Origin of the sequence: Desulfovibrio sp. 6_1_46AFAA (assembly GCF_000224635.1) — a bacterium.
GTDB classification, from domain to species: domain Bacteria; phylum Desulfobacterota; class Desulfovibrionia; order Desulfovibrionales; family Desulfovibrionaceae; genus Desulfovibrio; species Desulfovibrio fairfieldensis.
In genome coordinates this window covers 1-44002 of record NZ_JH114301.1, presented here as the reverse complement: position 1 = coordinate 44002, position 44002 = coordinate 1, and the positions used below count along the sequence as shown (strand labels likewise).

Sequence of the window (44002 nt, the reverse complement as noted above, 5' to 3'; positions counted from 1 at the left end):
AGAGAGAGAGAGAGAGACTGAACCGCAGAACGTAGCGGATCTTTTTTCATATAATTCTTAAAGGGTTGCATTTCTCCTGCGCTGGGGAATGCAACCCTTTTTGTATTTACGGATGCCGGCGCGTTCAATGGAGCGTACCGGGCCAATGACGGGGCATACGTATACTTCAATAACGAGGAGATTCTGATGAAACTGTCTACAAAGATTTCTTCCAGCATGGGCGCGTTGACCATACTGATCGCCATTCTGGCGGTCTATCTGCTGGTGCAGATGAAGAGCGTCAATCAGATGTCCACCATCCTGGCGGGACGGAATATTCCGGTCATTGATCTGGCGGGCAAGCTGAACAATGACATCTCGGAATACCGCATCGCGGAAACCCGCTACATTCTCAATCCAGACCCGGCCTATAGGGAGCGAAATGAAAAAGCAATGGCGGACTGGAAGGGAAAAATTGATTCCTATCTCTCCGAACTGGCTGACCGCGTAAAAATGGAAGCCGTCAAAAAAGCTCTGGCAGAGGTCAATGCGGAGCAAAAGAGCTTTTTTGATATTTCCAAAACCCTGCGGAGCATCTCCCGCCAAGGTGATATGGACAAGGCGAAAGCCCTGATGTTGGGCGATTCGGAGACGGTCTACCGCGAACTGAGCGACAAGCTCAATGCCCTTTCGGTTGCGGCCAAAAACAACGCCGAAGCCATGAGCGCCCAAGGCGACGCTATGTACGAAAACAGTAATATGATCGGCACCGCCCTGACCGTGCTGGCTATTCTGATCGCCGTGGTTCTGACTATCCTGATCGTGCGCAACACCGTGCGCCAGTTGGGCAAAGACCCCGGCGAACTCAACGCCATTGCCCGGCGTGTGGTGGACGGCGACTACAATGTGGATGACGGCGGCAAAAAATTGGGCGTCTATGGGGCCATTGTGGAAATGGTCAACGCCCTGAAACAAAATATTGAAAACGCCCAGCGCGAGTCGGAGAACGCCAGGGAGCAATCCGCCAAAGCCCAGGAAGCCATGGCCCAGGCCGAAGCCGCGAGCAGGGAAGCCCAGGCCAAAACCGAGGCCATGCTGGTGGCCGCCGACAAGCTGGAACAGGTGGGCAGCGTGGTCTCTTCCGCCTCCACCGAACTTTCAGCCCAGATCGAGCAGTCCGACCGGGGCGCGGCCGAGTCCGCCCAGCGCCTGTCCGAGGCGGCCACGGCCATGAACGAAATGAACGCCACGGTCCAGGAAGTCGCCAAGAACGCCGGTTCAGCTTCGGCCGCCTCCGCCGAAACCAAGCAGAAGGCCGAGGCCGGGTCCCAGGTGGTGGAAAAGGCCGTGCACAGTATCGAGCAGGTTCATCAAATGTCCCTGGAGCTCAAGGAGGACATGGCCCAGCTCAACGAACACGCCCAGGACATCACCAGGATCATGGGCGTGATCTCGGACATCGCGGACCAGACCAACCTCCTGGCCCTGAATGCCGCTATTGAGGCCGCCCGCGCGGGCGAGGCCGGGCGAGGCTTCGCCGTGGTAGCCGACGAAGTGCGCAAGCTGGCCGAAAAGACCATGGCTTCCACCAACGACGTGGGCAACGCCATCAAGGCCATCCAGGAAAGCACGGCAAAGAGCATGACCGGCGTGGACAACGCCGTGGAACGCATCGGCGAAGCCACGGAGCTCGCCAGCCAATCCGGCGCGGCTCTGGAAGAAATCGTCGCCACCGTGGAAGCCACGGCGGACCAGGTCAATGCCATTGCCACGGCCAGCGAGGAACAGTCCGCCGCCAGCGAGGAGATCAACCAGTCCATCGTCCAGGTCAACGACATGTCCCGCCAGACCGCCGAGGCTATGGCCGAAGCCGCCAAGGCCGTGTCCGACCTGGCCGCCCAGGCCCAGGGCCTGACCAATCTGATCCAGGAATTGAAAGAAGCGTAACAACACTGTTGCGGCCGGGGCACGCATCCCCTCCCCGGCCGCGCGGGCGCGTTTGGACAGTACGCGCCTCTTCCCCGGCGCGCCCCGACGGACAACGGGGCGCGCCGCACATATAAGCCGGGCGTCATGGCGGGCCCGGCTTCCTTTTTTTCGAAGCAGTCCGCTGCCCAAAAAGTCGGACCGTGCCGTATTTCCCGAAACAGCTCGCCGTAAAAGGCTTGCGGCCCGCGCCGCTCGACGCCGGGGGCTTCCCGTGCCGCATAAATGCCCGAAAGATGCCCCGCCTTGCATTGCCAAGTATAACATAATGACTTATTTTTAGGAGATACCACGGCAGTGTGAGCGCCCTGCCGTCCACTCAAGCCTGACCCGTAATTCGTCGGTGCCGCGAACGGCCCGCCCGTGTGAAGCAGAGGAGCATCCATGTTCGGCTTTCTTTTCAAAAAAATATTCGGCAGCAAGAACGAACGGTATCTGCGCCGTCTCCGCCCCCAGGTGCAGCGTATCAATGCCCTGGAACCCGAAATGCAGCAATTGGACGACGCGGACTTCGCCGCCCGCATCGCACGGTATAAGGAAGAAGTGCAGGAAGGCGGCAAAAACCTGGACAGCCTGCTGCCCGAAGTCTTCGCCCTGGTGCGCGAGGCCTCGCGCCGCGTGCTGGGCATGCGCCATTACGACGTGCAGCTCGTCGGCGGCATGGTCCTGCACAAGGGCAAGATCGCCGAGATGAAGACCGGCGAAGGCAAAACCCTGGTCGCCACCCTGGCCGTGGTGCTCAATGCGCTGTCCGGCAAGGGCGTGCACGTGGTCACGGTCAACGACTACCTGGCCTCGCGCGATGCGGCCTGGATGGGCAAACTTTACTCCTTCCTGGGCCTGAGCACGGGCGTCATCGTGCACGGCCTGGACGACGACGAGCGTAAAACCGCCTATAACGCGGACATCACCTACGGTACCAACAACGAATTCGGATTCGACTACCTGCGCGACAATATGAAGTTTTACGCCGAGCAGCTCGTGCAGCGCGGCCACAACTTCGCCATCGTGGACGAAGTGGACTCCATCCTCATCGACGAAGCCCGCACGCCGCTGATCATTTCCGGCGCGTCCGAGGAATCCGTGGGCATGTACCGCACGGTGGACGACATCGTGCGCCAACTCACGCCCGAACATTTCACCATTGACGAAAAAGCCCGCACGGCCATGCTCACGGACGCGGGCGTGCTACGCTGCGAAGAACTGCTCAAACTGGACAACCTCTTTGACCCGGCCAACATCACAGCCCAGCACCACGTTCTGCAATCCCTCAAGGCCCATCAGGTCTTCAAGCGTGACGTGGACTACATCGTGCAGGACGATCAGGTGGTCATCGTGGACGAGTTCACCGGCCGCCTCATGGCCGGACGCCGCTATTCCGACGGCCTGCACCAAGCCTTGGAAGCCAAGGAGCACGTAACCGTCGCGGCGGAAAACCAGACTCTGGCCTCCATCACCTTCCAGAACTATTTCCGCCTCTACGACAAACTTTCGGGCATGACCGGCACGGCCGACACCGAAGCCGTGGAATTCCAGCAGATCTACAACCTGGAAGTCATTTCCATCCCGCCCAACAAGCCCATGGTCCGCAGGGACCACCCGGACCTGATCTTCCGCAGCCGCAAGGAAAAATTCGACGCCATTGTGGAGGCCATCGCCGAGCTGCACCAGAAGGAACAGCCCGTGCTGGTGGGCACCATTTCCATTGAAACCTCGGAAATGCTCTCCCAGCGCCTGACCAAACTGGGCATTCCGCACAACGTGCTCAACGCCAAACAGCACGAGAAGGAAGCCGAAATCGTGGCCCAGGCCGGCCAGAAGGGCAAGGTGACCATTGCCACCAACATGGCCGGACGCGGCACGGACATCGTGCTGGGCGACGGCGTGGTGGACCTGGGCGGCCTGCACATTCTGGGCACCGAGCGCCATGAAAGCCGCCGCATCGACAACCAGTTGCGCGGCCGTTCGGGCCGCCAGGGCGACCCCGGTTCCTCCCGCTTCTACCTTTCGCTGGAAGACGACCTGATGCGCCTGTTCGGTTCCGACCGGATCAAGGGCCTCATGGAAAAGCTGGGCCTGCGCGACGGCGAAGCCATTGAAAACGCCATGGTCACCCGCGCCGTGGAAGGGGCCCAGAAGCGGGTGGAAGCCCACCACTTCGAGATCCGCAAAACCCTGCTGGATTACGACAACGTCATGAACCAGCAGCGCGAGGTCATCTACACCCTGCGCCGTGAATTCATGGTCGAGAACGACCTGGACCCGGTGCTCAACGAGTTCCTGAGCGACGTGCTGGACGACGCCTACGGCCCGCTGGACAACGCCGCGCCCGACGACCTGGCCGATACGCGCAAGACCATCATGGCCCGCCTGCGTGAAGTCTTCAATCTGGATCGCGTGCTGCCCGAAAACGCTCCCCTGCCCGAGCGGGAAGAGTGCGAAAAGCTGATACGCGGCATTCTGGACGAGCTGCGGACCGATGCCGCCGAAAGCTACAAGGACATTCAGCGCTACTTCCTGCTGGAAGAGCTGGACCGCTGCTGGAAGGAACATCTGCGCAACATGGACGCCCTGCGCGACGGCATCGGCCTGCGCGGCTACGGCCAGCGCGACCCCAAGCTGGAGTACAAGCGTGAAGGCTTTGAAATGTTCCAGGAAATGCTCTTCCAAATCCGTGAGAGCGTGTTCCGCGCCCTGACCCGCGTGCGCGTGCAGCGGGTCAGCCCGGAAGAGGAACAGGCCCGCGCCGAGGCGGAAAGGGAAGCCCTGGCACGGGAATTCCGCCACCGCGAAGAATCGGCGGGCGAGCTGTCCTACTCCGGCGGCGGCGAATCCGAGGCCCAGTCCGCCAAGAACAAACCGGCCAAGGCCGGACCGCGCGTGGGTCGCAACGATCCCTGCCCCTGCGGCAGCGGCAAGAAATACAAGAAGTGTTGCGGCCAGGACAAGTAGTGCCTACTTTTTCAAAGTAGACACACAAAACCTGTAGGATTTTGCGGTGGCGTAGCCGCCGTGCGTCAGCGAAAAACCACGTTTTTTCGCTGACGATCCTGCGAAAATCGGGAGTATAACTATGCTCGAAATTTTCGCAATCAGATAGGCGACGTAGCGCGGAACAATTATGCAGAAAAATGATACGAGCGCGCTGCAAAGGCGAATGCGCATGCTGGCCTTTGCCGTGCATTCACAATTGCTGGAAAGCGAGCCCCTTTCCAAAGCCGAGGCCGCCCGCCTGGAACGTATGATACGCGACGGGCTGGCCCCGGATGAAGGAATCGCTGTGCTAAAAAAAACTCTGGGCATTGCCGATGCACAGGTATGCGGTCGCGCCTGATCCCTATATCCTGCCGGGAAGCGCCGTCCTTAAAAACATTCCCGGCCTCGACGAGGCGGAGCAATTAGCCGCATTTGAACGTAACGCGGTGGCGTGGCGTTCGCTGTCGCTCCCTACCGGGCACTATGATGTCGCACACCTCAAGGCCATTCATAAGCATCTTTTCCAAGATGTTTATGGGGCTGGGCCGGGGAATTCAGAACCATCCCCATGGCAAAGGGCGCAAGCCGCTTTGCGCAACCGCAGTATGTAGCCGGGATGCGTACAGCGCCTGTCGACCGTTTCACCGCGGCGCTGGCGGAGATGATCTCGGAGCTCAATGCCGTGCATCCTTTCCGTGAAGGCAACGGTCGTACCATCCGGGCTATTGCGCTGTTGCTGGCCGAGGATTGCGGCCATGCCTTCGACCTGACCGCCGTTACCCCCGCTCTGTGGACTGAAGCGTCAATCCTGGCTTTTCAAGGCAACAATCACGCTCTGGAAGTTCTTCTCCATGAGGCGCTCCACCCCCTGCCCGTCCCGGATCAAAAGTAATCCGAAAAATACGGCTTCTCCGGCGGGATCAGGCTCTCCAAGGTGGGCAGCAGATAGTAGTCCATGCGAATACGGTCATTATTGTACAGATAGGTGGGCCGCTTGTAGCCCATAAGCATGGTGGTCAGCGTCTGGATGTCCATTTCGATGAGCGGAGCCGCGCCGTGGCTGTCCACCTTTTCGCAGAAGGTCTTGCCGTCCTTCCAGGTGACATGGAAGATGCCGTTGTTCCATTCCGCGGCCGGATCGCTGATCCGGAAGTAGAGCTTAAGTTTCTCGTCCTCGAACTGGAAGGAATATTCCTCAAAGAAACGCTGCACATCCACGATGCGGGCCATGACATTGGGCTTGATGGTTTCGTCGATTTCACTGTCCTCGAACTGAAAGGCAATGGATTCGCCTGTGTAGTTGGCTCCCTCCACCTTGGTGATCATGGAAAAGTGCGCGCTGATGTAATTCCAGATGCCGTACTTGGCCTCCTGGGTCAGCCAGATCATTTCCTTGATCTGAAAGACCTCATTCTCAATGTAGTAAATAACGTAGCCCAGGGGCTTTTCTTCAGCGGTGTAATACACGGCGGCCATGATGTCGTCGGATTCCCAGCGCCAGTATTCCTCCCATTCCAGATCGCCCCTGATCAGCGCGCCGTGCTGTTGCAGGGCGAAATACTTGTAGACCCGGCGAATATCCTCATGCTCCACGGGCACGCGCTCGATCTGGCCCGGCACGACATGGTGCTTGGGCAGCTGGGTGTCCCTGATGGAAAAGGTCATCTTGTCCGCCACGATCTCCCAGCCCTGCTTGCGGTAAAAGGGAATGGAGTACGGGCAGAGAAAAGAAATATACTGCTGCTCCCGGCGCATGTGCTCCAGGCTTTTCTTGATCAGGGAATGCACCAGGCCACGGCCCGTATACTCCGGGTAGGTGGCCACGCCGGTGACGCCGCCCATCTTGCAGATCCGGTCCCGGATGTTGACTTCCATGGAATAGACCACGATCTGCGAAGCCAGATGCCCCTTGTAGAACCAGCCCAGCACGTAGGAGGCGTCGAAAATCGGCTTTTTGGACTGCTTCATCTCCTTGTCCGACCAGCCGATCCGCGACATTTCATAAGAACTGACCTGAAAAGCATAGCGCAGCAGGGCTTCAAATTCCTCGAAGTCGTCGGCATCCAGTTTTTTGAATTCAAACTGCTCGTTGTTTTTCATCCGGATGTACTCCTTGCGCCTTGCCGCCATGCCGGGCAATCCGCGCGCGTCCCGTTATGCGTCACAGGCTCCGTCCAGGGAGCAGGCCCCGCCCGAGGCGAAACCGTCGCTGTTGCCGCTCAGCGCCGCCGCCAGCCGGGCGGACACCGAGGCGTAGGAGGCATAGCCCCGAGCCAGCAGGCGGCGCTCGTCGCCTTTCACCAGATAGAGCGTGGGATAGAGCTTGAACTCGCCCATCAGGGCGGCGGCTTCGCGCGTTTCTTTTCCGGCTTCTTCCCGCACGGCGGGATCAGCCAGGGCGCGCTCCAGTCGGATGGGGTCCACCTGCCAGCGGGTCGCCATTTCCTCGCGCACCTCGGCGGAAAACACGTCCCGGCCCGCGCCGTAGAGGATCTGCTGCAAGATCTCTATCTGGGCCAGCTCATGCCCCGGCGCAAGCCGCTTCAGGGCCGCCAGCAGCACTGCCATGTCCGGCGAATACATGCGCAAGGGCCGTTCCGCGTCCAGGGTCGCCAGAAAACCGTCCACCGGCCGAGCGGTGGTTTTCGCCAGGCGGATGAAAAAATCCCGGATGTTCGGAGAATGGGCTTTCATTTCCGCCAGAGTCGTGGGCTCGTCCATCAGATCCCCGCCGAGCACCCGTACCGGCAGTTCGGGATGTTCGGCGGCAAGGCGCTGCATGACGGGTGCGAAGCCGTAGCACCACGGGCAGAACACATCGGAAAGATATAAAAAATGAGGCATGGGATTGCGCTCCTCTTCTCGCTGTTTTTCACGATAGGGCCGGAAAAACCCATCGTCAACAGGCGCGGCACGGCATGCTTGACAAGCCGGTGCGGGGATGCAAGGTGTTGCATAGAGGCATCCGGAGCAAAATAACTTTTCAAAGCTGCTTTGCCTTGGGTGCAGAGGGAGTACGGCAATCCCGGGAAACGCCGGATCACACTGCAAAGGGGAGCGACGATGCGCGAACACGGCCTTATCCGTCTGTACAAAAGGCTCGCCACGCCAATCCTGGCACTGGTCATGATACTGGGGGCGGGCTGGGGCGCGCGGCCCCTGGCCGCCGCCACAGTGGACACGCTCTACCACAACGGCAAAATCTACACTCTCACCGAGAGCATGCGCGAAGCCAAAGACCCGCGCAAAGCCAACACAGTGGAAGTCGTCGCCACCAGGGACGGCAAAATAATCTTTGCCGGGTCCGCCGCCACGGCGCGGCAACAGGGTCTCTTCGCCAACGCGGCCCGCATTGTGGACCTGCGCGGCAAAACCATGCTGCCCGGCCTTATCGACGGGCACGGCCACTTCCCGCTCCAGGGCGGCTATGACCTCTTTCAGGTCAATCTGAACAGCTTCCCCCTGGGCGAAATGCGCTCCATTGAGGATTACAAGAAAGCCCTGGCCCGGCGTTGCCAAAGCGCGGGCAAGGACGCCTGGGTGCTGGGCTGGGGTTACGACGACACCCTGGTCACGGAAATGCGCCACCCCACCAGGGCCGATCTGGACGCGGCCTGCCCGCGCAATCCCGTCTTTGTGCGGCATGTCTCCGGGCATATGGCGGTGGTCAACTCCGCCGCCCTGGCCAAAGCCTCCAGGGACGAGCTCAGCACCGTGGGCGTGGACGAGCGGAGCGGCAAGCTCACCGAACCCCGCGCCATGCAGGTGGTCAGCCGCCACTTCCCGCCCGCCGGGCCCGAGGCGGCCCAACGCGGCCTGGCCCGCGCCAATGAGGTTTACGCGGCGGCGGGCGTGACCACGGCGGACTGCTCCAATATCCGCATGCTCACGGAGCTGCCCAAGATGCAGAACGGCATTCTGCGCAACAATCTGAACCTGCGCGTGGTACTGCATCCTCTGGGCTATTATCCCACCACCCTGGCCTCGGGCAAAACCGTGGACAGCGCGGGCTGGATCAATCGCGCGGCCCTGGGCTGGTCCAGCGCCGGGCTCTCGCTGGCCGGGGCCGAAACAGCGGTCATGACCGAAAACAACGTCCCCTTTGCCGACGGCCGCAAGGCCGTGGCCGGCGGCAGCGACATCACCCGGCTGTCCATGCCCGCCTACGCGGCGGACAAGGACGCCGACGGCTCTCCCGCAGCGGCGGCCAAAGGCACTGTCGCGCCGCCTGCTGGGCTGTCGGCGGACAACCGGCTCTTCCTCGGCGCCTGGAAGTTCACTTTTGACGGCTCGCCCCAGGGCTATACCGCCTGGATGAAAAAGCCCGGCTTCTACCGCTGGGGCAAGTACACGGCGGCGGACAGCTTCAATCAGGCCGGTTTCTTCAACGGAGCCGTGGGCACGGACAACATGCCCCCGGCGGCTCTGGAAACGCTGATCGCCATGTACCACGGCAACGGCCAGAGCACTCAGACGCATACCAACGGCAGCGCCGCCGCCGAGCGCTGGGTCACGGCCCTGGAAAAAGCTGTGGTCCGGCATCCCGAGGTCAGGGACACCCGCGACACGTCCATCCACGCCCAGACCATGGAGTTGCAGCACATCCAGCGTCTGACCGGCAACTATCAGGATCTGACGGGCACAGGCCCCATGTACACGGAGCTGACCGGCGCGTTCAAGGACGGCAGGCTTTCCCCGGCGGAAGTGGGGGCCAGGGACATCGGGCAGTTGAGCCGCCTGATGCGCGATCAGCACTTCTTCAATTCCTATTTTGTGACCCATACCTATTTCTGGGGCGACCGCCACAACCAGATCTTCTTCGGGCCGGGCCGGGCCCGGAACATGAGCCCCGTGGGTTGGAGCGTGGCTTACAACCAGCCGTTCAGCTTCCACAACGACACCTACATCACGCCCATTTCGCCGCTGCGCAGCCTGCAATCCGCGGTCACGCGCACCAGCGCCCATTCCGCCATTTACGAGGGCGGCACCCTGCTCAGCGGCCAGGGGCACGATCTCGGGGCCAAGGCGCTCTTCCCGCCGCGCGATCCCGAGGAAACCGGCGACAAAACCACCTTCGCCTTCTGGAACTATGACCACCGGGTCAACGCCCTGCAGGCTCTGCATGCGGTCACCCTCATGCCCGCCTGGCAGAACAAGCTCAGCGACCGGATCGGCTCCATAGCTCCCGGCAAGCTGGCGGACTTCACCATTCTGGCCGAAGACCCGCTGGCCGTGGCCGCCGCCCGGCCGCAGAGCCTGGCGGAGATGCGGGTGATGACGACCATCGTGGGCGACACGCCGGTCTACGGCTTTGCGCCCGGCTCCAAAACGCTGGCCGACGCGCCTCGGGGTTCCTATATTCAGCCTACGGAAAGCGTGGTGGCCCTGGTGACCGAAACCGGCCCCATGACGCCCGCCGAGGGCTACAACGAAACGCGGGACAAAACGTTGGGCGCATATGCCTTCAGGGCGGATGTGCGCAACGGCGAGCTGGCCGCTTTTCAGATGCGCTTTCTGGGCAACGGCGGGCCGGTTCGGGACATGGCCCTGCTGGACGGCGGCAGCGGAGCGTCGGGCACGCGCCCGCTGCATTACAGTCCCGAGGCAGCCATGGCCGACGGCAACTGGTGGATCGCGGCTCTGGACGCGCCCATGCTGCCGCTCAAGGCAGACGACGCCCTGATTGCGGACAAGATGTACGCCGCCTTCTTCGTGCTCAAGGATAACGGCCCGCGCGACAAGGACGCGGCCAGAGGCGGCCTGGCGGGCCAGGTGGTTCTGCTCACGGACGGCCCTCTGCCGGGCAACAGCGGGACAACAAGATACGTCTTGGGGCCTGCGGCAACCAACGCCGCTAAAGCCCAACTTTAAAAATGGGGTTCCAAGGGGGCCGCGCCCCCTTGGCTGCCGGAGGCATCACCCCGGTAAACCTGAAAAAGCGGAAGAGGGAAGCCCTGGGGCCTTCCTCTTCCGCTTTTTACGCGGATTTTTTTAAGGAAGCACTGATTAATGAAGATTTTTGTTCTCCGCCAAGGACGGGAAACTTAGGCCGGAGGGAATATATTCAACCCCGACCTTCGCCCGGAGCGAGCCGGACGCGGGCAGAGAGCAAAAGACCATTAATCAGTGCTTCCTTAACGCGCATAGGCCGCATGCAGGGCGGCAATACGCTCCCAGGAAGCCCGGATGCGCTCGGGCGTGATCTTGCCGCTGTCCACCAGACGGCGCAGGGCCGCGTGGGCTTTTTCCGGCAGATCGGGGTCCCATTGCAGGTTGTTGCCGAAGACCAGAATGTCCACTCCGGCCCGCACGGCCAGCAGAATGGCCTGTTCCAGGCCGTAGTGGTCGGTAACGGCCTTCATCTGCATATCATCGCTGATGACCACGCCCTGCCAGCCCAGGCCCCGGCGCAGCAGGCCGGTGACCACCATTGTGGACAGCGTGGCCGGATGCTCAGGGTCAAGCCCGGCGTGGAACAAATGTCCCACCATGACCATGCCCGGCCAGCCCCGGCGGAAGGCCTCCGCATAGGGCAGCAGATCGCTGCCGCCGTCCCAACAACGGCTGATGTCGGTGAGGCCCAGATGCGAATCGCGCCGCGCGCCGCCCTGGCCGGGAAAGTGCTTGAGTACGGGAATGACTCCGGCGCGAGCCAGCCCCTGCCCGAAGGCCAGGGCGTGTTCGGCGACCAGCCGGGGATTCGGGCTGAAACTGCGCCCCAGTCTGCCGATGGCCGGATTGTCCGGATTGCTGTCCACGTCCGCCACGGGCGCGAGATCCACGGAAATGCCCAGTGAAGCCAGCTCCGCGCCCAGACGCGCGGCCAGTGCTCCGGTGGCCGCCGGGCTGCCCTGCCCCATATGCCGGGCCGAGGGCAGATCCATAAAGCCCTGCCGCGGCTTGAGCCGCCGAACGCGCCCGCCCTCCTGGTCCACGGCGATGAACATGGGGCCGGGCGCGGCGGCCCGCAGCACGGCCGTCAGACGACGGAGCTGCTCCGGGGAGCGAATGTTGCGCTCGCCTCCGCCGGGCAGATCGCGGTCAAAAAGCAGCACATGTCCCACTTTCCCGGAGCGCACCGCCGCCAGAAAAGGATCGCCCGGCGCGAGTTCCGCGCCGCGAAAGCCCAGCATCAGCATGGAGCCGAGCATGCGCTCAAGAGAGGGGGAATCGGCAGGATCGGGCGAGGCAGCGCGTGCCGGACCGGCCGGGCAAAACTGTGCGCAAGCCAGAACCAGCAGGCAGCAGAACGGAAAAAACAACCGACGGAGCAGCCTCCGCCGCAGACCGCCGGATGCTAGCATGGCAGCCCTTGCGCCCGGCGTTGCGCCTCCAGCTTTTCCAGCACATCCAGGGGCACCCGCAGACCGCCTCGGCCCACGCCCAGACGGATGCCGGGCTTGTTGCCGCCGTGGTAGTCCGAACCGCCGCTGAGGCCCAGGCCGAAACGCCGGGCCCATTCCACGCAGAGGCGCGTATCCGCGTCCGAGTGCTCGCTGTGCCATGCTTCAATGGCTGTGAGCCCGCAACCGGACAGATGCTCCACAAAACCTTCCAGCCAGGGCAGGGGGTATTTCTGCAAGAGGGGGTGGGCCAAGCTCACCGTGGCCCCCAGACCGGCCAGCAGATGCACGGCCGCTTCGGGTTCCAGCACTTCCTTGGGCAGATAGGCTTTGCCGTAAAAGCCGAGATATTCCCGGAAGGCCTCGCCCACGTCGCGCACATAGCCCTTGGATGCCAGCACCGCCGCGATGTGCGGCCGTCCCACGCTCTCCTTGGCGATGGCGCGCACCTCTTCCAGGCTGATGTCCAGCCCCAGGGCGCGCAGCTTCTCCACAATAGCCCGGTTACGCTCACAGCGTTTGCGACGCAGATAGCCGAGCTGATCCTGAAGGGGGGCGGCGTCACGCGGCAGCCAGAGCCCCAGGATGTGCACCTCGCCGTACTCGGTATGGGTCGAAAGTTCACAGCCCCGGATCACCTTGATGCCCAGGTCACGCCCGGCTTCCTCGGCCTCGTCCAGGCCGGAAACGGTGTCGTGGTCGGTAACGGCCACGGCGGCCAGACCAGCGGCATGGGCCTTTTGCACCAGGGCTGAAGGGCTGTCCGTGCCGTCCGAAGCCAGCGTGTGAGTATGCAGGTCGATCAGTTTCATGGGGGAATTCATCTCTTCTTTCCAAGGTAAGCCAGTGCCTGAAAAATGCAAGCGCGGCCGGACCTCCCAGGGCAGACGCATCTAATTTCAGCTTTTGCTGACCTCTTGTTTGACGAGATTATCCGTCAAAACCAGCCTTTTCGGCGCTGGCGGCGTCATCTGGCGCTTTTTGCTGCTCATGTACTTGAGTACATTCCGCGCAAAAAGCACCATTTTCCTTGCCAGCGCCGAAAAATCTTAGTTTTTAGGATTCTCCCGGCACCAGCCATCCGCCTACGCTTTGCTCCGGCGGAGCAAAGGTGGCTTTACCCAACTCCGTAGCGTGTATTAACTATTTTAAATAATTAAATTAGAAATACACTGGCCGCGTTTTTTTAGATGCGTCTGCCCTGCCGGACCTCCGGCCGCCCCTTGAAGCCTGGGGAGCATCAAGGTATGCTGGGGATCGTTTTTATCAAAAGGAAAATACCATGCCCATGAATACCGAAGAATTATTGCAGATCCTGGCCTGCCCGCGCTGCCTGGGCACATTGGAAGCCCTGGCGCGGGACGGGCGGACCCAAGGCTTCGCCTGTCAGGCCTGCCAGACGGTCTATCCGGTACGCGACGAGATACCGGTCATGCTGATTGAGGAAGCCGTGCCCCGCGCGCAGTGGGATCAGGGCGCACGGGAAAAATCAGTCGCGGGGCATGCCCGAGAGCGGGCCGGAGAACGCGACTGATGCGCCTGCTCATCGCCTCCGACCTGCACGGCTCGCTGGAGAGCCTGCGCTTTCTGCTGGGCAAAGCCCGCGAACTGCAACCGGACCTGCTGGTGCTCCTGGGGGACCTGGTCTATCACGGTCCGCGCAACCCCCTGCCCGAAAGTTACAACACGCCCACGGTCCTCAAGGAAATGGCCGACCTCAACGCTCTGCCCTGCCCCATCACGGCGGTGCGCGGCAATTGCGACGCCGAGGTGGACCTGGCCCTGCTGCCCTTTCCGGTGACGGAAAACGCCTGGATCAACGCCGACGGCCTGCGCATTTTCGCCAGCCACGGCCACCATCTGCCCGAGCGCCCGCCGCTGCCGGGCATGCCCCAGGGCACGGTGATCCTGCGAGGGCACACCCATGTGCCGCGCGGCGAAACCCTGGACGGACTGCATTTCTGGAACCCCGGTTCCCTTTCCCTGCCCAAGGGCGGTTCGCCGCGCAGCTACGGCCTGTGCGAGGACGGCGTCTTTCGCGTGCTGGACACGCACGGCCGCGAAGTTCTGCGGCATCAGCCGGGCGGAGCGTAAAGCCCGTGTCCGCCGTCCAGTCCCCCACGCCCGCGCCGGAAACGGGCTTTTGCCCTCAACTCGCGACCCAATTCACGCCTCTGTTCCGCCTTGCGCCGGATCTGGATCTGATTCTGGCCTCGGCCTCGCCCCGGCGGCGGCAGTTTCTGGCGGAATGGGGCCTGCCCTTTGCCACGGCCCGGCCGCGGGGCGTGGAACCGCGCCCCGAAGCCGGAGAAAACCCCGCGTCCTATACCCGCCGCGCCGCGCAGGCCAAAGCCCTGGCCGTGGAAAGCGGCCTTTCCCCGACTGCCCGCGCCCGCAGCCTGATTCTGGCGGCGGACACGGTGGTGGCCGTGGACGACGACATTCTGGGCAAGCCGCGCGATACCCCTCATGCTCTGGACATGCTCACGCGCCTTGCGGGCCGGGGGCATGAGGTCATCAGCGCCGTCTGCCTGCTGCTGCCCCAGGGGTGGCCCGGCCTCCCCGGCGAACTGTTCAGCGACGTGAGCCGGGTTTTCTTCCACGCCTGGCCCGAATCCGTGCTGGCCGCCTACGCCCGCACCCACGAGCCGGACGACAAGGCCGGGGCTTATGCCATTCAAGGGCAAGGGGCCTTTCTGGTGGAGCGGGTGGAAGGCTCGTGGAGCACGGTGGTGGGCCTGCCCGTGACGCCCCTGGTCCAAATCCTGCTGGAACGGGGCCTGATGTCTCCGGCGGACGCCAATCCGCTTCCCACAGCATTTTGCGTTTGAAATGTTGCACATCTCAAACGTGGATTGCTCTGATCAGCTTTTCCGCTGAGTACGCGGGACAAACCTTTCAATAGGGCATTTCAAAGTTGAAATGCTCTAACGCCGCACACGGTGCGGCGCGCCGCGAAAACCGACCCGACGGGCGGCCCGTAGGGCCGTGCCTGTAGCCCAAAGGGCGTACAGGCATCGAGGGCAACGCTGTGTGGATTCCGGCAAAGCGACCGAAGGCAGCCCGAAGGGCTGTCCCCGTTGGCGACAACGGAGCCATACGGGGATCGACAGCAGCGATAACCGCGTTTTCCGGAATGCCCCCTTTGAAACGCAAAGCGTTTCAAAGGTAATCTGCTCCACGGACGGAATGTGGACGGAACAAAGCCATGCTCCATCTCTCTTCAGCCATACGGAGCTCTTGCCGAATCTCCCGGCACGTCCCGATAAAAAATTTTTTCAACTTTTTGTGAAAAAATTCCTTATACTCCACCGCCTCCAACCAACGATTTCTCTATGAAAAACAACGCCTACGCCTCACGCTTGTGCCATTTTGCACAGCCATGACTGAAAGAACAAACAATTACGGGTGCTTGACGCGCAAAGAGAATCCCTTTACGCCAGTAACATGGCTGGTGTGCCAACTTTTTTCATAACGTCCACACTAGGAGGGAGGGCGCGACCATGTCCCAGGAACGCATCACCACATTGTTGACCGAGAAGCGCAGCTATCTGCCGCCGGAACACGGCAAATCCTCAGCCTGGATCTGTGGCCAGGAAGAGTACGACGCCCTGTGCCGCCGCGCACTGGAAGACCCCAGCGACTTCTGGGGGGCTCGCGCCTCTCAGTTGATACATTGGTTCAAGCGCTGGGACAAAGTCCTGGATGCCGACGAGCAACGGCATAAGTACAGATGGTTTACCGGCGCCAAACTCAACGCCTCCTTCAACTGCATCGACCGCCATCTGATTTCAGGCCGCCGCAACAAGGCCGCCCTGATCTGGCAGGGCGAAGATGAAATGGACGTGCGCTGTTACACCTATCAGATGCTGTACACCGAAGTCTGCCGCATGGCCCACGCCCTGAGCTCCCTGCATATCCGCAAGGGCGACCACGTGGCCCTGTACATGCCCATGATTCCGGAACTGGTCATCGCCATGCTGGCCTGCGCGCGCATCGGGGCCATTCACACGGCCATTTTCTCCGGATACGCCGAGGGCGGCGTGCGCAGCCGCATCCAGGGTTCCAAGGCCAGGGTGGTGATCACCGCCGACGCCACCGTGCGCGCGGGCAAGTTCAAGCCGCTCAAGGCCAATCTGGATCCCATTCTGGAAAAATGCCCCTCCGTGGCCCATGTGGTGGTAGTGCGGCGCGCCGGGTTGGACAATGTCACCATGCAACCCAACCGCGACATCTGGTGGCACGACCTTATCGACGACTTCACCCTCAATGCCGACTATCCCTGCGAGCCCATGGACGCCAACGACACGCTCTTTCTGCTGCACACCAGCGGCAGCACGGGCAAACCCACGGGCATCATGCATTCCACGGGCGGATATCTGACCTATGCGGCCCACACCACCCAGTGGTGCTTCGACATGCGCGACGACGACGTCTACTGGTGCACCGCCGACATGGGCTGGATCACCGGCCACACCTACGGCGTATACGGCCCCCTGGCCCTGGGAGCCACCACCATGATGTTCGAGGGCGTGCCCACCTGGCCCAAGCCCGACCGCTACTGGCGCATTGTGGAAAACTTCCGGGTCAACATCCTGTATACCGCGCCTACGGTGATCCGCTCCCTGATGCGCCTGGGCGAAGCCTGGGCAGAGCGCTATGACCTGCGCAGCCTGCGCATTCTGGGGTCAGTGGGCGAACCTATCAACCCCGAAGCCTGGCAGTGGTACCACAAGCACATCGGCGCGGGCGAGCTGCCCATTGTGGATACCTGGTGGCAGACCGAAACCGGCGGAGCCATGATCAGTCCCATGCCCTACGCCACCAAACTCAAGCCCGGTTCGGCGAGCAAGCCCCTGCCCGGCATCGACGCCGCCGTCATGGGCAGCGCGGGACGCGACGGCGAGGAAACCACCGGCGCGGGCCATCTGGTGATCCGCAAACCCTGGCCCGGCATGATGCTCGGCGTATTCAACGATGAGGAAAAATACCAGTCCTACTTCTCGCGCTTCGGCTGCTACGAGTCCGGCGACGGCGCGCAGGTGGACGCGGACGGTTATTTCTGGATTCTGGGCCGTATTGACGACTCCATCAACGTCTCGGGCCACCGTCTGTCCACGGCGGAAATCGAAGCCGTGCTGGCCGCCTGCCCCGAAGTGGGCGAAGCGGCCGTGGTGCCCATGCCCCACCGGCTCAAGGGCGAGGCCATCTACGCCTATGTGGTCACCCGCGACGAGGTGCCCTGGAGCGAGGAGTTGCGCAAGAAACTGCGCGACACCGTGCGACGCGACATCGGCGCGCTGGCCAGCCCCGAATACATCCAGTTTGTGGAGGCCATGCCCAAGACCACCTCGGGCAAAATCATCCGCCGCATGCTGCGCAAAATCGCCGGCGACACTTATGAGGATCTGGGCGATACCACGGCCCTGGCCGATCCCCATGTGCTGGAGGCCATCATCATCGGCCACCAGAATCTCCTCCAGGGCCAGCATGAAACCGCCACTCCGGCCGGGGATGAACCGGCTCCGGACGCCAAGGAAGCGGCCCCGGCGGGCGCATAACTATCTCTCATACTGTTGCGTAACTCCAAAAGGGTCGGCATTTGCCGACCCTTTTCACTGCCGCAAATCCGTCGTTGATACGCACTCCGGCGGCCGACCGACAGCCTCGCGCAGCGCGGATATGCTACAAGGCCTTGCGCCGGGTCCAGACATGACGCGCGGCCAGCAGGCCGAAGGCCGTCCCGGCCACCAGATGGGCGCGCCCGTTACCCGTGAAGCCAAGTGCGATGCTCAGGCCGCAGGCGGCCAGCAGAGCGCGCAGCTCCAATTTACGCGGGCTCAGTCCCAAGGAGACAGTTTGTCCCCGCCGCAACAGGCCGGACAAAACGGTCATGGGGCCGCCTGCGGGTCCGTTTGCGGATGCGCCGGACCGCGCGCCCCGACAGGCCTTTGCCGGGCCACACAACTCCGGCAGGGCCGCCTCCAGATCCCGGCAGATGCCGCCCAGATCCGCGTCCGGCGTCAAAAGCAGCAGAATGGAGCCCGAACCGCAACGCGCTTCCAGCACGTCGCTCTTGCCGGACAGAACAGCCAAAGCCCGTTCCCGCCCGGCGGTCCCGGCCAGGGCCGGATGGCGCAGCCGCGCCCGGCCTTCCATAGCATGCACAAGGTATGTCGGCATGAGTCCCCCTTTGTAACTTCAGGAGCTATTTGAAAATGACTTTCTTTTTCTTGACCCATAATTAAATTTAGTGCAAGCTCTCTTCCGTGCCGGGATCCATATTCCGGCGCGGCGTCCATCAAGACCGACCCCCAAACGGCGCGCGGGGTTCTCCGCGCCACGGGGCGCCGCGCCGGACCGGCAGCGCCCGGCACCATCACAGTCAACCGGCACAATGCCGACGAGAGGGAACGCGCATGAGTCAGATTGTCAGTCTCCGTCAGATGCACGTGGGCCAACAGGGGAAAATCGCCACAGTGGAAGCGCTGGGCGAAATGAACCGGCGCATTCGCGACATGGGCCTGATTCCCGGCACCACCGTTTCCGTGGTGGGACGCGCGCCGCTCAAAGATCCGGTTGCCCTGCGCCTTTCCGGGGTGACCATTTCCCTGCGCAACAGCGAGGCGGACTACATCAAGGTCGATGTGTCCGGCGCGGCTCACTAGGTTTTTATCCCACATCAGCTGGACAATTTTGTCCAATCTCGCCTCCGTCGCTGTTCCGTGCGGCGGGGGACGGGATGTGTTGTCTTCATTCGGGGAGTATCGTCCGTCGGCATTCGTCATACGGACTGTCAAGCAAAAGGAGGAGTTATGAACAGCGGCATCAAATTCGGACTGTTTTTCCTGGGCGGCATAGCCCTTGGCGCGCTGGGCGCCGTGGCCCTGAGCAAGGGCAAGTTGAATCTCAAGCCCGTGGCCGCCGACCTGATCAGCCGGGGCATGGATGTGAAAGACGCCCTGATGAGCAAGGTGGAAGCGGTCAAGGAAGACATGGAAGACCTTGCCGCTGAAGCCCGTCAGGCTTCGGAAAAGCGCAAAGCGGCCAAAGAGAGCCAGGAAACCGAGCAAGCCCAGGCCTAATCGGAACCTCCCGCAGTCATTCCATTCCCGGCCTTGCGGCGTCTCCCGCATGCGCCTCAGGGCCGGGAGCGTTTTTCCCGGCCCGGTTCAGGGCTTTCTTTTTCAGACTGGAGCGCGCATGTCTTTTTCCATCGTCCATGAACTTCAGGGTCTCGACGGAGCCGCCGCCGGCAGGATGCGCGTGCGCGCCAGCCGTCCCCTGCCCCCGGTTCCGGCCGCCGAGCTGGCCCGAAACCTGGAAGAACTGCCCGGCATCAGTGGGGTGCACGTCAACCCCCGCGTGGGCAGCCTGCTTTTTTTCTACGCCGACCAGGAAAGCCGTGTGTCGGCCCTGCGCCTGCTGGCCGCCCATGATGCCGTGGACGCCGTGGGCGACGCGCGCCGCGCGGATCTCCCGGCCACCACGGCGGAGCTTCTGCCTGAAGAGCCGCCTGCGGGCGGCCTGTTGCCGCTGGTACGCTTTTTTATCATCCGCCCCTTTTTGCCCACGGTCTGGCGCATGGTCACCAGCGTCGCCACGGCCGTGCCTTTTTTGCTCAAGGGTCTCGGCTCCCTGCTGCGCGGCAGGCTCAGCGTGGAGGTGCTGGATGCGGCGGCCATCACCGTTTCGCTGCTTATGCGCGACTTCCGCACGGTCAGCGTGCTGACACTGCTGCTGGGACTGGGCGAGGCTCTGGAATACTGGACCCGCCGCCGCTCTCTGGACAGTCTGACCGAAAGCCTTGCCCTGAATGTGGACAGCGCCTGGCTGCTCGGCGAGGACGGCACGGAAGTCTCCGTGCCTCTGGGCCAGGTCCGCGAGGGCGATCTGGTGGTGGTGCGCGACGGCGGCTCCATCCCAGTGGACGGCATTGTGGAGGACGGCTGCGCGCTGGTCAATCAATCCTCCATGACCGGCGAACCGCTGGGCGTGCCGCGCGGCAAGGGCGCGGCGGTCTTTGCCGGAACCGTGGTGGAGGAAGGTCGTCTGGTGATCCGGGTCAGCCAGGTGGGCGACGGCACCCGCCTGCGCCAGGTGGTCACCTTCATTGAACAGTCCGAGGCGCTCAAGGCCGGCATCCAGGGCAAGACCGAACGGCTGGCCGATCTGGCCGTGCCCTTTACCTTCGGCCTGGCGGCACTGGTCTGGCTGATCACGCGCAATCCCATGCGCGCCGCTTCGGTGCTGCTGGTGGATTATTCCTGCGCGCTCAAGCTGGCCACGCCCCTGGCCGTGCTGGCCGCCATGCGCGAGGGGGCGCGCCACGGCATGGCTATTAAGGGCGGTCGCTATCTGGAAGCCCTGAGCGATGCGGATACCCTGGTTTTCGACAAAACAGGCACGCTGACCAACGCCACCCCCAAGGTGGTTGCGGTCATTCCCGCCGCCGGGCATGAGCGGGGCGAGGTCCTGCGGATCATGGCCTGCCTGGAAGAACATTTTCCCCATCCCGTGGCCCGCGCCGTGGTGCGCAAGGCCCAGGAAGAGGGCCTCCAGCATGAGGAAGAGCACGCCCAGGTGGAATACGTGGTGGCCCACGGCGTGGCGTCCTCCCTGTACGGCAGAAAGCTGCGGGTGGGCAGCCGCCACTATATTGAGCACGACGAGGGCGTGGACGTCTCGCCCATGGAGGCGGAGATCGCCTGCCAGGCGGCTCAAGGACGTTCCCTGCTCTATCTGGCCGAGGACGGCAAACTGGCCGGCATTCTGGCCATTGAAGACCCGTTGCGCCCCGAGGCCGCCGGAGTGGTGGAAACCCTGCGCGGCATGGGCTTCAAACGCGTGCTGATGCTCACCGGCGACGATGAGCGCACGGCACGGGCCGTGGCCGAGCGAGCGGGCATTACGGAATTCCGCGCCCAGGTCCTGCCCACGGACAAGGCCAAGGTGGTGCAGGAACTGACGGCCGACGGCTGCAAGGTGCTCATGGTGGGCGACGGCATCAACGACGCCCCGGCCCTTTCGGCCTCCCATGTGGGCGTGGCCATGATCGACGGCACGGATCTGGCGCGGGAAGTTGCCAACGTGCTGCTGACCAGGCCTGATCTGGGCGGGCTCATCGACGCGCGGCGGCTGGCCCGCAGCACCCTGCGCCGCATCCACGTGAACTTCGCGGCCACCCTGACCCTGAACAGCCTCTTTTTAGCGGGCGGCCTGTTCATGCTCTTGCAGCCCGGCGTCTCGGCCCTGCTGCATAACCTGACCACCTTGGGCGTGTCGCTCAACGCCATGCGCCCGCACCTGCGGGGCACCGAAGCCGTTGCCCCTGTGGAGGACAGCCCATGCTGAACAGCCTGCGCCTGCTCAAATACGTGACCAGTTTTTCGGACGGCCGGGTACGCATCCGTCACCCGGCCCTGCGCCGTGAAGCCGTGGCCGCCGCGGCCAGGGAAAAACTGGCCGCCATTGACGGCGTGCTTTCCGTGGACTTCAATACCGTCAGCGGCTCGGTGCTGATTCTCTACGACAGCGCGCGCCTGCCCAAGGAGCGGCTTTTCGCCGTGGGCGAAGCCTGGGCCGATTATCTGGACGCGGTTCAGGCGGGCCGCCCGGCGCACGTGCCGAACTGTTGAAGCCGTTCAGGCTTGAAGCGGATTGCCCCGCGCGGATGGTATAGTTCCGGGCGGGGCAATCCGTTGTTAAAGGCAGGTCGCCGAGTCTTAGTGCAGATTACCTTTGGAATGCCGCGCATCCAAAGGTAAAGGCACGCTTACTCAGCCGCTTAGCTCTGCTGTCCTCGCCGTAAAGCTCGAAGACTCGCTAATGGGAGAGACAACAGCGCAAATACATCGCGCTTGCGGCTTCGTAGCGCGAGACTGCTCTCGCAGCCTCGTTAGAGCATTTCAACGTTGAAATGCTCTAACGGCTCTGAAAATCAAAGGCGCAAGCGCCATCCTGGACCACCCGCCGGTACATGTCCGGTTCGGTGTCGCCCTCGGTGCTGATCAGCAGCACCACCGAGGATTCGTTCAAGCCCAGAGCCGAACGCATGGCGGCCGCCTCCGGCGCGCGCGCCAGATAATCCAGCAGGCCCACGCCCACGGCTCCGGATTCGCCGGAAACCAACGCCGGATCGCCGGGCAGGGGCGCGGCCAGCATGCGCATGCCGTTGGCCGCCAGGCCGTCCGGACAGGCCACGGCCGCGAAAGCGTGCTCCCGCAGAATCCCCCAGGCCAGGCTGCTGGGCTCGCCGCAGGCCAGACCGGCCATGATGGTGCGCATCTCCCCGGCCGCGGCATGGGCGCGGCCGTCCCCACTCCGAATGGAGCGGAAAATGCAATCGGCGCTGTGCGGCTCCATAATGACGGCCAGCGGGGCAGGACCGCCCTCTTCCGCGTCGGCAACGGCGAAAAAACTCAGTACGGCGGCGGCAAAGGAACCCACGCCCGCCTGCAACAGCAGATGCGTGGGCCGCGTGAGCCCCATGGCGCGCATCTGCTCCCGCGCTTCCAGAGCCAGGGTCGTGTAGCCCTGCATGATCCAGCGCGGGATTTCCTCATAACCGTCCCAGGCCGTGTCCTGCACCAGCACGCCGCCCGTAGCCCGCGCATGCGCGGCGGCGTGGCGCACCGCGTCGTCATAAGCCAGATCCGTAATTTCGCAGTATGCGCCCAAGGCACGGATGGCCGCCGCCCTGGCCTCGGCCGAGCCTTTGGGCATGAAGACCACGGCCCGCTGTCCGAACTGCCGGGCGGCCCAGGCCAGGCCCCGCCCGTGATTGCCGTCCGTGGCCGTGACCAGAGTGATCTCTCCCAGCCGCTCCCGTGCCTCGGGCCCGCAAAGGGCCGCGCGGCTGAGACCGTCCGGCGGCAGATTCAGACGGCGAGCCAGAATCCGGGCCACGGCCCAGGACGCGCCCAACCCTTTGAATGCCTTGAGGCCGAAACGGCGGGATTCGTCCTTGACCAGGACCCGGCCCAGACCGAGCCGGGCGGCCAGGCCAGCCAGACTGCACAGGGGCGTGGGGCTATATTCCGGGAAGCCGGCGTGAAAACCACGGACATTACGTGCCCGCACCGGACCGAAAGCGGACGGCAGAACCGGAACGGCGGCATCCGGCTGTGCGGCATAGCGGGCGTTGAGCGCCAATTCCACGCGACGCACGGGCTTTAATCCAGTTTGGCTTCGGCCAGCCAGGCCTCGAACCGCGCCAGATTCTCCCCGAAGTTGCGGCGGCCGTAGCCCATGCGGAAATAGGGTTCGTCCATGCCGTAGACGCTGCCGGGCAGGAGCAATACCCCGGCCTCACGCGCCAGGCGCTCGCAAAAGCCCTCCATCGGGCCGTCGATATGGATTTTGTGGAAGCCGATGGGCCCGGCCAGGGGGCGGTTGTGGGTAAACAGGCCCGCGTGCCGGGCGAAAAAAGCGTCGGCCAGAGCCAGATTAGCCCGGACAATGCCCCGGTTGCGCGCCAGAATGGCCGGAGCGTGGCGCAGGGCCACCAGGGCCAGTTCCTCCGAGGGCGCGGCGCAACAGATGCTCAGATAATTTTTGAAACGGCTCATGGCCGTAAGCAGCTCCCGGTCGCGGCTGACGGCCCAGCCGATGCGCAGGCCCGGCAGGCCGTAGGCCTTGGAGAGCACGCCGATGGAAACGCCCCGCTCATACAGCTCGCAGATCGCGGGACGGGCATGCCAGGCGTTTTCATCCGAGCCGTCCGGGTCTTCCAGGCCTTTATAAACCTCATCGGCGATCACATGGATGCCGCGCCCGGCCGCCAGGGCGCAGAGCGCGCGCAGTTCCGCTTCACTCAGGGCGTAGCCCGTGGGATTGTGGGGTGTGTTGACGACAATAGCCCTGGTATGGGGACGGAGCAGGGATTCCAATGCGTCGAAATCCAGGGCCCAGCCTTGCCCTGTCTGGCGGAAACGCCAGAAGGACAACTCGCAGCCCACGGCCCGCGCCACCTCATACAGGGATTGGTAGGCCGGGAACATGCAGATCACGTGATCGCCCTTTTCCAGCAGCACATTCAGGCAGGAAAAAATGCCCTCCTGCGCGCCGGTCTGCACCAACACCCGGCCGCTGTCCTCATTCCGGTACAGACGGGCTATGGACCGCCTGAGCTCCGGTTTGCCGTCATTTTCGGCATAGCCGAGCCGAGTTTGCAGAAAGGCCTCGCGCGCTCCGGCCGGGTCCGGCTCCAGGGCCAACAGTTCCGCGATGCTCAAGGCCTCGCAGTCGGACTGGGCCAGAAGATGGGGCGCGGAAAATTCATGCTTGCCGAAAAATACTTCCAGTTCAAAATCAGGAATCCGCATGCGCTCCCTCATCGCCCGGCGCGCCGCTCCGGAGAGCTTCGTCCGAACGCTTTTCCAGACCCGGTTCGTAGACGCAGTAGCCCAGTTTGCCGCGCTTGGCCGTATACATGGCCACATCCGCCCGGCGGATCAGCTCGTCCAGGGTCAGACCGGCTTCGTCGCAACGCACGATGCCGATGCTGGGGGCAATGAGCCGCAAGGCCTCTGAAGAGCGAAAGGCTTCACGCACCAGTTTCACCAGGAGCTGCGCCTTGCGGATCAGAAAATCCAGAGGCCGGTCGCCCCAGTAAAGGGCGAATTCGTCGCCGCCCAGGCGAGCCACCACGGCCTGGGGACAGGAGGCGCGCAAAAGCTCCGCCACCGTGACCAGGGCCTGATCGCCCGCCTGATGCCCCCAGCGGTCATTGACGCTCTTGAAATGATCCAGGTCCACATAAAGCAGGCTTTCAGCCCCGTTCGTCCCTCCGGGCTGCGCATGCTCATAGAAATAGCGCCGGTTGTACAGCCCGGTCAGGACGTCGGTATTGGCGTGGCGCGACAGCCGCCGCTCGAACTCCCGTTCCAGCGTGACGTCGCGAAAAATCACGATGGCCCCGATTCTGTTGGAAAAAACATCCAGAATATCCTGTTCTTGGACATCCAGGACAATCTCCCGGCCGTTGAGCGTCCAGCGCAGCTCCGCGCGCTCTTCCTCCCGGACCAGCCGGCCTCCGGACAAGGCGTTTTCCCGCCATGTCCGGCAATCGCCGCCCAGCACATCGCTGTCGGCCACCGCGAAAAATTCCTTGAATTTTTCGTTGATGTTGACGACGTGGTCCTCCGCATCGGTGATCATTACGGCAAAAGGCAGGCTGCCCAGCAGCAGCTCCAGCTCGGCGCTCATGGTGGCCAGATTGGTCACGTCATGGGCCACGCCCACTGTGCCCATGATCCGTCCGTCATCGTCGAAAAGAGGCGACTTCCAGGTTTTGAACTGGCGCATGCCCTGTTTGCTCTTGACGAATTCGTCAAAAATGCGGGTCTTGCCCTCTTTCATGACCACGGTGTCTGTTTCCAGACACACATACTCGCCCTTTTCGTATTCTTCCTTCTTCAGATCCCAGATATAATAATGGCCCCGCCCCTCAATATCAGCTTTGCTTTTGCCCACGGTCCGGCAAAAACTGTCGTTGACCTTGAGATGCGCGCCCGCCGCGTCCTTGAACCAGATCAGGGAGGGCGTGGCGTTGATGACCGTATCCAGATAGTAGTGCGCGAGGCGGGAATCCCGTTGCAGCTTCAGGCCGTCAAGCAGCCTTCCGAAACGGGCGGCAAGCGCCGCCGCGCCGCACGGCCCGGCCCAGAGATCGTCGATATGGTCCCAGATGCCGTCCGGCAGCCCGGCGGCTTCCGCCGGATCAGGGGCCAGAAGGATGATGCGCGCGTCCGCTTTGGCCGCGCCGCGTATTTCGGGCAGGCAGGAAATCTGCCCGGCCTGCAGAAAAATGACGTCGTCCTGTTCCAGATCACGGCGGTCCGGACCGGGGCCGCCGCTGACGAAGACATGCTCAAAGCGCTCACGCGGCGGCACGGAACGCAGAATATTTTCCAGCTCCGCATCAGCGCCGCAAATTCTGATCCGTAATGTACACTGGTACATGCCGCCTTAGCCTCCTTCGCCGGAGCAGGTTCCGACGGACGGCGCACCGTCTAGTATATTTCTTCGCTCAAAAGTAGGATTTAAGCAAGTATTCCAATCTGACGGAATAACATGTTTCTGAAAACTATACGGGATATCAGGGATAAATCAACTCAGGAACGGCGACTGAGCAAGGCCAGGCGCGCGGCTCTGGCATCGCCGTAGCGCAGCCGCCACCAGAAGCGCCGCGCGCGCAGGCGGGCGCGGTCCAGGCAGAGGTAGACCACGGGCGTGGTGTAGAGAGTCAGCAGCTGGCTGACCAACAGGCCGCCCACAATGGTGATGCCCAGAGGCTGGCGGATCTCCGCGCCGTCGCCCTGCCCCATGGCCAGGGGCACCGCGCCGAGAATGGCCGCCGCCGTGGTCATCATAATCGGCCGGAAGCGCAGCAGGCAGGCTTCGTAAATGGCCTTGTCCGGCGGCAGATGGCGGGTGCGGGAGGCCTCCAGGGCAAAGTCGATCATCATGATGGCATTCTTTTTGACGATGCCCGCCAGCAAAAGCACGCCGATCAGCGCGATGACGCTGAACTCCATTTTGAAAAGCATCAGGGCCAGCAGGGCCCCGCCGCCCGCCGAGGGAATGGTGGAAAGGATGGTCAGGGGGTGGATCAGGCTCTCGTAGAGCACGCCCAGCACAATGTACAGCGCGGCCAGGGCCGCCAGAATCAGAATGATCTGGCTGCTCATGGTGTCGCTGAATATCTTGGCCGTGCCCTGAAAACTGCCCACGATGGTGGAGGGCATGCCGATTTTGACCCGCGCCTCGGCAATGGCCGCCTGGGCCTGGGAAAGGGAGGCCCCCTGAGCCAGATTGAAGGAAATGGTCACGGCGGCGAACTGGCCCTGATGCGCCACGGAGAGCGGCGCGAAGGCCGGGCCCACGCCGGCCACGCTGAGCAGCGGCACCAGGCCGTCCTTGCCCGGCAGGCGCACCTTGTCCAGAGCCTGCGCGCCTTCCAGCCAGTCCGGCCCGTATTCCAGCACCACGCGGTACTGGTTTTTGTCCTGGTAGATGGTGGACACCTGGCGCTGCCCGAAGGCATTGTTCAGGGCCGCGTCCACATCCCGCATGGTCAGGCCCAGGCGGGCCAGAGCGTCGCGGTTCACCGTGAGCATGGTCTGGAGGCCGCGCTCCTCAATGTCGCTGTCCACGTCCTTGAACAGGGGCAGGGCCGCCAGGGCCTGCTGGAGGCGGCGGCCCCAGGTGCGCAGATCGTCCAGATTGTCGGCCTGCAGGGTATACTGGTACTGGGAGCGCGCGCTGCGCCCGCCCATCATGATGTCCTGGGCCGGTTGCAGGAAAATCTGCAGGCCCGGTTCGGATGAGAGTTTGCCGCGCAGCCGCCCGATGACCGCCTGGGCGCCGATTTTGCGCTCTTCCAGAGGCTTGAGCGAGATGAACACCCCGCCCCCGCCGCGCCCGCCGGAAATATGGGCCGAAACCTGTTCCACGGCCGGGTCCGCGCGGATCACGTCCACCAGCTTCGCCAGCTTGGTCTGCATGGCCTGAAAGGAAGCGCTCTGGTCCGCCCGGATGCCGCCCATGATCACGCCCGTGTCCTGCTGGGGGAAAAAGCCCTTGGGCACTATAACATACAGCCAGACATTTCCGGCAATGATCAGAAGCAGGGAAAGCATGGTCAGGCGCGGATGGCGCAGCACCACGGCCAGGCTGGCCGCGTAGCCGCGCTGCATGCCCGCCAGCATGGCCCCCCAGGCCTGCCCAACGCGGGTACACCACTGCCGCAGCGGTTTCAGAAAGCCGCCCCGGGCTTGCAGCAGGCGCTCCTTGCGCCGGGCCAGATCCGCGTCAAAAGGCCGCAGCAGCTTGGCGCACATCATGGGCGTGGTGGTCAGGGAAACCAGCATGGAGACCAGCACCGCCGTGGTGAGCACCACGGAAAACTCGCGGAACAGACGGCCCACAATGCCGCCCATGAACAGAATGGGCGTGAACACCGCCACCAGGGAAATGGAAATGGACACCACGGTGAAACCCACTTCGCGCGCGCCGCGCAGGGCCGCGCGCAGGGGGCTTTCGCCCATTTCCAGGCGGCGGACGATGTTTTCCAGCACCACGATGGCGTCGTCCACCACAAAGCCCGTGGACACGGTGAGCGCCATGAGCGAGAGGTTGTCCAAACTGTAGCCGCAGAGGTACATGACCCCGAAAGTGGCGATAAGCGAAACCGGCGCGGCCACGGCCGGAATGCTGGTGGCCCTGGCGTTGCGCAGGAACAGAAAGGTCACCAGCACCACCAGGCCCATGGCCAGCATGAGGCTTTTTTCCACTTCGCGCAAAGAGGCCCGGATAGTCAGGGAGCGGTCCATGCGCAATTCCAGATCCGCGCTTTCCGGCAGCCAGGAGCGCAGTTGCGGGATCATGGCCTTGACCCGGTCCACAGTCTCAATGATGTTGGCTCCGGGCGAGCGAAAGACGATCAGCAGGATGGCCGGTTTGCCGTTGGCCACGGCCATGTTGCGCACGTCCTGGGAAGAATCCTCCACGCGCGCCACATCCGAGAGCCGGATGGTTTTGCCGTCCTTCTGGGCCACAATCAGCGGTTTGTAGTCCTCGGCCTTTTGCAACTGGTCGTTGGCCCCCACCAGCCAGAAATTTTCTCCGTTTTCCAACATGCCCTTGGGCAAAAAGGCATTGGCCGCGGCCAGGGATTTGCGCACGTCCTCCATGCTCACGCCCGCGCGGTTCAGGGCGTCGGGGATGGCCTCCACCCGCACGGCGGGCAGGGCCCCGCCGCCCACGGTCACCTCGCCCACGCCGGGAATCTGCGAAATTTTCTGGGCCAGCACCGTGGAGGCCGCGTCGTACAACTGGGCGCGGGTCAGCACGTCCGAGGTGATAGACAGAATCATGATCGGCGCGCCCGAGGGATTGACCTTGCGGTAGGATGGGTTGGACGGCATGGTCGGCAGGGTGGAGCGGGCCGCGTTGATGGCCCCCTGCACGTCGCGAGCCGCGCCGTCGATATCCCGGTCCAGATCAAATTGCAAAATCACATTGCTGGAACCCAGGCTGCTGGAGGAGGTCATTTCCGTGACCCCGGCGATGCGCCCCAGGGCCCGCTCCAGCGGCGTGGCCACGGTGGCGGCCATGGTTTCCGGGCTGGCGCCGGGCATGCGCGCGCGCACCACCACCACGGGAAAGTCCACTTCCGGCAGCGGGGCCACGGGCAGCAGGCCGAAGGCCACCATACCGGCCAGGGCAATGGCGATGGTCAGCAGTGTGGTGGCCACGGGCCGCCGGATAAAGGGCGCGGAAATATTCAGGGGAATGAATTCCGGCCCGAAACGGCGGCGCTTTTCCGTGCCCGTCCCGCCGCCTTTGTCCGACGCGCCGGGCTTGCCGGACGCGCTCATGCGCCCTCCTCCGCCCGCGTGTCCCCTGTTCCCGATTCCCTGGAATCCGTGGACTCCGAGGATTCCGTGCCGCGCGTGGATGTATGGCGCAGGCGCAGGCTCATACGGTCGAACCAGAGATAGATCACCGGCGTGGTGAACAGGGTCAGCACCTGGCTGACGACCAGGCCGCCCACCATGGTCACGCCCAGAGGCCGCCGCAGCTCCGCGCCCATGCCCCAGCCGATCATCAGGGGCAGGGCCCCCAGCAGGGCGGCCATGGTGGTCATCAGAATGGGCCGCAGGCGCAGCAGGCAGGCTTGGCGGATAGCCGCCAGTGGCGGCTTGCCCTCCTTGCGCTCGGCCTCCAGGGCGAAATCGATCATCATGATGGCGTTTTTCTTGACGATGCCGATGAGCAGGATAATGCCGATAATGCCCACCACGCCCAGTTCCATGTCCGCCAGCATCAGGGCCAGCAGGGCCCCCACTCCGGCCGAGGGCAGGGTGGAAAGGATGGTCACCGGGTGGATGTAGCTCTCATAGAGCACGCCCAGCACTATATACATGGTCACGATGGCCGCCAGGATCAGCCAGATCTGGTTGTCCGTGGAGGACAAAAAAGCCTGGGCCGCGCCTTGGAACTGGGTGCGCAGGGCCGGGGGCAGGCCCAGCTCCTTTTCCACGGCCAGAACCGCGTTCACGGCCGCGCCCAGCGAGGAGTCATGGGCCACGTTGAAGGAGATGGTGGCCACCGGGAACTGACCCTGGCGCGCCACGGAAAGCTGGGCCGGGCGTTCCTCCAGAGTGGCGATGCTGGTCAGGGGCACGGGATCGCCCGTGGAGCCGCGCACGTGGATATTCTCAATGGCGGCCGGGCCCAGACGGAAGCGCGGGGCCACTTCCAGCACCACCTTGTACTGGTTGGTCTGGGTGAAGATGGTGGAAATCAGGCGCTGGCCCAGAGCGTCGTACAGGGCGTTGTCGATGTCCGACATGCTGATGCCCAGCCGCCCGGCCGCGTCGCGGTTGATGTTCAGCCAGGCCATGCGCCCCGGCTTCTGGAGGTCGCTGGTCACGTGCTCCAGTTCGGGCCGCTCGGACAATGCCCGCACCACGCGCGGCACCCATTCCTGCAACTGCTCGCGGCTCAGGGCTTCAACAGTGAACTGGTACTGGGTGCGCGAGACGCGGTCCTCAATGGTCAGATCCTGCACGGGCTGCATGTAGAGGGTCAGCCCCGGCAGGCTCGCGGCCCGCTCCATGAGGCGCTTGGCAATGGCCGGGGCGCGGGCGTCGCGTTCGGACAGGGGCTTGAGTTCCACGGTCAGGCGCGAGGTGCCCAGGCTCTGGTTGATGCCGTCCACGCCCACGAAAAAAACCACGCTTTCCACGGCCGGGTCCTGCAGGATCAGATCCGCCAGTTGGTGCTGCCGCTCGGCCATGGCCGTGAAGGACGTGTCCTGCGGGGCCTCGGCAATGCCCTGAATCACGCCCGTGTCCTGCACCGGGAAGAAGCCCTTGGGCACCACGATGTACAGCACGACCGTGAGCGCCAGCGTGCCCAGGGCCACGCCCAGGGTCAGGCGCTGATGGGCGAAGACCCAGTCCAGCCTGTGCTCGTACCAGAGAAGCAGGCGGCTGAAGAAACGGCCCTCTTCCTTTTTCCCGGCGTGGCGCTCGGGCCGGAGCATGACCGCGCAGAGCATGGGCGTGAGCGTGAGGGAGATCACCGCCGAGATCAATATGGTCACGGCCAGGGTCACGGCGAATTCGCGGAACAGCCGCCCGGCCACGTCGCCCATGAACAGCAGCGGAATGAGCACGGCCACCAGGGAGATGGTCAGGGAGATGATGGTGAAGCCGATCTGACCCGCGCCCTTGAGCGCGGCCTGCAGGGGTCGCTCGCCCTGCTCCAGGTAGCGGGAAATGTTTTCAATGACCACAATGGCGTCGTCCACCACAAAGCCGGTGGCGATGACCAGGGCCATGAGCGTGAGGTTATTCAGGGAAAATCCGGCCAGATACATGACGCCCAGCGAACCCACCAAGGAAAGCGGCACGGCCAGGGCCGGGATAATGGTGGCCTCCACATTGCGCAGGAAGAGCCAGATGACCCAGATGACCAGGGCCACGGCCAGGAGCAGTTCCAGCTGCACGTCGTGCACCGTGGCGCGGATGGTGGTGGTGCGGTCCGTGACCACGCGCACTTCCACATTGCCGGGCAGGGTCTGTTGCAGCACGGGCAGCAGGCGGGTCACGCTGTCGGCCACATTGATGACGTTAGCCCCGGGCTGGCGCTGCACCGAGAGCACTATGGCCGGGCGAAAGGCGTCTTTGCCGTCCGCGCCCGCCGAGGCCACATAGGCGGCCAGGCGCGCGTTTTCCGCGCCTTCCAGCACGTCGGCCACATCCTTGAGGCGCAGCGGCGCGCCGTCCTTGTAACCGATGATGGTCCGGGCATATTCCTGCGCCGAGGAGAGCTGGTCGTTGGCGTCAATGGTGCTGGCCCGCTCCGGCCCGTCAAAACTCCCCTTGGCGTCGTTGACGTTGGCCGAGGCAATGGCCGAGCGCACGTCGGCCAGGGTCAGGCCCGCCCCGGCCAGGGCCTTGGGATTGACCTGCACGCGCACGGCCGGGCGCTGCCCGCCGGACAGCGTGACCAGGCCCACGCCGGGCAGTTGCGAAATCTTCTGGGCCAGACGGGTGTCCACCAGGTCTTCCAGGCGGGTCAGGGGCATGGCGTCGCTGGTCACGGCCAGGGTGACGATGGGCGGGTCCGCCGGATTGACCTTGTTGTAGACCGGCGGATTGGGCAGGTCGTTGGGCAGCAGATTGTCCGCCGCGTTGATGGCCGCCTGCACCTCCTGCTCGGCCACGTCCAGGGCGATGGAAAGGTCGAATTGCAGGGTGATGACCGAGGCCCCGGCCGAGGACAGGGAACTCATCTGCACCAGGCCGGGCATGATCCCGAACTGGCGTTCCAGCGGGGCCGTGACCACCGCCGCGATGACGTCCGGCGACGCGCCGGGATAGAGGGTCTGCACCTGAATGGTGGGGTAGTCGATCTGCGGCAGGGCCGCCACCGGCAGGGAACGGTAGGCCAGCAGGCCCGAGAGCAGCAGGGCCACCATCAACAGGGAGGTGGCGATGGGGCGGAGAATGAAGATGCGGGAGAGGTTCATGGTATATGCACCTTGCCCGCTCAAAAGAAGAACGGGCTTGTCGTTCAGATAGTCTTCCTTCCGCCCTGCGGGCACGGGATTCTCCGCTCCGCTCGAGCTTGGGCCGCCTATCGTTGCTGTCTTCATCCGTAAGGCGGCCAAAACGCCGGGAGGCGTTAAGTCTCTATGCCCGCAGGGCACACAAAACGTCACCCGTGTGACAAGCCCCTAAAAACTGATCAGCGACAGCCGCAAGCTACTCCACGGCTTCCGCCTTCGGCGTCTCCACGGTCGCCGCCACCTTGACCGTGATACCGTCGCGCAGGCGGTCCAGGCCGTCCACCACCACCACTTCCCCGGCCTTCAGGCCCTTGTCGATGACCGTGAGCCGGTCCGTGCTGATGCCCGGCGTCACCTCGCGCACATGGGCGATTTTGTCGCCCTTGTCGTCCTTGCTCACCACATAGACATACGAACCGCGCGAGCCCAGTTGCACCGCCGAAGCCGGAATGGTCACGGCGTCCTTGAGCATCCGGACCATCAGCCGGGCATTGACGAACTGGTTGGGATAGAGCGCGCCGTCCTGATTGGGAAAACGGGCCTTGAGCTTGACCGTGCCCGTGGCCGCGTCGATCTGGTTGTCCAGGGACAGCAGGCTGCCCACGGCCAACAGATGTTTCTGCTCCCTGTCCCAGGCCTGCACGGGCAGGGGCGGCAGAGAGGGATTTTCCTCACGCTCGCGCAGGGCCCGCGCCACCAGGGGCACCTGGCTCTCGGGCAGCGTGAAAAGCACGTCACAGGGGCTGACCTCGGTGATGCGCACCAGGCCGTCGCTGTCCGAACTCTTGATCTGATTGCCCTCGTCCACGTTGCGCAGGCCCAGCCGCCCGCCCACGGGCGCGGTGATCCGGCTGTAGTCCAGTTGCAGGCGGGCCGAGTCCACCGCGGCCTTGTCCGCCTCCACCGTGCCTTCATACTGGCGCACCAGGGCGCGCTGGGTCTCATACTGCTGGGCCGCGATAAAGTCGCCCTTGGCCAGCTTGGCATAGCGCGCCAGGTCGCGGCGGGCGTTGTCCAACTGGGCCTGGTCCTTGGCAAGATTGCCCTGGGCCTCGTCCAGCGCGGCCTGGAAGGGCCGGGGGTCGATTTCCGCCAGCAAATCCCCGGCCTTCACGCGCTGCCCTTCCTGAAAGTGCAGGCGGACCAGTTGCCCGTCCACCCGGCTTTTGACCAGCACGTCACTGGAAGGGATCACCGTGCCCAGACCGTTGAGAAAATGCGGCACGTTCTGAGCCAGAGCCGTGGCCACGCGCACCGGCGGCGCGTCCATGCTCATGCCGGGCCGGGCGCCGCCGCCCGCGAAAAACAGACGCCAGATGATCAGCGCGGCCGCCAGGGCCAGCGCCAGCCAGATGTATATGCGACGGCGGCCCGTAGTGCGTTGAGCCCATGCCTTCACTTTCTGTCTCCTTCTTCAGCGCGCAACGGCGGAAAAAACACACGAAACATGCTTTCTTCCTTTGGCGCGACCCTGTCCCGTTCCAGCCGCCAGCCCAGATGCTCGCAGGCCCGCAACGCCAGGGAGAGCCCCAGGCCGCTGCCCGCCGAACCGGCGGCGCGTTCGTGCCCGGACCGGGCCGGATCACCGGCACAGTTCGCTTGCGGGCCGCGCACGCCGCGCGCGAAAATATCCAGATCTCCGGGAATGCGCCCGCTGTTGCGGACCTCCAGCATTTCCGGCGTCAAACGCAGATAAACGCGGCCATTTTCCGTATAGCGACAAGCATTGTCCAGCAAATTCTTGAACACAATGGCCGCCAGTTCCTTCTGGCCCACGGCCTGGACGCCGTCCGCCACATCCGCGAAAAGCAACGCCGGACCACCGTCCACCGGCAGGGACGCGGCACCCCGCTCGCCCCCGCCTTTTTCCGGCCCGTCCGCCTCCGGCCCGGCCAAACGCAGCAGCCCGCCGCGCTCGCCCCCCCGGATCAGGCCCCGCATCTGCCCGCTGAGATCCAGGGGCCCGCGTTCAATATCTTCGGGCCGCCGGGCCAGCAGCAAGAGCGTGCGCACCGTGGCGGACATGCGCGTCGTGGTGCGCGAAAGCCGCTCCACCACGGCCATGAGTTCCGCGTTGCCGGATGTCTCGGACAGAGCCGCCAGACGCAGTTCCAGAATTTCCAGACCGCCCTGCATGACCGTGAGCGGCGTGCGCAGTTCATGGCTTACGTCGCCGGTGAAAAAACTCTCCCGCCGCACGAAATGCTGCAAATCCGCCTCCCGCGCGGCCAGAGCGCGGGCCAGCACGCCCACCTCGTCCTCCAGCCCCAGGATATCCGGCGGCACGGGCGTGACCGCGGCGGGGTCCCGAGGATCGCGGCTCTCCACCGCGCCGGTCAGGCGACTGAGCGGACGGGTGAGCCTGCGGGAAAGCAGCACGGCCAGCAGCACGGCCACGGCCAGCCCGGCGGCTGCGCAGAGCAGCAGCAGCCCGCCCAGACGGGCCTTCAGGGCCTGGAACGCGCCGGTCCGGCCGCTCAGGGCGTAGACCACGCCGTTGCGCCGGACCAGGAGGACAAATTCCTCCATCTGTTTGAAGAAATGCAGGCCGTCGGGCAATTCCTCCCAGGCCGGGGGAATCTGCTTGCCCACCAGAAAACGCCAGTGCATGGCCGCTGCCAGATCCTCGCCGTAATAGAGATTGCGGCGGCCCCGGTCCTCGGCTTCCCAGGCGCGCCGTTCGGCTTCGATAAGCGCCTCCATGACGGGCCGGGCATGCCAGCTCACCAGATACGCACCCAGCCGGTCATAGGAAAACAGGCCCACCAGGCCCAGGGTCAGGCCCATGCCCAGCGCCAGCAGCACAAAGGCCGCCAGCATGCGCCGACGGATGCTGGCCCCCTGCCTCACGCCTGAGTCTCCCCGGCGAGGCTCAGGCGGTAACCCACATGCGGCACGGTTTGCAGCAGGGGCACGGCAAAGGGCTTGTCCAGCTCGCGCCGCAGCTCATGGATATGGGTGCGCAACGCGCTGCCTTCCGGCGCTTCGTCGCCCCAGAGCAGGTGTTCCAGGGTCTCGCGCCGGACCAGAGCCGGGGCCGAGCGGATCAGTTCGGCCAGGATGCGGAAGCCCGAAGGGCTCAGGCGCAGCTCACGGCCCTGGCGCACGGCCCGGTGCTCGGCATTGTTCAGACTGAGATCGGCAAAGGTCCAGACGCCCGCTTCCGCCGCCGGACCGCCGCCCACGGCGTTCAGACGGCCCCGCCGCAGCAGGGCCCGGATGCGGGCCTCAAGTTCCTTGAGGGCAAAAGGCTTGACCAGGTAATCATCGGCCCCGGCCTCCAGGCCGCGTACCCGGTCGGCCACGGTGTCGCGGGCCGTGAGCATCAGCACGGGCACAGCGGAATGGTGTTCCTCGCGCAGGTTCCGGCACAGGCTCACGCCGTCCAGTCCGGGCAGCATGACGTCCAGCACAATGCAGTCAAAACGCCCTTCCAGGGCCATGCTCAGGCCGGTCCGGCCGTGACGGGCGCAATCCAGCTCATAGCCCAGGGGTTCCAGGTAGGCATAGAGATTGGCCAGGATGTCCTCATTGTCTTCAATGAGCAGAAGGGAGACGGGCATGACGCACCTGCGGCGAAGTTAGAGCAAGGTAACTTTTCAAAGTTAATCCGCTCCGGACCGTCAGCTTAGTCGATGAGGGCCAGGGCGTCCACTTCCACTTCATTGGAGCGCTTGCGGCTCCAATTCACATGGCCCATAAGACGCACCCGGTCGTGCGGCGTGATCGTGAGGTGGCCGAAAATGTCATTCTCGATCTCCACCACCACGCGGCCGCTTCCGTCACCGAACAGGTACCTGTTTTTGCGGAAGGGGATTTTTTCCAAAATATGCCCTTCCAGCACGCAGGGGGCATCGTCCTGGGCGTCCAGCACATCCGCGGCCCGGGTCACCGTGGGCGAGACGCCCGGCCCCTCAAAACCGGCGGCGCGCACAGGAACGGCAACGCACAGGAAGAAAAGCAGCAATGCCAATACACGCATGGGCATACTCCGGGCAAAGCCGGGGCGGGATAAGCCCGCCCCGCGTTCCGCCGTTCTTTTAGAGCAGATTTACTTTGAAGTTGTGCCAATTTCAAAGTTGAAATGCTTTACTTCAGGATTTCCAGAACCTTCACGTCAATCTTGACGGGCTCCATCATGTCCTTGTCCACCTTGCCGGAAAGGCGCACCTTGGTCTGCGGGGTCACGGTACGGCCCGCGAAAATCTCGTGGTCGATATCCACGATGATCTGACCCGTAGCGTCCTTGAACAGATATTTGTCGTCGCTGCCGGCCAGGCGTTCCACAATGTTGCCGGTGAGCACCACGGGCGCGTCGTCCCAGGAACTCTGAGCCTTTTTCACCGTATCGGCCTGCACGCCGCCGGTGGGACCCTGGAAGCCGCCCATGCTCTGACCGCCGGAATTAGGGCCTTCGAACGCCGCATAGGCGGGAACGGCAAGCACGGCCAGCATGACGAAGGTAAGCAGATAACGCATAGTTTCCTCCATATTTTGTTTGACAGGTTTTAAGTATATTGTCGGCGGGGAGAGAGCCTACTGCAACAGTTGCAGCACCTTCACGTCCACCCGCAACGGTTTGTTGGGATACTTCTTCAGCTTGCCGAACAGACGGACATTACTCTCGGGGGTGATGTCCCGCCCGGCGAAAACCTTGTGGTCAATCTCCACCATGATCTTGCCGCTTTCGTCCTGAAACAGGTATTTGTCGTCCTTGCCGGCCACGCGTTCCACAACATGTCCGGTCAGCACCACCGGAGTTTTGTTGGGAGCAACCAGGGCCTTGGCAACAGTGTCTGTGCTCACGGTCCCGCCGGGGCCCTGAAAGCCGCCGCCGGGCAGGGCCGGGGCCGCCGTCTCAGCCGCGTATACGGGAACCGCCAGCATGACCGCCAGCGCCAGGAAAAGTAGATAACGCATAGTTTCCTCCTGCGGTGCGGGCTTGCTTCTCGGCAACATCCGTTGCCGCCCGCGAAAATACTCTGCTCCGGCAGGCGTCAGCAAAGCGTCAGCACGCGGCGTCCCGAGGCGGGAATGCGCCCTTGTGGAGCCGGGGCAAAACTGCTATCGTCCCCGGCATGAAAGAGCTTGATCCGCATACTATCCGTCCCTGCCTCGCCTGCGGGGGCACCAATGCCCATCTGGAATCCATGTTGCCGCCGGGCCGTCGGCAGGAAGTCTGGCGCGTGGTCTGCGCCTGCGGCCAGACTTCGCAGCAGTGGTCGGTTTCCCAAGGAGCGGCCATCCGCGCCTGGAACCGCAACCTGGCCCAGGAAAACGATCTGGCCTCTCTGTCCAAGGAGCGCATGACGCCCCAGAGCCATCTGAAGAGCTAGCCCGGCCTCCCCTCTTTTTCGGATTTTTCCGCCCCGCAGCGCCGCCATAAAACGAATGGCCGCATGCTGTGTCTTTTTTTATTTCTCTCGCCTGCCGGATGCGCAGGCGGGGCCGCCAGCCCCGCCGCGTCCTCAATCCGTCGCAAGAGCCCGGCCTTTTTGCCGGGCTTTCTGACGCACTTCCTTCCATTGCATAGTAAAATCACCCGTTATTTCGCGATGTTCCCTGTTTTCCAGAGCCTCTTTACGGCTGGGAAAAGAACAACGCCCCGCGCCAGCTCTCAGACAACAGTAGTCGAGGTGGCCTTGTAACCTGTCATGATAATTAGATTTTACAGCATGAAAAACCAAAATTATTCACCTATATTTACATTTATTTTCATACCCATTAAATAGAATCATGAATAAAATTCTGCTTGCCGCAGCTGTTTTGGCCGCGCTGGCGTCGCAGCTTTTCCCGGCATCAGCTATCCAGGCCGCCGGACCCGTTGCGCCGTTCGATCTGCCCGCCCGCGCGGCCCAGCCATATGAGCAGCGCCTGCGTGAACAGGAGGCCCGGCAGCGTCAACAGTTGCTGACGCCGCCGCCGGAAACGGAGAGCGCGCCCAAAGGAACCGAGACGCTGCGTCCCGGTGGCCCCTGCGTGACGATACGCTCTATCCGGGTGGAGGGCGCGCGCCTGCTGTCCGACGCGCAAACGCGCAAACTGGTGTCCCCGTATGAGGGCCAGTGCCTGAACCTGGACGGCATCAACGCGGTGCTGCAAAGCCTGACCAACGCCTATGTGGAGCGCGGCTACGTCACCTCCCGGGCGGTTCTGGGCCCGCAGGATCTCAACCGGGGCGTGCTGGTCATCAAAATTATCGAGGGCCGGGTGGAAAGCGTGGGGCCGGACGCGGCCTCCACCATGCAGCCAAAACAGTTTCTGACCATCTTTCCCGGCGTCAAGGGCTCGGTGCTGCAATTGCGCGATATCGAGCAGGGCCTGGACCAGCTCAACCGCCTGCCCTCCAACAACGCCACCATGCGCATCGAACCCGGCGCGGAAGCGGGCTCCAGCCGGGTGCTGATCAACAACGTGCAGAAACGCACCTGGCGGCTTTCCGCCGGGGTGGACAACCTGGGGCAGGAAACCACGGGCCTTACCGAGTACACCCTCGGTTTTGAAAAAGACAACTTCCTGGGCTGCAACGACCAGTTCGCCCTGTACTGGACAAGCTCCATGCCGCGCATTGCCGGGCAGTTCGGCAATCCCTGGGAGGGATACAGCGACAGCATTTCCGGCCTGTTTTCCGTGCCGTTCGGCTACTGGCTGTTGAGCGGCAGCGTCAGCCGTTTCAATTACACCACGCAGATTTACGGCCTGAATCAGGCCTACACCAGCAGCGGCACCACCACGGCGGCCCGCCTGGCCCTGGACAGGGTGATCTGGCGCGATGCGGCGAGCAAACTTTCGCTGGGAACATTCATTCAGTACCGGGACGTGGTCAACCGTTTTGAGGACGTGCGCCTGGCGGCCAGCAGCTACCGCCTGACCACCAGCGGCCTGGCCGCCAGCTACGTGCGCCGGATGCTGGGCGGCGTGCTGACCCTCCAGGCCGAGCAGATCTGGGGCCTGCCCACCATGTCCTGGAGCGTGCCCGGCCCCATCGGCTCCACCACGCCGCACACCAATTTCAGCAAAACCACGGGCACGCTGGGCTGGTACCGCCCGTTCAACGTGGGAGAACAGCAGTGGGCCTGGTCGCTCTCGGCATACGGGCAGACCAGCGAACAGACCATGTACGGCTCCGAGCGGTTGTACCTGGGCTCTTCCTACACGGTGCGCGGCTTCAAGGAGACGCCCGTGGGCGGGGATTGCGGCGGCTACGTGCGCAATGAGCTGGCCTGGACCGTGCCGGAGCAATGGCTGGGCCCGCTCAAAAAAGCGCCTCTCGGCCAGGTGCGGCTTTTCGCGGCCTATGATTACGGCGGCATCGCCCGTGACGGCAAAGATCCCTACGAATGGGGCGAAATGCACGGCATGGCGCTGGGGCTGCGCACCAGCGGGGATTTTTCGGTGCAGGCGGCCTGGTCGCACCCGTTGGGCGCGCCGGATTATGTCAAGGAGCGGGACGACGTCTGGTACCTGACCCTGCGATACACATTCTGACACACAATCTTCCGCCGCGTCGGCCCCCAATTCCGGCGCGCGGGGCGTAAAGCGCTCAGGGCAAGGAGCGCGTTTTGCCGGGCTCACGGGAGGGAATCATGAAGAGGAAAGGGGAAGCGCGCAATGTCCTGCTGTGCGCCGTGCTTGCGGCGCAGTTGATCCTTTTGCCCGTACTGGGAGCCAACGTCCGGGCCGCCGGTGTGACGCCGGACCCCAACGCGGCGGCCAACAAGCGCCCGAGCATGGAAACCGCGCCCAACGGCGTGCCGGTGGTCAACATCACGGCGGCCAACAGCTCGGGGCTGTCGCACAACCAGTACCATGATTTCAACGTCCACCAGCAGGGCCTGATCCTGAACAACAGCAGCGGGGCCGCCAATTCGCAGCTCGGCGGCATTGTGGCGGGCAATCCCAACTTCCACGGCAACCGTGGGGCCGAGGCGCGCACCATCCTCAATGAGGTGACCAGCGCCAACCGCTCGCGCATTGAAGGCTATATCGAAGTCAACGGCCGGGCGGCGGACGTGATTCTGGCCAACCCCAACGGCGTGACGGTCAACGGCGGCGGCTTCATCAACGTGCCGCGCGCCACCATCACCACGGGCAAGCCGGAGGTGGACCCCGGCGGCGCGTTGCGCGGCTATGAGGTGCGCCAGGGCGACATCCGCATTGAAGGTGCGGGCATCAACGCCGACAACACGGACGCCTTTACCCTGCTGGCGCGCACGGCCCATGTGGAAGCCCAGGTGCGCGCCAGCAGCCTGGCCGTGGTCACGGGCAAAAACAGCGTGGCCGCCGACGGCACGGTGACGCCCCTGGCCGATCCCTCCCCTGCCCCGGCTGATCCCGGCGATCCCTCCCTGCCCCCCGCCGCCGAGGAAAAACCGGAAGTGGGCATTGACTCCTCGGCCCTGGGCGGCATGTACGCCAACCGCATTACCCTTATCGCCACGGAAAAGGGCGTGGGCGTGAACCTGGAAGGCACGGTGCAGAGCGCGGACCAGATGGTGATCACCGCCGACGGCAAGCTGCGCCTGCGCGAGGCCATCTCGGGCGGCGACGCGGTGCTGGCCGGCAAGGGGGATATCGAACTGACCGGAGCCACCGTCACGGCGGCGCGTGACCTGTCGGTGACGGCTGACAACCTGCGCCTGGAAAAGGGCGTGTTTGAACCGCAATATGAAGCCCGCAAGGCCAAAAAACAGGCCGGAAGCGTAACCGCCGGTGCGGCTTCCGCACCGGCGTCGGGTCTGACAGACCCGACGCCCGAGCCGGAACCGGAAAAATCCTCCCTGCTCTATGCAGGAGGCGACATGCTGCTGACCACCGCGCGCGAACTGCTCAACGAGCAGAGCGAAATCCGCGCCGAAGGTAGTCTGCGCATCGCCGACGCGGACGGCCAGGGCAACAACAGCGTGCGCAATTCCTCGGGCACCATGGCGGCCGGCAAAGATTTGTCCATCAGTGCCAAGACGCTGGAAAACACGCGCTCCATCCTGAACATCCGTCGAGATGCCAGCAGTTGGCACGTGCGCTCCTGGGACGACAACTTCCGTTGGGGCGACCGCAAGGAAAAATGGTGGGACTATCACGAGCTGAACGCCGCCCAGGACAGCCTGATTGAAGCCACTATGGCCTCAGTCATCAGCGCGGGCGGCAATATCAGCATTACTGTGGACAATTTTCTGAACTCCGCCAGCCATGTGGCGGCGGGCAAGGACCTGGATATCTTCGCCGTCACCAGTCTGCGCAATCAAAGCTACGCCCTGTACAAGAGCGAGTATGAGCACGTCAGTTACTGCCACGACGATGAGGACGGCGATCTGGACCACTACCACGATCCCCAGACCTTTGTCAGGCGCGAGGTGCTGACGCCCTACTCCGCCTCGCTCACCGCCGGAGATACCCTGACCATCACAGGCGCGGCCCTGCAAAACCTCGCCGACGTCAGCTATGCCGTGCCCCTGACCAACAAGGATCCGGCCTCGCTGGAAGAAGCCGTCACCGTCTTGAGCGACAGCGCGTTGTTCCATACGGTGAGCGGCCCCGGCCATCATTACCTTATTGAAACCAACCCCATGTTCACGAATATGGGCCTTTTTTACGGTTCGGAGTATTTCCTGAGCCGCATCGGCCTGGACCAGGACCGCCAGCAGGTGGTCCTGCTGGGCGACGCCTTTTATGAAACGCGCCTTGTGCAGCAGCAGATTCTGGACGCCACGGGCCAACGCTTCCTCAGCGGCTACAGCTCGGACGCGGACCAGATGCGCGGGCTCATGGACAATGCCGTGGCCCAGGCCAGCGAACTCAAACTGGCGGCGGGCGTGGCCCTCACGTCCACTCAGGTGGCCGCGCTCACCGACGACATCGTCTGGCTGGTGGAGCAGGAAGTCAACGGCCGGAAAGTCATGGTGCCCCAGGTCTACCTGGCGTCCAATTCCAAAAACGCGGTCCTCACGGGCGGCTCGCTGGTGGCCGCCAACAATGTCAGCATCACCGCAGGCACCGCGACCAACAGCGGCTCCACCATCCGTGGCAACAATTTCTCTATGCTTGCCGACAACATCAACAATACGGGCGGCGGCGTCCTGACCGGCGGCGCTGTGCACCTGGCCGCCACTCAGGACATTCGCAACAGCGGTTCCACCATCAGCGGCAACAACGTGGCTCTGGCCGCCGGGCGCGACATCGTGAATGAGGCGCGCATCGTGGGCGGAAACGGCGTCACCCGCCTGGGCGAGACCGGCGGCATTGCCGCCGCCGACGGCCTGCAGATGCTCGCCGGGCGCGACGTGACCCTGGCCGGTTCCCAACTGGCCGCCGGAGGCGACGCCCGGGTCAGCGCGGGCCGCGACGTGAACGTGACCACCGTGACCACAGGCTCTTCCTTCCACGGCTATCACCTGGATGAAGACATCACCACCCACCACGGCTCCAGCGTGGTCGTGGGCGGCAATCTGCAAATGACCGCCGGAAACGACCTCACCGTGGCGGGCTCCGGCGTGGCCGCCGGGGGCGACGCCACCCTGGCCGCCGGGCGCAACCTCTCGGTCACGGCGGTGCAGGACGTTTTCAAGCAGGAAATCCGGGGTTCCAGCTCCAACGGCCTGCTGGGCTCATCCTCCTCGCGCCGCAATGAGGAACGCGTTACCAGCAAAGCCGCCACGGTCACGGCGGGCGGCAACCTGAATCTCCTGGCCGGGGCTTCCATTTCCGGCGCGCCCGCGCAGACCGGCCATGCTTCGGTGGTGGGCTCCAACCTGGCCAGCGTCAAGGACCTTACCGTGGCCGCCAGCGGCAACGTCAACGTGGCCTCGGCCCAGGACACCTACTTTTACAGTTATTCCAAATCCTCCACCGGCGCGCTGGGACTGAGTTCCTCGTCCAAAAAGGAAGGTAAGGCCACCGTGACTCAGGTGGAATCCAACCTCATCGGCCGGAATGTCACCCTGGACGCAGGCAAGAGCGTCAGCGTCACGGCCTCCAACCTGGCCGCCGTGGACAATATCAACCTCACGGCCCGCGACGGCGACGTGGCCGTTGTGGACGGCAAAAACCAGTCCACGTCCTGGTATTACAAAAAGCAGACCGGCTTCGGCCTGGGCGGGGGCGGCTCCTTTACGAGCTTCTACGGCACCGAGGG

Annotated in this window: 31 protein-coding genes and 1 pseudogene; 16 read left to right on the top strand and 16 right to left on the bottom strand. The window is 63.7% G+C overall.

Annotation, left to right across the window (positions count from 1 at the left end; translation table 11 throughout):
• The first annotated feature begins 186 nt into the window (after positions 1–186).
• From HMPREF1022_RS03670 to HMPREF1022_RS16470, 4 genes and pseudogenes are all read left to right on the top strand, one after another.
• Positions 187–1926, top strand: a complete 1740-nt coding sequence (locus HMPREF1022_RS03670) for a methyl-accepting chemotaxis protein (protein WP_009301946.1) — start codon at positions 187–189, stop codon at positions 1924–1926.
• A gap of 423 nt (positions 1927–2349) precedes the next feature.
• Positions 2350–4917, top strand: a complete 2568-nt coding sequence (gene secA / locus HMPREF1022_RS03665) for a preprotein translocase subunit SecA (RefSeq protein ID WP_009301945.1) — start codon at positions 2350–2352, stop codon at positions 4915–4917.
• Positions 4918–5086: 169 nt separating this feature from the next.
• Positions 5087–5299 carry a hypothetical protein gene (locus tag HMPREF1022_RS03660; protein WP_009301943.1) on the top strand — a complete coding sequence of 71 codons (213 nt, stop codon included), beginning with the start codon at positions 5087–5089 and terminating at the stop codon, positions 5297–5299.
• 201 nt (positions 5300–5500) lie between these two features.
• Positions 5501–5833: pseudogene (locus HMPREF1022_RS16470) on the top strand (Fic family protein); the annotation flags it as partial.
• Here HMPREF1022_RS16470 and HMPREF1022_RS03650 read toward each other — a convergent pair.
• Entirely contained in the window at positions 5824–7041 is a 1218-nt protein-coding gene (locus tag HMPREF1022_RS03650) for a GNAT family N-acetyltransferase (RefSeq protein WP_009301939.1), read from the bottom strand. The pseudogene HMPREF1022_RS16470 and the gene HMPREF1022_RS03650 overlap by 10 nt on opposite strands.
• Positions 7042–7095: 54 nt before the next feature.
• Positions 7096–7785 (bottom strand): DsbA family protein, encoded by a 690-nt coding sequence (locus tag HMPREF1022_RS03645; RefSeq protein ID WP_008685923.1) that lies wholly within the window; start codon positions 7783–7785, stop codon positions 7096–7098.
• Positions 7786–8004: 219 nt separating this feature from the next.
• Between HMPREF1022_RS03645 and HMPREF1022_RS03640 the strand changes: the two genes are divergently transcribed.
• Positions 8005–10812 (top strand): amidohydrolase, encoded by a 2808-nt coding sequence (locus tag HMPREF1022_RS03640; protein WP_009301937.1) that lies wholly within the window; start codon positions 8005–8007, stop codon positions 10810–10812.
• Between the two features lie 263 nt (positions 10813–11075).
• On the opposite strand, the gene HMPREF1022_RS03635 is transcribed toward HMPREF1022_RS03640, so the two are convergent.
• Both HMPREF1022_RS03635 and HMPREF1022_RS03630 read right to left on the bottom strand, forming a co-directional pair.
• On the bottom strand, positions 11076–12092 hold the full coding sequence (locus HMPREF1022_RS03635; protein WP_232221543.1) for a glycoside hydrolase family 3 N-terminal domain-containing protein: 1017 nt from the start codon (positions 12090–12092) through the stop codon (positions 11076–11078).
• A 146-nt stretch (positions 12093–12238) separates the two neighbouring features.
• The gene (locus tag HMPREF1022_RS03630; protein WP_035060767.1) at positions 12239–13096 is read right to left on the bottom strand and encodes a PHP domain-containing protein; all 858 of its coding nucleotides are present in this window, start codon (positions 13094–13096) and stop codon (positions 12239–12241) included.
• A gap of 470 nt (positions 13097–13566) precedes the next feature.
• On the opposite strand from HMPREF1022_RS03630, the gene HMPREF1022_RS03625 reads away from it, so the two are divergent.
• From HMPREF1022_RS03625 to acs, 4 genes are all read left to right on the top strand, one after another.
• Positions 13567–13818, top strand: coding sequence for a Trm112 family protein (locus tag HMPREF1022_RS03625; protein WP_009301931.1), 252 nt, complete (start codon positions 13567–13569; stop codon positions 13816–13818).
• Entirely contained in the window at positions 13818–14378 is a 561-nt protein-coding gene (gene yfcE, locus HMPREF1022_RS03620) for a phosphodiesterase (protein WP_009301929.1), read from the top strand. Before HMPREF1022_RS03625 ends, yfcE begins: the two co-directional genes overlap by 1 nt.
• An 80-nt stretch (positions 14379–14458) precedes the next feature.
• Entirely contained in the window at positions 14459–15115 is a 657-nt protein-coding gene (locus HMPREF1022_RS03615) for a Maf family nucleotide pyrophosphatase (RefSeq protein ID WP_198005331.1), read from the top strand.
• Between the two features lie 672 nt (positions 15116–15787).
• Positions 15788–17845, top strand: a complete 2058-nt coding sequence (gene acs / locus HMPREF1022_RS03610) for an acetate--CoA ligase (RefSeq protein WP_008685930.1) — start codon at positions 15788–15790, stop codon at positions 17843–17845.
• 124 nt (positions 17846–17969) lie between these two features.
• Here the strand turns inward: acs and HMPREF1022_RS03605 are convergent, their stop codons facing one another.
• Positions 17970–18467 carry a hypothetical protein gene (locus HMPREF1022_RS03605; RefSeq protein WP_009301926.1) on the bottom strand — a complete coding sequence of 166 codons (498 nt, stop codon included), beginning with the start codon at positions 18465–18467 and terminating at the stop codon, positions 17970–17972.
• A 236-nt stretch (positions 18468–18703) separates the two neighbouring features.
• On the opposite strand from HMPREF1022_RS03605, the gene HMPREF1022_RS03600 reads away from it, so the two are divergent.
• From HMPREF1022_RS03600 to HMPREF1022_RS03585, 4 genes are all read left to right on the top strand, one after another.
• Positions 18704–18952 carry a FeoA family protein gene (locus tag HMPREF1022_RS03600; RefSeq protein WP_008685932.1) on the top strand — a complete coding sequence of 83 codons (249 nt, stop codon included), beginning with the start codon at positions 18704–18706 and terminating at the stop codon, positions 18950–18952.
• A gap of 147 nt (positions 18953–19099) precedes the next feature.
• Positions 19100–19369, top strand: coding sequence for a DUF6110 family protein (locus HMPREF1022_RS03595; protein ID WP_009301925.1), 270 nt, complete (start codon positions 19100–19102; stop codon positions 19367–19369).
• A 118-nt stretch (positions 19370–19487) separates the two neighbouring features.
• On the top strand, positions 19488–21638 hold the full coding sequence (locus HMPREF1022_RS03590) for a heavy metal translocating P-type ATPase (protein WP_009301924.1): 2151 nt from the start codon (positions 19488–19490) through the stop codon (positions 21636–21638).
• Complete coding sequence (locus HMPREF1022_RS03585; RefSeq protein WP_009301923.1) at positions 21632–21922, top strand: HMA2 domain-containing protein; 291 nt, start codon at positions 21632–21634, stop codon at positions 21920–21922. The genes HMPREF1022_RS03590 and HMPREF1022_RS03585 overlap by 7 nt, the downstream gene beginning before the upstream one ends.
• Before the next feature lie 286 nt (positions 21923–22208).
• Here the strand turns inward: HMPREF1022_RS03585 and HMPREF1022_RS03580 are convergent, their stop codons facing one another.
• From HMPREF1022_RS03580 to HMPREF1022_RS03530, 11 genes are all read right to left on the bottom strand, one after another.
• Positions 22209–23453: a diaminopropionate ammonia-lyase gene (locus tag HMPREF1022_RS03580; protein WP_009301922.1), complete on the bottom strand. Its 1245-nt coding sequence runs from the start codon at positions 23451–23453 to the stop codon at positions 22209–22211.
• Between the two features lie 5 nt (positions 23454–23458).
• Positions 23459–24610 carry an aminotransferase class I/II-fold pyridoxal phosphate-dependent enzyme gene (locus tag HMPREF1022_RS03575; RefSeq protein ID WP_009301921.1) on the bottom strand — a complete coding sequence of 384 codons (1152 nt, stop codon included), beginning with the start codon at positions 24608–24610 and terminating at the stop codon, positions 23459–23461.
• The gene (locus HMPREF1022_RS03570) at positions 24597–26249 is read right to left on the bottom strand and encodes a diguanylate cyclase domain-containing protein (RefSeq protein ID WP_009301920.1); all 1653 of its coding nucleotides are present in this window, start codon (positions 26247–26249) and stop codon (positions 24597–24599) included. The genes HMPREF1022_RS03575 and HMPREF1022_RS03570 overlap by 14 nt, the downstream gene beginning before the upstream one ends.
• A 152-nt stretch (positions 26250–26401) precedes the next feature.
• Positions 26402–29668: an efflux RND transporter permease subunit gene (locus tag HMPREF1022_RS03565; protein WP_009301919.1), complete on the bottom strand. Its 3267-nt coding sequence runs from the start codon at positions 29666–29668 to the stop codon at positions 26402–26404.
• Complete coding sequence (locus HMPREF1022_RS03560) at positions 29665–32832, bottom strand: MdtB/MuxB family multidrug efflux RND transporter permease subunit (protein ID WP_232221563.1); 3168 nt, start codon at positions 32830–32832, stop codon at positions 29665–29667. Before HMPREF1022_RS03560 ends, HMPREF1022_RS03565 begins: the two co-directional genes overlap by 4 nt.
• A 235-nt stretch (positions 32833–33067) precedes the next feature.
• Positions 33068–34270, bottom strand: coding sequence for an MdtA/MuxA family multidrug efflux RND transporter periplasmic adaptor subunit (locus tag HMPREF1022_RS03555; RefSeq protein ID WP_008685941.1), 1203 nt, complete (start codon positions 34268–34270; stop codon positions 33068–33070).
• Positions 34267–35721 (bottom strand): sensor histidine kinase, encoded by a 1455-nt coding sequence (locus HMPREF1022_RS03550; RefSeq protein ID WP_009301918.1) that lies wholly within the window; start codon positions 35719–35721, stop codon positions 34267–34269. The genes HMPREF1022_RS03555 and HMPREF1022_RS03550 overlap by 4 nt, the downstream gene beginning before the upstream one ends.
• Entirely contained in the window at positions 35718–36434 is a 717-nt protein-coding gene (locus HMPREF1022_RS03545) for a response regulator transcription factor (RefSeq protein WP_008685952.1), read from the bottom strand. The genes HMPREF1022_RS03550 and HMPREF1022_RS03545 overlap by 4 nt, the downstream gene beginning before the upstream one ends.
• Before the next feature lie 65 nt (positions 36435–36499).
• Positions 36500–36853 carry a NirD/YgiW/YdeI family stress tolerance protein gene (locus HMPREF1022_RS03540; RefSeq protein WP_009301917.1) on the bottom strand — a complete coding sequence of 118 codons (354 nt, stop codon included), beginning with the start codon at positions 36851–36853 and terminating at the stop codon, positions 36500–36502.
• Between the two features lie 107 nt (positions 36854–36960).
• The gene (locus HMPREF1022_RS03535; protein WP_009301916.1) at positions 36961–37350 is read right to left on the bottom strand and encodes a NirD/YgiW/YdeI family stress tolerance protein; all 390 of its coding nucleotides are present in this window, start codon (positions 37348–37350) and stop codon (positions 36961–36963) included.
• Positions 37351–37407: 57 nt separating this feature from the next.
• The gene (locus HMPREF1022_RS03530; RefSeq protein ID WP_009301915.1) at positions 37408–37791 is read right to left on the bottom strand and encodes a NirD/YgiW/YdeI family stress tolerance protein; all 384 of its coding nucleotides are present in this window, start codon (positions 37789–37791) and stop codon (positions 37408–37410) included.
• Between the two features lie 158 nt (positions 37792–37949).
• Here HMPREF1022_RS03530 and HMPREF1022_RS03525 point away from each other — a divergent pair, with 158 nt between their 5' ends.
• From HMPREF1022_RS03525 to HMPREF1022_RS03515, 3 genes are all read left to right on the top strand, one after another.
• Positions 37950–38207: a hypothetical protein gene (locus tag HMPREF1022_RS03525; RefSeq protein WP_009301914.1), complete on the top strand. Its 258-nt coding sequence runs from the start codon at positions 37950–37952 to the stop codon at positions 38205–38207.
• A gap of 400 nt (positions 38208–38607) precedes the next feature.
• Positions 38608–40359, top strand: a complete 1752-nt coding sequence (locus HMPREF1022_RS03520; protein ID WP_009301913.1) for a ShlB/FhaC/HecB family hemolysin secretion/activation protein — start codon at positions 38608–38610, stop codon at positions 40357–40359.
• Between the two features lie 98 nt (positions 40360–40457).
• Positions 40458–44002, top strand: a 3545-nt coding sequence (locus HMPREF1022_RS03515) for a two-partner secretion domain-containing protein (RefSeq protein ID WP_009301912.1), incomplete at its 3' end; no start/stop codon positions are given.

What these genes read in the sequence shown, in the direction of transcription:
- HMPREF1022_RS03670 (WP_009301946.1), top strand. Translation starts at nt 187, where the DNA reads ATGAAACTGTCTACAAAGATTTCTTCCAGCATGGGCGCGTTGACCATA.
- secA (WP_009301945.1), top strand. Translation starts at nt 2,350, where the DNA reads ATGTTCGGCTTTCTTTTCAAAAAAATATTCGGCAGCAAGAACGAACGG.
- HMPREF1022_RS03660 (WP_009301943.1), top strand. Translation starts at nt 5,087, where the DNA reads ATGCAGAAAAATGATACGAGCGCGCTGCAAAGGCGAATGCGCATGCTG.
- HMPREF1022_RS03650 (WP_009301939.1), bottom strand. Translation starts at nt 7,041, where the DNA reads ATGAAAAACAACGAGCAGTTTGAATTCAAAAAACTGGATGCCGACGAC.
- HMPREF1022_RS03645 (WP_008685923.1), bottom strand. Translation starts at nt 7,785, where the DNA reads ATGCCTCATTTTTTATATCTTTCCGATGTGTTCTGCCCGTGGTGCTAC.
- HMPREF1022_RS03640 (WP_009301937.1), top strand. Translation starts at nt 8,005, where the DNA reads ATGCGCGAACACGGCCTTATCCGTCTGTACAAAAGGCTCGCCACGCCA.
- HMPREF1022_RS03635 (WP_232221543.1), bottom strand. Translation starts at nt 12,092, where the DNA reads ATGCTCGGCTCCATGCTGATGCTGGGCTTTCGCGGCGCGGAACTCGCG.
- HMPREF1022_RS03630 (WP_035060767.1), bottom strand. Translation starts at nt 13,096, where the DNA reads ATGAAACTGATCGACCTGCATACTCACACGCTGGCTTCGGACGGCACG.
- HMPREF1022_RS03625 (WP_009301931.1), top strand. Translation starts at nt 13,567, where the DNA reads ATGCCCATGAATACCGAAGAATTATTGCAGATCCTGGCCTGCCCGCGC.
- yfcE (WP_009301929.1), top strand. Translation starts at nt 13,818, where the DNA reads ATGCGCCTGCTCATCGCCTCCGACCTGCACGGCTCGCTGGAGAGCCTG.
- acs (WP_008685930.1), top strand. Translation starts at nt 15,788, where the DNA reads ATGTCCCAGGAACGCATCACCACATTGTTGACCGAGAAGCGCAGCTAT.
- HMPREF1022_RS03605 (WP_009301926.1), bottom strand. Translation starts at nt 18,467, where the DNA reads ATGCCGACATACCTTGTGCATGCTATGGAAGGCCGGGCGCGGCTGCGC.
- HMPREF1022_RS03600 (WP_008685932.1), top strand. Translation starts at nt 18,704, where the DNA reads ATGAGTCAGATTGTCAGTCTCCGTCAGATGCACGTGGGCCAACAGGGG.
- HMPREF1022_RS03595 (WP_009301925.1), top strand. Translation starts at nt 19,100, where the DNA reads ATGAACAGCGGCATCAAATTCGGACTGTTTTTCCTGGGCGGCATAGCC.
- HMPREF1022_RS03590 (WP_009301924.1), top strand. Translation starts at nt 19,488, where the DNA reads ATGTCTTTTTCCATCGTCCATGAACTTCAGGGTCTCGACGGAGCCGCC.
- HMPREF1022_RS03585 (WP_009301923.1), top strand. Translation starts at nt 21,632, where the DNA reads ATGCTGAACAGCCTGCGCCTGCTCAAATACGTGACCAGTTTTTCGGAC.
- HMPREF1022_RS03575 (WP_009301921.1), bottom strand. Translation starts at nt 24,610, where the DNA reads ATGCGGATTCCTGATTTTGAACTGGAAGTATTTTTCGGCAAGCATGAA.
- HMPREF1022_RS03570 (WP_009301920.1), bottom strand. Translation starts at nt 26,249, where the DNA reads ATGTACCAGTGTACATTACGGATCAGAATTTGCGGCGCTGATGCGGAG.
- HMPREF1022_RS03565 (WP_009301919.1), bottom strand. Translation starts at nt 29,668, where the DNA reads ATGAGCGCGTCCGGCAAGCCCGGCGCGTCGGACAAAGGCGGCGGGACG.
- HMPREF1022_RS03560 (WP_232221563.1), bottom strand. Translation starts at nt 32,832, where the DNA reads ATGAACCTCTCCCGCATCTTCATTCTCCGCCCCATCGCCACCTCCCTG.
- HMPREF1022_RS03545 (WP_008685952.1), bottom strand. Translation starts at nt 36,434, where the DNA reads ATGCCCGTCTCCCTTCTGCTCATTGAAGACAATGAGGACATCCTGGCC.
- HMPREF1022_RS03540 (WP_009301917.1), bottom strand. Translation starts at nt 36,853, where the DNA reads ATGCGTGTATTGGCATTGCTGCTTTTCTTCCTGTGCGTTGCCGTTCCT.
- HMPREF1022_RS03535 (WP_009301916.1), bottom strand. Translation starts at nt 37,350, where the DNA reads ATGCGTTATCTGCTTACCTTCGTCATGCTGGCCGTGCTTGCCGTTCCC.
- HMPREF1022_RS03530 (WP_009301915.1), bottom strand. Translation starts at nt 37,791, where the DNA reads ATGCGTTATCTACTTTTCCTGGCGCTGGCGGTCATGCTGGCGGTTCCC.
- HMPREF1022_RS03525 (WP_009301914.1), top strand. Translation starts at nt 37,950, where the DNA reads ATGAAAGAGCTTGATCCGCATACTATCCGTCCCTGCCTCGCCTGCGGG.
- HMPREF1022_RS03520 (WP_009301913.1), top strand. Translation starts at nt 38,608, where the DNA reads ATGAATAAAATTCTGCTTGCCGCAGCTGTTTTGGCCGCGCTGGCGTCG.